Source organism: Candidatus Photodesmus katoptron Akat1 (assembly GCF_000478685.1).
In the GTDB taxonomy this organism is placed as follows: Bacteria; Pseudomonadota; Gammaproteobacteria; order Enterobacterales; family Vibrionaceae; genus Vibrio; species Vibrio anomalopis.
The window spans coordinates 57672-115342 of sequence record NZ_AMSD01000001.1 but is presented as its reverse complement, the minus strand read 5'-3'; the positions used below and the strand labels follow the sequence as shown (position 1 = coordinate 115342).

53 protein-coding genes, 2 tRNA genes and 1 pseudogene (2 of these 56 cut by a window edge) are annotated in these 57671 nt (G+C 30.5%); 41 read left to right on the top strand and 15 right to left on the bottom strand.

What is annotated here, in order from left to right:
* The 3 genes in view from odhB to sucD are tightly spaced (at most 38 nt apart) and all read left to right on the top strand, a layout consistent with a single transcriptional unit that may run on beyond the window.
* Nucleotides 1–1109: the 3' portion of a 2-oxoglutarate dehydrogenase complex dihydrolipoyllysine-residue succinyltransferase gene (gene odhB / locus O1U_RS00515; protein ID WP_016503460.1), read on the top strand. It extends 97 nt beyond the left edge of the window; the window shows 1109 of its 1206 coding nt (coding positions 98–1206); its start codon lies off the left edge, out of view; its stop codon occupies nt 1107–1109.
* Nucleotides 1110–1147: 38 nt separating this feature from the next.
* On the top strand, nt 1148–2332 hold the full coding sequence (gene sucC, locus O1U_RS00510) for an ADP-forming succinate--CoA ligase subunit beta (protein WP_016503459.1): 1185 nt from the start codon (nt 1148–1150) through the stop codon (nt 2330–2332).
* Nucleotides 2313–3185 carry a succinate--CoA ligase subunit alpha gene (sucD, locus tag O1U_RS00505; RefSeq protein WP_016503458.1) on the top strand — a complete coding sequence of 291 codons (873 nt, stop codon included), beginning with the start codon at nt 2313–2315 and terminating at the stop codon, nt 3183–3185. Before sucC ends, sucD begins: the two co-directional genes overlap by 20 nt.
* Nucleotides 3186–3246: 61 nt before the next feature.
* Here the strand turns inward: sucD and rnt are convergent, their stop codons facing one another.
* Nucleotides 3247–3888, bottom strand: a complete 642-nt coding sequence (gene rnt, locus O1U_RS00500; RefSeq protein ID WP_016503457.1) for a ribonuclease T — start codon at nt 3886–3888, stop codon at nt 3247–3249.
* A gap of 167 nt (nt 3889–4055) precedes the next feature.
* Here rnt and O1U_RS00495 point away from each other — a divergent pair, with 167 nt between their 5' ends.
* Nucleotides 4056–4934 carry a flagellar protein MotY gene (locus tag O1U_RS00495; RefSeq protein ID WP_016503456.1) on the top strand — a complete coding sequence of 293 codons (879 nt, stop codon included), beginning with the start codon at nt 4056–4058 and terminating at the stop codon, nt 4932–4934.
* Nucleotides 4935–4987: 53 nt separating this feature from the next.
* Here the strand turns inward: O1U_RS00495 and gloA are convergent, their stop codons facing one another.
* The 8 genes from gloA to rsxA are packed head-to-tail and all read right to left on the bottom strand — an operon-like array spanning nt 4988 to nt 11214.
* The gene (gene gloA, locus O1U_RS00490; RefSeq protein WP_016503455.1) at nt 4988–5392 is read right to left on the bottom strand and encodes a lactoylglutathione lyase; all 405 of its coding nucleotides are present in this window, start codon (nt 5390–5392) and stop codon (nt 4988–4990) included.
* Nucleotides 5393–5396: 4 nt separating this feature from the next.
* A complete protein-coding gene (gene nth / locus O1U_RS00485) occupies nt 5397–6038 on the bottom strand; it encodes an endonuclease III (protein WP_016503454.1) in 642 nt (213 codons plus the stop codon).
* A gap of 43 nt (nt 6039–6081) precedes the next feature.
* Nucleotides 6082–6732 (bottom strand): electron transport complex subunit E, encoded by a 651-nt coding sequence (locus O1U_RS00480; RefSeq protein ID WP_016503453.1) that lies wholly within the window; start codon nt 6730–6732, stop codon nt 6082–6084.
* Complete coding sequence (gene rsxG, locus O1U_RS00475; RefSeq protein ID WP_016503452.1) at nt 6719–7363, bottom strand: electron transport complex subunit RsxG; 645 nt, start codon at nt 7361–7363, stop codon at nt 6719–6721. The genes O1U_RS00480 and rsxG overlap by 14 nt, the downstream gene beginning before the upstream one ends.
* Nucleotides 7364–7367: 4 nt before the next feature.
* The gene (gene rsxD / locus O1U_RS00470; RefSeq protein ID WP_102031370.1) at nt 7368–8414 is read right to left on the bottom strand and encodes an electron transport complex subunit RsxD; all 1047 of its coding nucleotides are present in this window, start codon (nt 8412–8414) and stop codon (nt 7368–7370) included.
* A gap of 17 nt (nt 8415–8431) precedes the next feature.
* Nucleotides 8432–10027 carry an electron transport complex subunit RsxC gene (rsxC, locus tag O1U_RS00465; RefSeq protein WP_016503450.1) on the bottom strand — a complete coding sequence of 532 codons (1596 nt, stop codon included), beginning with the start codon at nt 10025–10027 and terminating at the stop codon, nt 8432–8434.
* 16 nt (nt 10028–10043) lie between these two features.
* The gene (gene rsxB, locus O1U_RS00460) at nt 10044–10628 is read right to left on the bottom strand and encodes an electron transport complex subunit RsxB (protein ID WP_016503449.1); all 585 of its coding nucleotides are present in this window, start codon (nt 10626–10628) and stop codon (nt 10044–10046) included.
* A gap of 10 nt (nt 10629–10638) precedes the next feature.
* Nucleotides 10639–11214 (bottom strand): electron transport complex subunit RsxA, encoded by a 576-nt coding sequence (rsxA, locus tag O1U_RS00455; RefSeq protein ID WP_016503448.1) that lies wholly within the window; start codon nt 11212–11214, stop codon nt 10639–10641.
* An 801-nt stretch (nt 11215–12015) separates the two neighbouring features.
* Between rsxA and rpmF the strand changes: the two genes are divergently transcribed.
* The 24 genes and pseudogenes from rpmF to pyrF all read left to right on the top strand — a co-directional run bounded on the left by rpmF (nt 12016) and on the right by pyrF (nt 37837).
* Complete coding sequence (gene rpmF, locus O1U_RS00450) at nt 12016–12186, top strand: 50S ribosomal protein L32 (protein ID WP_034411412.1); 171 nt, start codon at nt 12016–12018, stop codon at nt 12184–12186.
* A gap of 9 nt (nt 12187–12195) precedes the next feature.
* Nucleotides 12196–13224 (top strand): phosphate acyltransferase PlsX, encoded by a 1029-nt coding sequence (gene plsX / locus O1U_RS00445; RefSeq protein ID WP_016503446.1) that lies wholly within the window; start codon nt 12196–12198, stop codon nt 13222–13224.
* A 5-nt stretch (nt 13225–13229) separates the two neighbouring features.
* Complete coding sequence (locus O1U_RS00440; RefSeq protein ID WP_016503445.1) at nt 13230–14180, top strand: beta-ketoacyl-ACP synthase III; 951 nt, start codon at nt 13230–13232, stop codon at nt 14178–14180.
* A gap of 21 nt (nt 14181–14201) precedes the next feature.
* Nucleotides 14202–15155, top strand: a complete 954-nt coding sequence (gene fabD, locus O1U_RS00435; RefSeq protein ID WP_016503444.1) for an ACP S-malonyltransferase — start codon at nt 14202–14204, stop codon at nt 15153–15155.
* Between the two features lie 21 nt (nt 15156–15176).
* Entirely contained in the window at nt 15177–15914 is a 738-nt protein-coding gene (fabG, locus tag O1U_RS00430) for a 3-oxoacyl-ACP reductase FabG (protein WP_016503443.1), read from the top strand.
* A 120-nt stretch (nt 15915–16034) separates the two neighbouring features.
* The gene (gene acpP / locus O1U_RS00425) at nt 16035–16268 is read left to right on the top strand and encodes an acyl carrier protein (protein ID WP_016503442.1); all 234 of its coding nucleotides are present in this window, start codon (nt 16035–16037) and stop codon (nt 16266–16268) included.
* Nucleotides 16269–16364: 96 nt separating this feature from the next.
* Entirely contained in the window at nt 16365–17606 is a 1242-nt protein-coding gene (gene fabF, locus O1U_RS00420) for a beta-ketoacyl-ACP synthase II (RefSeq protein WP_034411416.1), read from the top strand.
* 29 nt (nt 17607–17635) lie between these two features.
* Nucleotides 17636–18442, top strand: coding sequence for an aminodeoxychorismate lyase (gene pabC / locus O1U_RS00415; protein ID WP_016503440.1), 807 nt, complete (start codon nt 17636–17638; stop codon nt 18440–18442).
* Nucleotides 18436–19437, top strand: a complete 1002-nt coding sequence (gene mltG / locus O1U_RS00410) for an endolytic transglycosylase MltG (RefSeq protein WP_016503439.1) — start codon at nt 18436–18438, stop codon at nt 19435–19437. The genes pabC and mltG overlap by 7 nt, the downstream gene beginning before the upstream one ends.
* A 14-nt stretch (nt 19438–19451) precedes the next feature.
* Entirely contained in the window at nt 19452–20090 is a 639-nt protein-coding gene (gene tmk, locus O1U_RS00405; RefSeq protein ID WP_016503438.1) for a dTMP kinase, read from the top strand.
* A gap of 3 nt (nt 20091–20093) precedes the next feature.
* Nucleotides 20094–21059 carry a DNA polymerase III subunit delta' C-terminal domain-containing protein gene (locus tag O1U_RS00400; RefSeq protein ID WP_016503437.1) on the top strand — a complete coding sequence of 322 codons (966 nt, stop codon included), beginning with the start codon at nt 20094–20096 and terminating at the stop codon, nt 21057–21059.
* Nucleotides 21060–21276: 217 nt separating this feature from the next.
* A complete protein-coding gene (gene ptsG / locus O1U_RS00395; protein ID WP_016503436.1) occupies nt 21277–22713 on the top strand; it encodes a PTS glucose transporter subunit IIBC in 1437 nt (478 codons plus the stop codon).
* 243 nt (nt 22714–22956) lie between these two features.
* Complete coding sequence (gene gap / locus O1U_RS00390; protein ID WP_016503435.1) at nt 22957–23952, top strand: type I glyceraldehyde-3-phosphate dehydrogenase; 996 nt, start codon at nt 22957–22959, stop codon at nt 23950–23952.
* A 466-nt stretch (nt 23953–24418) separates the two neighbouring features.
* Entirely contained in the window at nt 24419–24991 is a 573-nt protein-coding gene (locus O1U_RS00385) for a YceI family protein (RefSeq protein WP_016503434.1), read from the top strand.
* 247 nt (nt 24992–25238) lie between these two features.
* Nucleotides 25239–26546, top strand: coding sequence for a trigger factor (gene tig / locus O1U_RS00380; RefSeq protein ID WP_016503433.1), 1308 nt, complete (start codon nt 25239–25241; stop codon nt 26544–26546).
* 227 nt (nt 26547–26773) lie between these two features.
* On the top strand, nt 26774–28060 hold the full coding sequence (clpX, locus tag O1U_RS00375) for an ATP-dependent Clp protease ATP-binding subunit ClpX (RefSeq protein ID WP_016503432.1): 1287 nt from the start codon (nt 26774–26776) through the stop codon (nt 28058–28060).
* A gap of 67 nt (nt 28061–28127) precedes the next feature.
* A complete protein-coding gene (gene lon / locus O1U_RS00370; RefSeq protein WP_016503431.1) occupies nt 28128–30467 on the top strand; it encodes an endopeptidase La in 2340 nt (779 codons plus the stop codon).
* Between the two features lie 251 nt (nt 30468–30718).
* Nucleotides 30719–32575: a SurA N-terminal domain-containing protein gene (locus tag O1U_RS00365; RefSeq protein WP_016503430.1), complete on the top strand. Its 1857-nt coding sequence runs from the start codon at nt 30719–30721 to the stop codon at nt 32573–32575.
* Nucleotides 32576–32656: 81 nt separating this feature from the next.
* The gene (gene cmk / locus O1U_RS00360; protein WP_016503429.1) at nt 32657–33328 is read left to right on the top strand and encodes a (d)CMP kinase; all 672 of its coding nucleotides are present in this window, start codon (nt 32657–32659) and stop codon (nt 33326–33328) included.
* 113 nt (nt 33329–33441) lie between these two features.
* Nucleotides 33442–35118: a 30S ribosomal protein S1 gene (gene rpsA, locus O1U_RS00355; protein WP_016503428.1), complete on the top strand. Its 1677-nt coding sequence runs from the start codon at nt 33442–33444 to the stop codon at nt 35116–35118.
* Between the two features lie 66 nt (nt 35119–35184).
* A complete protein-coding gene (gene ihfB, locus O1U_RS00350; RefSeq protein ID WP_016503427.1) occupies nt 35185–35478 on the top strand; it encodes an integration host factor subunit beta in 294 nt (97 codons plus the stop codon).
* A gap of 157 nt (nt 35479–35635) precedes the next feature.
* A pseudogene (locus O1U_RS00345) lies at nt 35636–35880 on the top strand (lipopolysaccharide assembly protein LapA domain-containing protein).
* A 50-nt stretch (nt 35881–35930) separates the two neighbouring features.
* The gene (lapB, locus tag O1U_RS00340) at nt 35931–37106 is read left to right on the top strand and encodes a lipopolysaccharide assembly protein LapB (protein ID WP_016503426.1); all 1176 of its coding nucleotides are present in this window, start codon (nt 35931–35933) and stop codon (nt 37104–37106) included.
* A gap of 32 nt (nt 37107–37138) precedes the next feature.
* Complete coding sequence (gene pyrF / locus O1U_RS00335; protein WP_034411512.1) at nt 37139–37837, top strand: orotidine-5'-phosphate decarboxylase; 699 nt, start codon at nt 37139–37141, stop codon at nt 37835–37837.
* 37 nt (nt 37838–37874) lie between these two features.
* Here the strand turns inward: pyrF and O1U_RS00330 are convergent, their stop codons facing one another.
* A complete protein-coding gene (locus O1U_RS00330; RefSeq protein ID WP_016503424.1) occupies nt 37875–38642 on the bottom strand; it encodes a hypothetical protein in 768 nt (255 codons plus the stop codon).
* Nucleotides 38643–38882: 240 nt separating this feature from the next.
* Here O1U_RS00330 and lolA point away from each other — a divergent pair, with 240 nt between their 5' ends.
* The 3 genes from lolA (at nt 38883) to O1U_RS00315 (ending at nt 41085) form a co-directional block, all read left to right on the top strand.
* Nucleotides 38883–39482, top strand: coding sequence for an outer membrane lipoprotein periplasmic chaperone LolA (lolA, locus tag O1U_RS00325; protein ID WP_016503423.1), 600 nt, complete (start codon nt 38883–38885; stop codon nt 39480–39482).
* Between the two features lie 82 nt (nt 39483–39564).
* On the top strand, nt 39565–40878 hold the full coding sequence (gene serS / locus O1U_RS00320; RefSeq protein WP_016503422.1) for a serine--tRNA ligase: 1314 nt from the start codon (nt 39565–39567) through the stop codon (nt 40876–40878).
* A gap of 122 nt (nt 40879–41000) precedes the next feature.
* Nucleotides 41001–41085 (top strand) — tRNA-Leu (locus O1U_RS00315).
* A gap of 126 nt (nt 41086–41211) precedes the next feature.
* On the opposite strand, the gene O1U_RS00310 is transcribed toward O1U_RS00315, so the two are convergent.
* Nucleotides 41212–41285, bottom strand: a tRNA-Cys gene (locus O1U_RS00310).
* A 239-nt stretch (nt 41286–41524) separates the two neighbouring features.
* On the opposite strand from O1U_RS00310, the gene pheS reads away from it, so the two are divergent.
* The 6 genes from pheS to queD all read left to right on the top strand — a co-directional run bounded on the left by pheS (nt 41525) and on the right by queD (nt 48332).
* The gene (pheS, locus tag O1U_RS00305) at nt 41525–42514 is read left to right on the top strand and encodes a phenylalanine--tRNA ligase subunit alpha (RefSeq protein WP_016503421.1); all 990 of its coding nucleotides are present in this window, start codon (nt 41525–41527) and stop codon (nt 42512–42514) included.
* A gap of 22 nt (nt 42515–42536) precedes the next feature.
* A complete protein-coding gene (gene pheT / locus O1U_RS00300) occupies nt 42537–44936 on the top strand; it encodes a phenylalanine--tRNA ligase subunit beta (protein ID WP_016503420.1) in 2400 nt (799 codons plus the stop codon).
* A gap of 165 nt (nt 44937–45101) precedes the next feature.
* Nucleotides 45102–45398, top strand: coding sequence for an integration host factor subunit alpha (ihfA, locus tag O1U_RS00295; RefSeq protein WP_016503419.1), 297 nt, complete (start codon nt 45102–45104; stop codon nt 45396–45398).
* Between the two features lie 123 nt (nt 45399–45521).
* The gene (gene ylqF / locus O1U_RS00290) at nt 45522–46355 is read left to right on the top strand and encodes a ribosome biogenesis GTPase YlqF (protein ID WP_016503418.1); all 834 of its coding nucleotides are present in this window, start codon (nt 45522–45524) and stop codon (nt 46353–46355) included.
* 133 nt (nt 46356–46488) lie between these two features.
* The gene (locus O1U_RS00285) at nt 46489–47862 is read left to right on the top strand and encodes an L-serine ammonia-lyase (protein WP_016503417.1); all 1374 of its coding nucleotides are present in this window, start codon (nt 46489–46491) and stop codon (nt 47860–47862) included.
* Between the two features lie 107 nt (nt 47863–47969).
* A complete protein-coding gene (queD, locus tag O1U_RS00280; RefSeq protein WP_016503416.1) occupies nt 47970–48332 on the top strand; it encodes a 6-carboxytetrahydropterin synthase QueD in 363 nt (120 codons plus the stop codon).
* Nucleotides 48333–48589: 257 nt separating this feature from the next.
* Here the strand turns inward: queD and pabB are convergent, their stop codons facing one another.
* Nucleotides 48590–49951, bottom strand: coding sequence for an aminodeoxychorismate synthase component I (gene pabB, locus O1U_RS00275; protein WP_040356507.1), 1362 nt, complete (start codon nt 49949–49951; stop codon nt 48590–48592).
* Nucleotides 49952–50003: 52 nt separating this feature from the next.
* Here pabB and O1U_RS00270 point away from each other — a divergent pair, with 52 nt between their 5' ends.
* The 4 genes from O1U_RS00270 (at nt 50004) to O1U_RS00255 (ending at nt 55390) form a co-directional block, all read left to right on the top strand.
* Nucleotides 50004–51530 (top strand): fumarate hydratase, encoded by a 1527-nt coding sequence (locus O1U_RS00270; RefSeq protein WP_016503414.1) that lies wholly within the window; start codon nt 50004–50006, stop codon nt 51528–51530.
* 503 nt (nt 51531–52033) lie between these two features.
* On the top strand, nt 52034–52630 hold the full coding sequence (locus O1U_RS00265; protein ID WP_016503413.1) for a GTP cyclohydrolase II: 597 nt from the start codon (nt 52034–52036) through the stop codon (nt 52628–52630).
* A gap of 88 nt (nt 52631–52718) precedes the next feature.
* On the top strand, nt 52719–53366 hold the full coding sequence (locus O1U_RS00260) for an MBL fold metallo-hydrolase (protein WP_016503412.1): 648 nt from the start codon (nt 52719–52721) through the stop codon (nt 53364–53366).
* A 263-nt stretch (nt 53367–53629) separates the two neighbouring features.
* Entirely contained in the window at nt 53630–55390 is a 1761-nt protein-coding gene (locus O1U_RS00255; RefSeq protein ID WP_016503411.1) for a DEAD/DEAH box helicase, read from the top strand.
* 87 nt (nt 55391–55477) lie between these two features.
* Here O1U_RS00255 and queC read toward each other — a convergent pair whose 3' ends face one another.
* The 3 genes from queC to O1U_RS00240 all read right to left on the bottom strand — a co-directional run.
* On the bottom strand, nt 55478–56170 hold the full coding sequence (gene queC / locus O1U_RS00250; protein ID WP_016503410.1) for a 7-cyano-7-deazaguanine synthase QueC: 693 nt from the start codon (nt 56168–56170) through the stop codon (nt 55478–55480).
* A gap of 26 nt (nt 56171–56196) precedes the next feature.
* Complete coding sequence (queE, locus tag O1U_RS00245) at nt 56197–56865, bottom strand: 7-carboxy-7-deazaguanine synthase QueE (protein WP_016503409.1); 669 nt, start codon at nt 56863–56865, stop codon at nt 56197–56199.
* Nucleotides 56866–57037: 172 nt separating this feature from the next.
* Nucleotides 57038–57671: the 3' portion of a 3-deoxy-7-phosphoheptulonate synthase gene (locus O1U_RS00240; RefSeq protein WP_016503408.1), read on the bottom strand. 458 nt of this gene lie beyond the right edge of the window; 634 of the gene's 1092 nt are visible here — the last part of the coding sequence; the start codon falls outside the window, past its right edge; its stop codon occupies nt 57038–57040.

Sequence of the window (57671 nt, the reverse complement as noted above, 5' to 3'; positions counted from 1 at the left end):
ATGAAGTTATTGTTGATATTGAAACGGATAAGGTGGTTCTAGAAGTAGCAGCTCCTGAATCCGGTGTATTAGAGTCTATTCTTAAAAAAGAAGGTTCCGTTGTCTTTTCTAAGCAGTTAATTGCTAAATTAAAGCCAGTCAATATTATAAACGAAACAGATATTAATCAAGCTGAAGAAATTTCTGATATCTTCCAAAAAAAAACTTTGATAGAAAATGATACTGAGGTACTTAATCCTTCATTACGTCGCCTTCTTTCTAAGCACAATTTGAAACCAAATATGATTGAAGATAAAGATATTATTGGTAAAACTACTAGAAAAAAAATTGATTCCTATTTATTAGATAGCAATAAGTTACACTCTGATAAAAACAGTAAAAATAAACAAGATTCTGATTTTAATATGGATAATCGTTATAGGCGTGTTCCAATGACGCAACTCCGTAAAACGATTGCAAATCGTTTATTAGAAGCAAAAAATAATACAGCAATGTTAACTACCTTTAATGAAGTTAATATGAAATGTATTATAAACTTACGCAAAATGTACAAAGAAAAGTTTATAGAGTCTCATGGTGTACATTTAGGTTTTATGTCTTTTTACGTTAAATCAGTTGTGGAAGCTCTGAAATGTTATCCAGAAATTAATGCTTCAATTAATGGTGAGGATATTATTTACCATAATTATTTTGATGTTAGTATAGCAGTATCAACTTCTCGTGGCTTGGTAACTCCAGTATTAAAAGATTGCGATATGTTAAGTTTTTCAGATATCGAAAAAAAAATTAAAAAGTTGGCATCTAAAGCTTCCGATGCTAAATTAAAGATTGAAGATTTAGTTGGTGGTAATTTTACTATTACAAATGGTGGTGTATTTGGTTCTTTAATGTCCACACCAATTATTAATCCTCCTCAATCGGCAATTTTAGGCATACATAAAATTCAAGATCGTCCAATGGCTGTTGATGGAAAAGTAGAAGTTTTACCTATGATGTATGTAGCACTTTCATATGATCATCGCTTGATTGATGGTCGTGAATCTGTTGGATTTTTATTAAAAATAAAAGAACTACTTGAAGAACCAGTTCGGTTACTTTTAAACATTTGAACTGTAATTCTATATTATAAATAGAACGAAATAAAAATATGAATTTACATGAATATCAAGCTAAACAACTGTTTTCAGAATTCGGTTTATCTATCCCTGAAGGTTATGTATGTGATACACCTCAAAAGGCTTTAGAATCTGCAGGTCGTATTGTTACTAAAAAGAAAGTTGTTAAATGTCAAGTCCATTCTGGTGGTCGGGGTAAGGCTGGCGCCGTAAAAATATGCGATAGTAAAGATGCCGTTAAAAAATTTTCTGAAAATTGGTTAGGGAAAAGGCTTTTAACTTACCAAACGGATTCTAAAGGGCAACCTGTAGAAAAAATTTTAGTTGAAGAATCCATTAATATTATTAGTGAGTTTTATTTAGGTGCTATTATCGATCGTGTTAGTTGTAGTATTGTTTTTATGGTATCGACTGAAGGTGGTGTTCAAATCGAAGAGATTGCAAAAAACACTCCACACCTAATTCATAAAGTATCTATTAATCCTTTTTTAGGACCTCAAGAATATCAAGGACGTGAATTAGCTTTTAAACTTTCTTTTAGAAAAAAAGAAGCAAGCCAATTTGTTAAGATATTTATCAGTCTTGTAGATATGTTTATTCAATATGATCTTTCTTTACTAGAAATTAATCCATTAGTTATTACTAATAATAAAAAATTGCTATGTTTAGATGGAAAAATTAGTTTTGATTCAAACGCTATATATCGTCAGCCTAAATTAAGTAAAATGTATGATGTTTCTCAAGAAAATGAACGTGAAGTATACGCTGCGAAGTTAGGACTTAACTACATACCTCTTAATGGAAATATTGGTTGTTTAGTTAATGGTGCAGGATTAGCTATGGGTACAATGGATATGATTCATTTTCATGGTGCTCAACCTGCTAATTTTCTTGATATAGGTGGTAGTGCAACTAAAGAACGTGTTACAGAAGCCTTTAAAATAATTTTATCTGATATTAATGTTAAAGCAATATTAGTCAATATTTTTGGTGGTATAGTTTGTTGCGATCTAGTTGCTGATGGGATTGTTAATGCAGTTAAAGAAATAGGTATAGATTTACCAGTGGTTGTACGTCTTGAAGGAAACAATTCAAGTTTAGGAGCTAAAAAACTTAGAAATAGTACTTTAAAACTCATTGTAGCAAACTCTTTAAGTGAAGCTGCAAAGAAAGTAATTTCAGTATCAGGGATAAATGATGTCTATCTTAATAAATAAAGATACCAAGGTAATTTGCCAGGGTTTTACTGGAAATCAAGGTACTTTCCATTCAAAACGCGCTATTCTTTATGGGACTAAGATGGTTGCTGGTGTTTCACCTGGAAAAGGTGGTCAGATTCACTTATCTCTTCCTGTATTTAATACGGTACGCGAAGCAGTAGATGTAACTGGTGCAACTGTCTCTGTTATTTATGTACCGGCTCCTTTTTGTAAAGATGCAATTTTTGAAGCTATTAATGCGAATATTAAGTTAATTGTCACAATAACTGAAGGTATTCCAACTATTGATTTAGTAAAAGTAAAATTGTGCTTAAAGCAAGCTGGAGTATTGATGATCGGCCCAAATTGTCCAGGTATTATTACACCAGGTGAATGCATGATTGGTATTATGCCAGGAGATATTCATAAATCAGGGAAAGTAGGTATTGTATCTCGCTCAGGTACATTAACTTACGAAGCAGTTAAGCAAATCACTGATGAAGGTTTTGGACAATCAACCTGTGTAGGTATAGGTGGAGATCCAGTTCCAGGTTCAGATTTTGTCGATGTTTTAAAACTTTTTAATGAAGATATTAAGACTGAAGCAATTGTTATGGTTGGTGAAATTGGAGGTACTGCTGAGGAAGAAGCTGCTATTTTCATAAAAAGGTATATCAAAAAGCCTGTGATTGCGTATATAGCAGGGATAACAGCTCCTTCTGGGAAACGTATGGGTCATGCTGGTGCTATTATATCTGGAAATAAAGGGACAGCTAAAGTAAAGATTGAAGCACTTAGAAATGCCGGTGTAACGACGGTTGATATTTTATCTAATATAGGAAAAGTTTTACGTAATGTTACTGGTTGGTAAGTAGATTTTCATTCATTTGAATAATTTTAATATATTTTTCATTTTAATTAGCAGCCATTTATTATTTAGGTAGAATTGGCCAGCCTCCAAGGTTCTTCCATTTATTAACGATTTTGCAAAAAAGTTCAGCAGTTTTTTGACTATCGTATAATGCTGAATGTGCTTTCTTATTATCAAATTCGATACCAGAAGCTTTACATGCTTGGGCAAGTATAGTTTGACCATAGGCTAATCCACTTAACGTAGCAGTATCAAAAGTTGTAAATGGATGAAAGGGAATTCTTTTTAGGTTGCAACGTTTACTAGCTTCTATAATAAAACTCAGATCAAATGCTGCATTATGAGCTACTATAATTGTTCTTTTACAATCAGCTAATTTTTGTTCTTTTCGAATGATTTTATATATTTTTCTTAATGCTTCCATTTCAGTTATAGCACCTCGCAATGGACTAAATGGATCACGAATCCCATTAAATTCTAATGCAAGTGGTTCAATATTAGCAGATTTAAATGGTTGAATATGATAATGTGTAGTGGAGGAGAATCGTAAATTACCATGATTATCCATTCTCAATGTAACTGCACATATCTCTAATAAAGCATCAGTTTTAGCATTAAAACCAGCAGTTTCAATATCTATTACAACTGGGAAATACCCACGAAACCTGTTTTTTAAAGCTAAATCATTATTTTCTTTAATCATATTAATTTTTAAGTTTTTAAGTTATATATGAAAAATAAACACTATTATTACAGATAATAAGATTAATCAAAAGCTTATCACATTAAGAAATAAAAATAATACATGTCAGCATTATTTTTATTAGACCAAATATTGTTATATAACTTACATTCAATAAGAATTCCTATATGCATAAGAAAATAATCAATACTTTTATGGTAAATATATTAGTTTCATTCATTGCTAATTCTTCAGATAGGATCTATGTAGCTACACCTGAAGAATCAACTTGGGAAGTGATTGTTAATACCCCTTTAGAGTGTCGTCTAAAACATTCTATACCTAATTATGCTCATGCTGAGTTTTCATCTAAAGCAGATAAAAAAAGCAACATCCATCTTGAATTAAAAATGTTTAAACCAATACAAAAAATCAGTAATGTTCATTTAGTCTCTATTCCTCCTTCTTGGTACCCTAGCAATAATAGTGGAAAACATATCGCAAATATAAAATTTTTTAAGCACTTTGATGCTTATCTTTCTGGAAGAATTGTATCAATAATTTTGTCAGAGTTAGAGAAAGGATACTATCCTACTTTTAGTTATTATCAAGATTGGCAGAAAAATTATAATGAACGTACAGAGTTTGCTTTATCTTCAGTCTCATTCCAAAAAACATATAGTGTATTCATGAATTGTATCACTAATTTACTTCCATATAATTTTGAAGATATTTCATTTGTTATTTTACACTACATTCAAGATACTTTAGAACTAAACGAAGAATCACAAAAACATTTAGATAAAATAGCAAAATATATTCGTTATTATCAGGATATTAAATTAATATCTATATCCTCATATACTGATGCTGGAGATAGTAAAAAAGAAAGCCAGCATCTAACTGAACAAAGAGCGACTGCGCTCAAAAATTATTTTCAAGAATTAGGTTTATCAGATAGTAAGATTTATGTGCAAGCCTATGGGAAGCGACGTCCTATTGCAAATAATTCTTCTTTAATAGGTAGAAACAAAAATGAAAGAATAGTTCTTTCTTTAAGAAGATAAGGTAGGATAGTGTTAGTTAATTCAAATTTATCAGTTCATTATGTTGTTATATCTTATTCCACTTTTTTATTTTGAATTAATTCGATTGCATAACCATCAGGATCTTGAATAAAAGCGATTTGGATTGTCCCACCTTTGACTGGTCCTGGTTCTCGGGTAACTTTTATACCTAAATTTTTTATGTTTTCACAAAAATTATAAATATTATCAACACCAATTGCAATATGACCAAATCCAGAACCTATTTCGTATTGAGTAGTGTTTTCCCAATTATATGTAAGTTCAATCATTGTTTCTGTTAGTTCCTTGTTAAAACCAAGAAATGCTAATGTATATTTATATTCTTTATTTTCATTAACACTCAATAAATTCATACCTATAATCTTTGTATAAAAATCGATTGATTTATCTAAATCATGCACTCGTAACATAGTATGTAAAATTCGACTATTTGACATAAATTTAATTCCTAATAATTGTTTTTTCCTTAAATTCACATAAATCTTCGATGATACACTGATTACATAATGGATTGCGAGCTTTGCATATATACCTCCCGTGCAAAACCAACCAATGGTGAACATTAATCTGAAAAATTTTAGGTACAACTTTTAGTAATTTTTCTTCAACAATTCGAGCTGTCTTTCCTATAGCAAATTTACTCCGATTACAAACTCGATAAATATGTGTATCAACAGCAATTGTTGTCCAACCAAATATGATATTCAGTATAACATTAGCTGTTTTTCTTCCGACTCCAGGAAGGGATTCTAATATTTCTCGACTTTCAGGAACTTGACTATTATATTTTCTAAATAAAATATCACATGTTTTAATAATATGTTTAGCTTTTGAGTTAAATAATCCTATAGTTCGTATATGCTGTTTGAGACGGTCTAATCCTAAATTCAATAAGGATTCTGGAGTATTAGCTATAGAGTAAAGTCTACTAGTAACTTTATTCACGCTTTTATCTGTTGTCTGAGCAGATAACAGAACAGCAATAAGCAATTCAAAAGGACTATTCCAGTTTAATTCCGTTTTTGGATCGGGGTTGTTTTTTTGAAATCTATTTAATATTTTAGTTCGTTTTATGTTGTTCATATTACTTAATTTTATTTGAAATTCTAGTATTTATTTCCTAAATTTAGTTTCGGTTCTTCTGTATATTCTTATCTAGTATGTTTTTACAGGCAATTAAAAATCCTAAACTGATAAATGCTCCTGGAGGTAGCAATACTAATAAAAAATTAGTATCAAAATCAAACAATCTAATGCAAATAATACTTGCCCATTTACCTAGCAATAAATTTGCATCACTAAATATAGTCCCTTTGCCTAGAATTTCTCTGATAGCACCTAGTAGTGAAAGGGAAATAGTCATACCTATTCCTATACCAAAAGCATCTTTAAGAGATAATATAATTCTATTTTTTGATGCAAATGCTTCAGCTCGACCAATAATAATACAATTAGTAACAATTAAAGGAATAAATATTCCTAGAGATGTATAAAGTTCATGAGCATAAGCATTTATTAATAATTGAACACAACTAACTAATGATGAAATCACCATAACAAAAATAGGAATACGTATTTCTTTTAGAATATATTTACGCATTGAAGATATAATCATGCTGGAAAAGATCAAAACGAACAATGTAGCAATTCCTAACCCGAGTGAATTGGTTACTGTTGTAGAAATAGCGAGTAATGGGCATAATCCAAGTAGTTGTACTAACGCTGGATTATTATTCCAAATACCGTTTTTAATTGGATTAGTTTCATGATATACCATATGAACCTCCGCAATTAAATGGTTGATTAAACAAATTTTCTTTATTTTGATCAAGATATAGTGCTGCGTTTTTAACTGCCTTAATTACTGCTCTAGATGTTATTGTAGCACCAACAACTTCATCAAAATGAATTTTATTACCTTTCCCTATTTTCCAACTCCATAAATTTGCCTTATTTACTTTCTTTCCTGTAAAGTTTAATATCCAATTTGTAACATGCAAATCAATTTTATCACCAAGTCCTGGTGTTTCTTGATGAGATAAAACACGAATACCTGTAATAGTGCCATCTACTTTTACAGCTACAATAATATTTATTTTACCGTTATAACCATCTGGTGCTACAGCCTCTATCGTTAAAGCGGTTGGTTGACCTTTTAATGTTGCTAAATAGGCAGGAACCATGTCATTTGTACCTAGTAAAGGGTCCATAACGAAAGTGCAGGAATCATATAAATTATTATCATATAATTCAGAAGGAATAATTTGATTTAGTGTGGATAATAATTCTTCTTTAACTCGTTGTTCAATAGGATGTTTAGTTAGATATTGAGTTATAACAACTAAACCTGTAGATAAAAAAGCAAAAAAAGCTAAAGTTAAACTACTTTTACGAATTATTGTTAACATAGTTTTATTGACCATATGTACGAGGTTGTGTATAGTGATCAAGTAATGGAACACACATGTTAGCTAACAAAACTGAAAATGCTATACTATCAGGAAATCCACCAAAACTTCGAATAATAAATGTCATTATCCCTATAAATGCCCCGAATATAATTCGACCTTTAACTGTTGTTGAAGCTGATACAGGATCGGTTGCAATAAAAAATGCACCTAGCATAGTTGCTCCAGATAATAAGTGAAACATTGAAGATGCAGTTTTATCTGGAGTAATTATCATAAATAATTCACTAATTATTATTAAACTTATCAAAAAACTAATTGGAATATGCCAGCTAATTACACGTAATTTAAGTAATAGTAATCCGGAAAGTAAATACGTAAGGTTAATTAATTTCCAGGAACTAGTAAATAAAGGATCTAATTTCAATTGTTCAAGAATTTCATTAATAGTATTCCCAATATGCAAAGAAGTCCTAAATGCATCTAATGGTGTTGCCATTGTCAGACCATCGACTCCTACTCGGAGTTGTTGTAATGATAATCCATCAGTATTAAAACCAGAAAAAATTAAGAAAAATGAATCTATAAATGAAATAGGATCAATCTTTAATTTGCCTGCTTCAATCCAACTAGTCATTTGAATAGGAAAAGAAACCAATAAAATTACATAAGCTATCATAGCAGGATTGAATAAATTTTCTCCAATACCACCATATAAATGTTTTGCAATAACTACAGCAAATATAAGACCAATAAATACTATCCACCAAGGTGATAAAGGAGGGATAGAAATAGCAAGAATCCAAGCTGTAACAAGTACACTATTGTCTCTAAGAGCTGTTTTTGGATGACGTTTTCTTAGCAATATTACAAAAATCTCTAATAATATAGAGATAATAATTGAGAAACACAGTTGTATTATTGTCCCCCATCCAAAAAAGTAAGTTTGTGCAACTAAACCTGGAAACAAACAAATAATTACTAACTGCATTAATTTTGTTGTGCTTCTTTTGTTATGATCATATGGAGAACTAGACATTAAAAGTGGCACGATTTGTATCCTTAGAATTAGATTTTCATTTTTGATTGCGTATTGATTCCCTTATTAGGGATATTATCTATTTGATTTAGTTTATTCTTTTTATTGACACGCTCGATAGCAGCTAAAATAGCATGTTTATTACTAACAAGTTGTTTCTTATGTTTTTCTCTTAGTTTTTTGAGATGTTTTTCTTTCTCTTGCTTTTCTAGTTTCATTCGAGTATTTTTCGATTCAAAACGTTTTTTAGCACGTTGAGCAGATTTCATTTCAATTTCACAAGTATAAATTTCTGATTTAGCTTGACGATAATATTGAACTAATGGAATTTTACTTGGACAAACATAAGCACATGCACCACATTCAATACAGTCTGTTAAGTTAAATTCCTTGCATTTTTCAAACTGTTTTGCCTTAGCATACCATTGAAGTTGTTGTGGCAATAAGGAAGCAGGGCATACATTTGAACAATAACCACAACGAATACAAGGCATTTCATGTAAAGGAGAAACTACTTCATTACTTTTTGGTATAAAAATACAATTTGTTGTTTTTGTTATTGGAATGCTTGTATTTGGTATACTAAATCCCATCATTGATCCACCTAATATTAAATGTTCAAATTGTTTATTAGTTCTAGAAGAAAATTCATTTAAAAGTGCCTCAATTGGAGTTCCAATTAATGTCCATATATTTAAAGTTTCTTTAAATATTTTCCCCGCTAGTGTTACAACACGAGCAATTAATGGTTCACCATCACAAATAGCCCTTTTAATAGCATAAATAGAGCTAATATTTTGTACTAGGATCCCAATATCGATTGGTATTTTACCACTTGGAACTTCCATATTAGTGAGAATTTTAATTAATTGTTTTTCTCCACCAGAAGGGTATTTAGTAGGAATAACTCGAATAATTATTTCTTTGTTTTTAGTAGCTTGAATTAGAGAATTAATCGCCTCTGGTTTATCATCTTCGATAGCAATCACTATCAGTTTTGGTTTAAGAATATAGTCAATAACTTCAATGCCTTGAATTATCTCATTAATATGATTTTGTATTAATGAATCATCTGCAGTAATGTAAGGTTCACATTCTGCTGCATTAATAATTAAAATATTGATTTTTTTAAGTGAAGAATAAACTTTCGTTGAAGTTGGAAATCCTGCACCTCCCATTCCAATAATTCCAGCTTGCTTAATACGTTCGATCAATTTAATTGGTGATTTTAGAGAAAAATCCTCTAAAGGTTGGAGAGGATACCATTCATCGTTTCCATCAGGTTCAATAATAATACATTGTTCAGTTAATCCAGAAGGATGAGCAATAATACGTGGCTCAATAGCTACAATCATACCAGATGTTGTTGAATGAATAGGAATGCAAGAAGCACGATTATTATAACATTTTATTAAGGGTTCTCCTTTAAGAACATGTTCTCCTATTTTTGGAATTATGGTATTAGGCAGACTAGTATATGACCTTATAGGTAACACTATCTCTCTGGGTATTTTAGCATACATTAAAGTTTTTTTTCTAGGATGAGCTTTATTTTTGGGGAAAGAAATTCCACCAGGAAAATCCCATAATTTACCAGATTTTATCTTCTGTATTAATGATGACATGACAATTTCTAATTCTCTATATTATTTTAGATTTTGAAGAAATAGAACTGCTAACATTCACAATTGGAATACTATCAAATTTCCATTTCCAAGTTGCTGTAGTTATTTCTATTGGAAGCATTTCTATGCAATCAGTTGGACATGGAGAAACACAAAGATTGCATCCAGTACATTCATTTTTTATCACTGTATGTACTGTTTTAATGCCACCAACAATTGCATCTACTGGACAAGCTTTTAAACATTTGGTACAGCCAATACACATATCTTCATGTATAAATGCTACCGTTTTAGGCACTTCTCCAAAATTTTTTACTCCTTCTTTTATTTCGATGCCCATGAGTTCTGAAAGCCTACTAATAGCAATATCCCCTCCTGGAACGCATTTATCAATTTCTTCTCCATTAATAATTGCTTCTGCATATGGTTTACATCCAGGATAACCACATTGAGCACATTGAGTTTGCGGTAAAATATTTTCAATTTGTTCAATAATAGGAATAGGTTCTCCTTGAAAATATTTGGAAGCAAAACCTAGAATAGCACCAAATATAGCAGAGAGAACCACAATAGAAATTATAGCTAGTAAAGTTAAATTCATTATTAATCAATCACACTAATCCAGTAAACCCCATAAAAATTGCTGACATTAATCCAGCTGTAATCATTGCAATAGAAGCACCTTTAAATGGTAAAGGAACATCTGAATAGGAAATTCTTTCACGCATTGAAGAGAATAGTATTAATGCTAAAGAGAATCCAATAGAAGCAGAAAATCCATAAATAATAGATTCGGTAAAATTATGATTTGAATTGACATTTAGTAACGCAACTCCCAATACAGCACAATTAGTAGTAATTAGTGGAAGAAATATTCCTAGTAATCGATAAAGAGTTGGACTTATTTTTTGAAGTAGAATTTCAGTAAATTGAACAAGTACTGCGATAACCAGAATAAAGCTCATAGTGCGTAAGTATCTAATATCAAGCGGTACTAAAAGATATCTTTCAACTAGATATGCACACATTGATGATAATGTTAGAACAAATGTAGTGGCAAGTCCCATACCAACAGCAGTCTCTAATTTTCTAGAGATTCCCATAAAAGGACACAATCCTAAAAACTTTGATAATACAAAGTTATTTACCAGAACAGTACTTAAGAACAATAAAAAATATCCGGTCATAATCATACAATCAGAAATTACAGGTACTGTATTATCCTTCCTTGCTTAAATAATACAACCTAAAATATAGGACTTTCATTGATTTAACTCTAAATAAAATGTTTAAATATTTTACTTTTCTACATTAACCCAGTTTTTATATATTGTAATATAAAATACTATTTGTAAGCTTAATTATCCACAAAAATTGTGCATAACTGTGTTAATGAACTTTAAGAAATTTTTAAAAAAGCACTTTTTAATTCTGTAAGTATTTATGAAATATATGAATATGAGAATAAAAAATAGTAAGTTTAAATTATGAAAAAATATGTACACTTAGATTTTATTGGAAAATAAAACTTGTCAATTTGAAGTAAAAAAATAAATATGTCTTTCTTATATTAAAAAAAGTTGACCCTACAAAGATCTATAGTACCATTAACTTTATAAAATTGAAAAAATTGACAAAAATTCTGAACAATAGTTTTTTAATCTATTTAATCTATTCTCGAAAGTTATGGAGTAAAAATTAAATATTGATAAAACTAAAATAATTAGAGAAATTAGATTGATATACTTTATTTTATTATTAATATTAATAAGTAGGATAATCAAATTCTTAACCAGAATATTTTTTCTTTGACTAAATTAATTTTGAAAGATAGCATTTGTTTCCTTATTTTTAAGATATTAGATGTAAATAGTCTAGTAGTCTCTTCAGATTTAGGTGCTTCTTTCTAGTTAACATATAAAAGTTACTTTTAAAAGACATCTTTTCTTTTTATAAGCTTAATAAATATAATAAAGGGTGATCAGATTATGGCAGTACAAAAAAACCGCAAAACGCGATCTAAACGTGGAATGCGTCGTTCTCATGACGCTCTTGTTGAGCCTACATTTTCTTTAGATGCAACATCAGAGGAGCTTCACTTACGTCATAATGTCACATCTGAAGGTTATTATCGTGGTAAAAAGGTTATTAATAAGTAATTATATTTTTTGCAAAATATAATTGTTGCACTCGATGCAATGGGTGGAGATTTTGGTCCTCAGGTTACGGTACCAGCTGCCCTACGGTCATTGCTACTTTTTCCTGAACTCAAGGTGATATTAACAGGTGATCAGACTGCTATCACCTCTAAATTGTCTCTTCTTGTTGGTTGTGGAACGTATCCGAGATTGAGTATTAAACATAGCGACAAGGTTATTTCTGACTCAGAAAAACCTTCTTTAGCATTGCGTCATGGTTCTGAAAGCTCTATGGCTATGGCTGTCGATTTAGTTGCTAATGATTTTGCTAATGCTTGCATTAGTGCCGGTAATACCGGTGCTTTGGTGGCTATTTCTCGTTTTAAATTAAAATTGTTACCTGGACTTGAACAACCAGCTTTAATTTCTACATTGCCAACTGCACTGGGAAATAAAACCTGGATGCTTGATTTAGGTGCTAATGTATCTAGTAGCCCAGATTCTATTTTTCAATTTGCCTTAATGGGTAGTATTTTGGCTGAACAACATTTAGGTCGATTACCAAGAGTAGCACTTTTAAATATTGGATCAGAGAAGATAAAAGGGAACCATCTTGTCAAACATGCTGCTAAGATGTTATATCAAAATAAATTAGTAAATTTTATTGGTTATATAGAAGGTAACCAGTTATTGTATGATGCTGCAGACGTAATAGTGTGTGATGGATTTTTGGGTAATATTTGTCTTAAAGTATGTGAAGGGACTGCTCAACTATTTATGGATAAGTTAAAGTTAACTCTAGTTGGATCATCATTGAGGACTTGGATTGCAAAAAAAATATTTTCTGGTTTATTTGCTGAATTACAAACTTTAAATCCCGATCAGTATAATGGTGCCAGCTTACTAGGATTGAATGGTGTAGTCATAAAAAGTCATGGAGGTGCTAATGTATTAGCAATAGTTAATGCCATTACTGAAGCAGTATATGAGGTTAGACAAAAAGTGTCTACTCATATTACTGATCGTTTAAAATCAGTTTTATGTGAGAGGCATTATTAGTCTTCATGTATAGTAAAATTTTAGGTACTGGTTGCTATCTTCCATCCAAAGTTCGAACAAATGCTGATTTAGAAAAAATGGTAGATACAAGCGATGAATGGATTTTCTCTAGGACGGGTATTAAGGAACGTCGTATTTCAGCAGAGAATGAAACTGTATCTGATATGGCCTTCCTAGCTGCAGAAAAGGCCATATCTATGTCAGGTATTGATAAAAGTGATATTGATTTAATTATTGTTGCAACTACTACTGGTAGCCATAGATTTCCATCATCAGCTTGCCAAGTTCAAAATAAATTAGGTATTCAAGTTTGTCCAGCTTTTGATTTATCAGCTGCTTGTTCTGGGTTTATATATGGTTTATCTGTTGCTGATCAACATATTAAATCTGGAATGTATAAAACTATCCTAGTTATTGGTGCAGACGCATTATCTAAGAGTTGTAATCCTGCTGATCGTTCAACTGTTATTTTATTCGGTGATGCTGCCGGTGCAGTTATTATTTCTGCAAGCGAAGAGCCAGGTATTTTATCTACACATTTATATTCAGATGGAAAATTTGAAAACTTATTAAGTCTGAAGGTTCCTGCACACAGTACCACTTCAAGTGAGTGGTTGCATATGGAAGGTAGTGAAGTGTTTAGAGTAGCAGTGACTTATTTATCGAAGTTAGTTCAAGATACCTTAGCTGCTAATTCTATACATAAATCTGAATTAGATTGGTTAATTCCACATCAGGCCAATTATCGAATTATTTTAGCAACAGCTAAAAAACTTTCAATGTCATTAGAGCAAGTAGTCCTTACTTTAGATAGACATGGAAATACATCTGCAGCAACAATACCCACTGCACTTGATGAAGCTGTTAGAGATGGACGTATAAAGCGTGGTCAGATACTGTTGCTTGAAGCATTTGGTGCTGGATTCACTTGGGGTTCAGCTTTAGTCAAGTTTTAAAAATTGTAGGTAATATTAATAATGAGCAAGTATTCTGTTCTATTTTCTGGGCAAGGTTCACAAAAAATCGGGATGCTTTCGAACCTAGCTAAAGAGTATGATCTCGTAAGAGAGACTTTTGATGAGGCAGCTGATGCACTTAATTATAATCTTTGGAATTTAATTCAAAACGGTCCAAAGGAAACTCTTAACCAAACATCTTTCACTCAACCTGCGTTATTGACCGCTTCTGTTTCTATTTGGCGTGTATGGAGAAAAAATTTCTATCATAAACAACCTTCAAGTCTAGCTGGTCACAGCCTAGGTGAATATTCTGCTCTAGTATGTGCTAATGTTATTAATTTTAATGAGGCTGTTAAGCTTGTTAAATTACGTGGCTATTTAATGCAAGAAGCTATGTCAGGAAAAAATATTGGTGCAATGTGTGCAATTATAGGTCTTAATGAGAACTTTATTCAAAAAATTTGCAAAGAAGCACAAAAAAACGATGAAATAGTTTCTCCTGCAAACTTTAATTCTCCTGATCAAATTGTCATTTCTGGTCATAAGAATTCTGTAGAACGTGCAGAAATTCTATGCAAAAAAGCTGGAGCTAAACGTACTGTAATGCTCTCTGTATCTGTACCTTCTCATTGTATGTTGATGAAATCTGCAGCTGACAAACTTGCTTTAAATCTTGAAAAGATTAATTTTCAATCTCCTACTATTCCAGTTATAAACAATGTCGATGTGCTCACTGAATTTGATTCTAGCAAAATTAAATCAGCACTAATCCGTCAATTGTATAGTCCAGTTCGTTGGTCTGAGATTATTCAATTAATAATTCGAGAAGGAGTCCATACATTTCTAGAAATTGCTCCAGGAAATAAGGTATTGAGTGGTTTCACAAAAAAGATTGTTAAGATACCTAAACCGAAAATAGCAATTATTAACGATATTGCTTCTTTAAAATTTGCTAAATCTCTAATTGATTAATAAAGGATATAGGTACATTCAATGAAGAATCTAGAAGGTAAGGTTGTTTTAGTTACAGGTGCTACTCGTGGTATAGGACATGCCATTGCTGAAAGTTTTATTAATTCTGGTGCAACTGTTATTGGTACAGCTACAACTGAAATTGGTGCTATTAATATTAGCAATCATTTTTCAAATAAAGGAAAAGGTTTTATTTTAGATGTAACTGATATGAATTCAATTAAAAAATTGATTCATTCGATTAATAGTGAATTTGGTTTAGTTGATATCTTAGTTAATAATGCAGGTATTACTAGAGATAATCTTTTAATACGTATGAAAAGTCATGAATGGGCGCATGTGATAGAAACTAATTTAACTTCTGTATTTAATCTTTCAAAAGCGGTATTACCTAATATGATTAAAAAACGCAATGGGAGAATTATTAATGTTGGTTCTATTGTTGGTACTATAGGTAATGTAGGTCAATCAAATTATTCTGCAGCAAAGTCTGGTATAATTGGTTTTACTAAATCTTTAGCAAAAGAAGTTGCCTCTCGAGGAATTACTGTCAATGCAGTAGCTCCTGGTTTCATTGACACAGATATGACAAAATCAATGAACTCTGCACATCGTGATAAAATATTATCTAGTATTCCTGTTAGACGCTTTGGGAAACCTATTGAAATTGCATCTGTAGTTGTCTTTTTAGCTTCTTCAGAAAGTTCTTATATTACTGGTGAAACTTTGAATGTTAATGGTGGGATGTGCATGGTTTGACATACATATCTTATAAAATCATCTAAATGCTTTGTTTAGTCAGGGACTCAAAAGAAACAGTTCTTAGACTATTAGATTATTATATTATGCGAAATCTAGACTCTAATAAGGAAAAAAAAAATGAGCAATATCGAAGAACGAGTGAAGAAAATTATTATTGAACAGCTGGGTGTGGATGAAGCTGAAGTTAAAAATGAAGCTTCTTTTGTCGATGATTTAGGTGCTGATTCATTAGATACTGTTGAATTAGTAATGGCCTTAGAAGAAGAATTTGATATTGAGATTCCAGATGAAGAAGCTGAGAAGATTACTACTATTCAAACAGCAGTTGATTATGTAACTAATACTCAGTAATATCTCTCCCAGGTGGCCTTCTGCTGGCCGCCTGAGTTTTCGACATATCTATAAGCCCCTAGCTTTAAAATCATTTCAGTTTCGGAGAGTAAGATCGTGTTTAAGCGTCGTGTAGTTGTTACTGGAATGGGTATGCTATCACCAGTAGGGAATAATGTAGAATCTTCTTGGAAAGCGCTAAAAATTGGACAAAGTGGTATTGTAAATATAGAACATTTTGATACAAAAAATTTTTCGACTCGTTTTGCAGGTTTAGTTAAAAACTTTAACTGTGAAGATTATCTTTCTAAAAAAGAATTGAGAAAAATGGATTTGTTTATTCAGTACGGTATCGTTGCTAGTATTCAAGCCTTAAATGATTCTGGTCTTATTATTACTAAAAAAAATTCTTCTCGTATAGGTGTCGCTATCGGATCTGGTATTGGTGGTCTTGGTTTGATTGAAGCTGGCTATGAATCTCTTAAAGAAAAAGGACCTCGTAGAATTAGTCCGTTTTTTGTTCCTTCAACAATTATCAATATGATTTCAGGCTATATCTCTATCATGTATGGTTTGCGTGGTCCTAATATTTCTATCTCAACGGCATGTGCTACCGGCCTTCATAATATTGGTCATGCTGCTCGAATTATTGCTTATGGTGATGCGGATATTATGTTATCTGGTGGAGCGGAAAAAGCTTCAACTCCATTAGGAATAGGAGCTTTTTCCGCTGCAAAGGCGTTATCTACCCGTAATGATGAGCCTCAAAAAGCTTCTCGTCCTTGGGATAAAAGTCGTGATGGTTTTGTTCTTGGAGATGGTGCTGGTTTGATAGTGCTGGAAGATTATGAACATGCTATGGAACGTGGTGCTCACATATATTGTGAACTTGTTGGTTTTGGTATGTCTGGTGATGCTTATCACATGACTGCTCCTAGCAAGGATGGTTCTGGAGGGGCTTTAGCCATAGAAGCAGCTATGCATGATGCTGGAATTATTGGAGAACAAATCGGTTATATAAATGCACATGCCACATCTACACTGGCTGGTGATATTGCAGAAATTAAAGGGATTAAACGAGCTCTTGGTAAAGTTGGATATCAACAAGTTCTTGTTTCTTCTACAAAATCGATGACAGGTCACTTACTAGGTGCTGCGGGTTCAGTTGAATCAATTATTACTGTTATGTCATTAGTTGACCAGATTGTCCCACCTACAATTAATTTAGATAATCCTGAAAAAAATTTATCTATCGACCTCATCCCAAATACTTGTCGAAAAGTAAATATTGAGTATGCTGCTTGCAACTCATTTGGTTTTGGAGGCACCAATGGTTGCCTAATCTTTAAGAAAATTTAATTTCGAGTTTCGTTAGTTTGGATGCACAAATGCATTGGGTAAATGGAAAACTAAGTAGTAGCATTTCAGTAATGGATCGTTCATTTCAGTACGGTGATGGATGTTTTACAACTATGCTTGTTTTTGAAGGAAAGATTCAGCATTGGGATATGCATGTAAAAAGAATGGAAGAGTGTTTACACTTTCTAAATATTGCCCTTCCAAATTGGGAAAAAGTTTATAAATGGTTAATGGAAGCTCGTCTAAAAAATAGAAAATCAGGATTAAAACTTCATATTACTCGTGGAAAAGGACATTTCGGTTATAATAGCCAAGGGATTGAATCACCAAATATCACTATTAGTCATTTCTTAGTTCCTAACCATTATAAAAGATTAATTCGTTATGGTTTAGAATTAGGCGTTTGCAATCAGAATTTAGGGATTAATCCTTTACTTGCTGGTTATAAGCATAATAATCGTCTTGAACAAGTATTACTAAAATTAGAAATTAATCGCCTTGGATTATTTGATGCCATAGTCTTAGATATTAAGAAAAATCTCATTGAAACTACAATTGCAAATTTATTTTGGGTAAAAAATAACATAATCTATACTCCTAGTCTTGAAAATGCAGGAGTGAATGGTATAACTAGACAGTTAGTAATTCAATTTTCTTCTTCAAAAAATTTAAAATTAATAATAGATAATTTTCAGTTTCAATGTCTTGATGATGCAGAAGAGATCTTTATAACTAATTCAATTTTAGGAGTTGTTCCTGTTATTAAAATTATTTCTAAGCATTATAATATTGGAAAGGTAACAAGATATTTTCAAGAGAGATTAAATCCTTGTTAAAAAAAATAATAGTATTGTTAGTTTTTTTTATAGTTTCCATTGCTGGTATTTTTTTTTATATTGGCAATCAGATTAATGTTTATTTACAACAACCTTTGCAAATTAAAGTTCCAGAAATTATTACAATAAAATCTGGAACTAATTTAAATAATACTTTAATCTTATTAACTGAAAATAATTGGATTTCTTTTAATTTTATTTCAAGATTATTACCTAGATTTCATCCGGAATTTTCAGATATAAAAGCAGGCACATTCCAGCTAAAACCAAGCATGACATTAAAAAAGGTTTTACAACATTTGGTTGATGGTAATGAATATCAGTTTTCAATTACCTTTATTGAAGGCACTCGCTTTGATGATTGGAGGGTAACATTGTTTTCTTCTCCATATCTGAAAGATACTATCTCTAATTTAGATGAGATAGAAATAGCGAATATATTAGGGATACAACGAAAAAAATTAGAAGGACTTTTTCTTGCTGAAACTTATTATTATACAGCAGGTACTTCAGATATTGAAATCTTAAAAAGGGCACATAGTCAATTAAATCAATTTATTAATTCTAAATGGTTAGATAGAAGTCCTAATTTAATCTTGAACACACCTTATGAAGCCCTAATCTTAGCATCTATTATTGAAAAAGAGACAGCGTTATATTCTGAGAAGAGACGCATTGCATCAGTTTTTTTTAATCGATTGAATAAAGGAATGCGGTTGCAAACAGATCCAAGTGTTATTTATGGTATTGCTAATAAATATAATGGTAATCTTAGCAAGGAGGACCTATATATTTTAACACCCTATAATACTTATCTAATTCATGGATTACCACCTACTCCAATAGCAATGACTGGAAAGTCTTCTATAGAAGCAGCTTTAAATCCTGAACAAACTGAATACTTATATTTTGTATCTAATGGTGAGGGGGAGCATATTTTTTCAAAAAATTTATTGAATCATAATAGAGCAGTAAAACAATATTTAAAAAATTAGATATATTTAAAATAATGAAAAAAGCAAAATTTATTGTTGTAGAAGGACTTGAAGGTTCTGGAAAAAGCACAGCCGTGAAGATTATTTCCACAACTCTTACTAATGCTGGCATTTTAAAAGTAAAAAGTACCAGAGAACCTGGAGGAACAAATTTAGCAGAAAAGATTCGTTTGCTTATTAAAGAAGAGCCGAAAAATGAATCTCTGCAAAATATGACTGAATTATTATTACTGTATGCTGCTAGAGTGCAATCAGTAGAACATATTATCAAGCCGGCTCTTTCAAAAGGAATTTGGGTTGTAAGTGATCGTCATGATATGTCATCACAAACTTATCAAGGCGCTGGTCGAAACATTTCATCAAACATTCTTTCTATGTTAAAGGAAACTATATTAGTTGATTTAATACCTGATTTAACATTTTACTTAGATCTTGATCCAAAAATTGGTCTTGAGCGAGTGTACTCTCGTGACTTTGGAAAAGTTGATAGAATTGAGAAAATGGATATTGATTTTTTTAATCGAACTCGTGAATGCTATTTAAAGTTAGCAAATGAAGATTGCAATACTGTTATAATTGATGCTGAGCAAAATATGGTTCAAGTAGCTAATGATATTAGAAATATTTTAAATACATGGTTGAACATAAGGTAATAAATGGAAAATCTTTATCCATGGTTAAAAGATATTTGGCATTATTGGAAGTTAAGTTTAGAAACAGCTCAATTCCCTAATGTTGTTCTCCTTAATAGTGTTCATGGTTTAGGCAGTGAACAGTTAATTAAGCATTTAACTCAAGTCTTAATGTGTTCTAACTATCTCGGTGATTATTGTGGTTTTTGCCATAGTTGTAAATTAGTGGAATCTGGTAATCATCCTGATTTTCATTTGATTTCTCCAGAAATAAATGGAGGAGGAATTAGCATCAATCAAATTCGATTTTGTAATAAAATTGCTTGTGAAACTTCTCAGTTTTCTGGTTTTCGTTTAATTGTAGTTATGCCTGCTGAAGCTATGAATGAATCAGCTTCGAATGCTTTGCTTAAAACTTTAGAAACATCACCATCAAATTGTATTTTTCTTCTAGTTTCTTTTAAACCTAATTTATTACTACCAACTATTAAAAGTCGTTGTCAATGTTGGAACGTTAGCATCCCTGAACATATGGTGCTTCTAAACTGGCTAAAATCTAAAACAAAAGAAGACATTCCTGGTTATACTTTGCACTTAAATAATTATGCTCCAATAGATATTTTAACTTTTATTCAAACTAATGAGTTAGAAACCTATTTAATGATTGAACAGAAACTAATTTCAGCAATGAAAAATGATCTAGAAGAATTAATAAATTTAACTAAGTGTTTATTAAAAGACCCTAATAAATATTTAGCATGGTTATGGTACTTATTTACCGATGCACAAAAATCCCACTTTGGATTAATTGATGAATATACTATTCCAGGTGCTATCCAGTTAAGCAGATTACTTAATTATAATGACCTTTATACACAAACAGCTAAGCTTAATTTATTAAGAAAAGAAATACGTTTACATCCAGTTTTAAATAAGGAATTATTAATAACAAATTGGTTAATAAATTTAACTAATGAAATATCTACTTAATGCTTTTCTGTCTAACTGATTCTTTTCTTAGTAACTGTGATCTATATAGTTACTTTGCAATTTAGTTTGATTAGCAACTAGCAAATTTGATAAATATCAATATATATTGATAGCTTTAAAAGATTAGAATCCGTTTCTAATATGTATTTCTTCGTTGATTACATGAATTGTTTTATATTCTTATCAACGACAATGGTGTTATCAGGAGCATAAAAGCATGTTTAAGAATTCTTTTGCTAATTTACAAAAAGTTGGCAAATCATTGATGTTGCCAGTGTCAGTTTTACCTGTTGCAGGTATTCTTTTAGGAATAGGAACTGCTAACCTTTCTTTTGTTCCAGATATGGTTTCTATTATTATGGAAAAGGCTGGTGCTTCTGTATTCCATCAACTTCCATTATTGTTTTCCATTGGAATAGCTCTCGGTTTCACGAACAATGATGGTGTATCAGGTCTTGCTGCTGCTGTTGGTTATGGAATTATGAAAGCAACATTAGACGTTGTTACAGTTTCCTTGATGCATATGGAAAAAATGGATACTGGGATATTAGGTGGTATTTTAGTTGGTGCTATTGCAGCTTGGGTTTTTAATCGTTTTTTTAAAGTTAGACTTCCAGAATATCTTGGTTTTTTTTCCGGGAAACGAGCTGTACCTATTATTACTGGTTTTTTAGCAATTGCATTAGGAATTTTATTATCCATAATATGGCCTCCAATTCGTGAAGCAATTGGTTATTTTTCTAATTGGGCGGCTTATCAGAATCCTGCGCTAGCCTTCGGCCTTTATGGTATCATAGAACGTGCTCTAATTCCATTTGGCTTGCACCATGTTTGGAATGCTCCATTTTTTTTCGAAGTCGGAAGATGCACTAATGCTATTGGTGAAATTCAAAAAGGTGTCCTTACTTGTTACTTAGTCGCTGACGAAACATCTCGTATTACAGGAGATGGTTTTGGTCAATTAGCTGGTGGATATCTTTTTAAGATGTTCGGTTTACCAGCGGCAGCACTAGCGATTGCTCATTCTGCTAACCCTCAGAATTATTTAAAAGTTTTTGGTGTTATGATTTCATTAGCTTTAACATCTTTTTTAACAGGAATTACCGAACCAATTGAATTTTTATTCTTGTTTGTTTCGCCTATGCTTTATGCTATTCACTCTTTACTAGCTGGTTCTGCATACGTTGTTACTAATGTTCTAGGAATAGTACATGGAATTTCATTCTCGCATGGTTTAATAGATTTTCTATTATTATCTGGTAACTCAAGAAATATCCTGCTAATAATTGGTATTGGTTTAGTTTATGCAGTAGTCTATTACTGCATCTTTCGTATATTAATTAAAAAGTTAGATATTAAAACTATGGGTCGTGAAAATAGTGAGGAATTTAATAATGTAAATTTACCATCGACTTCAGATATTGGAGGTAAATTAGTATCGGTATTTGGTGGAAAAGCTAATATTATTTCACTAGATGCCTGTATCACTCGGTTGCGTGTCTCTGTGGTAGATACAGACATCGTTGATAAAGAAAAATTGAAAAAACTAGGTGCTAAAGGTGTAGTTGTAGTTTCTGGTGGTGTTCAAGCTGTGTTTGGTACTAAATCTGATAATTTGAAAACAGATATGGATGAATGGATTAATAATAATTAATAACTTTCTTATTTAGAATTTATTAAATCTAAACTGCATTAAATATTACAGTCAATCCCTATTAAAAGCATATCCTATCTAAAAATTGACATAAATCTTTAGATAGGATATTTTTATCCCGTTGATTTTAGATAAGAACACTTCATTAATAAATGAATAAAGTATAATTTGGTGTTTTAGTTATAAAATATTGGTACAGTTGTGGAAATTGGAGTTTATCATTAGTTATTGGAGAAATAGTAAATGACAATTAAAGTAGGTATTAATGGATTTGGTCGTATTGGTCGTTTTGTGTTTCGTGCAGCACAAAATCGTAATGATATCGAAATTGTTGGTATTAATGATTTGATTGATTTAGAGTACATAGCATACATATTAAAGTATGATTCTACTCATGGTCGTTTTAATGGGACTGTAGAGATTAAAGATGATGAGCTTATTATTAATGGTAAGTCCATTCGTGTCACTTCCGAATCCAATCCCAAAAAAATAAAATGGAATGCTATTAATGTTGATGTTGTAGTCGAAGCAACAGGTCTTTTTTTAAGCGATGACACAGCACGGGATCATATTATTTCTGGCGCAAAAAAAGTTGTGCTTACAGGCCCCTCTAAAGATTCGACTCCAATGTTTGTCATGGGCGTTAATGAGTTTAGCTATTCTAATCAGGATATTGTTTCTAATGCTTCTTGTACTACAAATTGTTTAGCACCTATTGCTAAAGTTTTAAATGATAATTTTGGTATAGAATCTGGTCTAATGACTACTGTCCACGCGACTACTGCAACTCAAAAAACTGTTGATGGTTGTTTAATTAAAGATTGGCGTGGTGGACGTGGTGCCTATCAAAATATTATTCCATCTTCAACTGGTGCAGCTCGAGCTGTTGGCCTCGTTCTTCCAGAATTATATGGAAAATTAACTGGTATGTCTTTCCGTGTACCTACAGCTAATGTATCTGTAGTTGATCTAACAGTTAATTTAGAAAAATCTACATCTTATGAATCTATCTGTGAAGTAATGAAACAAGCATCTGAAACTACACTAAAAGGTATTTTAGGTTATACAGAGGATTCAGTTGTATCTCAAGATTTTCTTGGTGAGATGCGAACTTCAGTTTTTGATGCTAAAGCTGGAATATCTTTGACTGATAACTTTTTTAAGATTATATCTTGGTATGATAACGAAATTGGGTATTCAAATAAGGTGTTAGATTTAGTTGCTTATATATCAAAATAATGCAAAATACATATTTAATATTAATTATACTTATGATAAAAAATAATCCTATAGAATAATTGATTGTGAAGCATGAAGTATTTTAGTCTATCTAAAAGATAGATTATAGATTTTTTTATCTTCGAATTTTAATAAGGTCTAATTGATATTAAAGGTACTAAATTAGTTTAGTACTATTAGTAATTAGCATGATTTTCCTTAAATTTGATTTACTTATTAATAGGAAATTTATTAGTTTTTATTAGTGAAATAAAACACCTGAAAATTTTAGTTATAACTAGCTTATTTATTATTTAAATTTATTCCATTCTAGCATATTATAGATATGAATGAACTAAGCTAATTAAAGATTCTATCCTCTTAAATAGGTAAGAATTTATAATGTATATAGATATATAAATTCTATTATCTCAGTGAACTAGATTTTTAGAGTATTATGTTGTTCTAAATTAATTTAAGGTTTTTAATGAAAAAAATATATACATATATAACAGTAATCATGTTTTTATTCTTGTCTAAACCTACTTTCTCTAAATATCAGCTTGATAATTCTATATCTACTATTAGCTATGCCTCAATTAAAAAGCAATATATTGTTGAACCAGCTACTATTACTACACTAACAGGTTCGATTAATGAAGAAGGTGTATTTCAGGTGAATATTTCTCCATTAGGAATCGATAGCTTAAATCCAATTCGAGATAAAAGGTTAAATGAATTATTTTTTCAATCGAATAAATATCCTAATATTGAAGTATCAGGAAAAGTTAATTTATCAGAAATTGATTTTATGCCTATTAAAATGACCATTCCTGCTAATATTACATTACTAGGCAATACTAAAAAAATGCAGATACCTTTATTAATTATTAAATCAAAAGATTATCTCAGTGTTTCCTCTACAAATCATATAATTATTAATTCTGATGATTTTTCTATCCCTATTGATAATCTAAATAAATTAGCTGAGACTGTTGGAGGAATTCCTATTTCAAACACGGTTCCAGTAATTGTAAATCTTATTTTTAAGGCTTTATAAAAAAGCTTTTAAAGCTTGCTTAAAATACTCACCAAGAAGTAAAACAATTTTGATCTTGTTTAATTAATTATGCGTTAATTTAAGATCATCATTAAAAAGAAAAGTTCTACTTGGAACGTTTAATATATTATCAAATAATTCAAATTTAATTGTATTACTTTTTAAGTAGAATACGTAGGATTACGCATAACATGTTAAAATAGATAATATAATTGAATTACTGAACTATTTTTGAGGTTCTAAAATAATGCAAGTTACCACAGAAATTCTAGGAGCTTTAAAGCGTCGTCTAAATATTACTGTTCCAAGTTCTGATATTGAAAATGCAGTCATAGCTAAATTACACGATATTACCAAAAAACGCCATTTTAATGGATTTCGTCAAGGAAAGGTTCCAATTAAGTTAGTTGATAGAATATATGGAAAAGCAATACGTCAAGATGTAATTGATAAAGCTATGCAACATTATTTTCTAGAAGCTGTAATAAAAGAAAAAATGAATCCTGTTAGTTCACCTATATTTTTTCCTATAACAGATAAAAAAGGTGTACCATTAGTATTTATGGCTACCTTTGAGATTTGCCCAAAAATTGATCTTAAAAAATTAAATAGTATTCTTATTGAGAAACCTATAGTTAAAATTCAAGATTCAGATATTGAAGAAATGATTTATACTTTGCGCAGGCAGCAGGCTGATTGGGTTGAAATTAACACTGTTGCTGAAAAAGGTAATCGAGCAATCATTGATTGTATAAGATTTATTGACAATCAAGAGATTGAAGATAATAAAATTAAGAATTTTTCAGTTGAAATAGGTATAGATCATAGAATTCCTAATTTAGGAGAAAATATAATTGGTAAAAAAGCAGGAATGACATTTAATATTGAAACTAGTCTTCCTGCAGAGCATTTTTTAGAAGACTCAAATCTTAAATGTGAAAAAGCTAAATTTCAGATTAAAATAAAAAAAGTAGAAGCATGTAAACTTCCAGAAATGAACAGTGCATTTTTTTCTAAGTTTGGTATCCTAAATGGAGGTTTAGAAGCTTTAAAAATTGAAGTGTATAAAAATATGAAACGCGAACTGAAACAAGCAATTAAAGAGTCTATTAAAGAACAAATTGTTGATGGTTTGATGGCTACTAATGAACTCAATATGCTACCTAAAGTTCTTGTTGATAAGGAAGTGTCTTTTCTTCGTCATCATCTCATATCTGGCAATTCCAATGAAAATAATACAGTATCAGTAGATAAATTACCAATTAAATTTTTGGAAAATAAAGCAAAACGTCGAGTAATTAGTGCTCTTATTCTTTCTGAAGTAATAAAATCTGAAGAGCTTAAAGTTGATAAACAAAAAGTGCAGACCTTGATGGAAGAACTATCAATAGCCTATGAAAATCCATTAAAAATTATTAATCACTACAAAAATAATGAACAGATCATGGCTAATATACATAATCTTGCTCTTGAAGAGCAAGTTATTGAATTTATCCTAACTAAAGCAACTGTATTGAATAAAAATATATCTTTTAATCAGATAATGAATAGGTAAAAAGGATATTACTCTTTAACAGAAAAGGATTGTTCTTTAGTTAATAAATCTTATTGTTAATAGTATATCGTTTTTATAAATATAAATGATTTGTATTTAAAAATAGATTTTGAGTTATTTTACTTATAGGCTTTTTCAAGTTACATTCTTCTTTTTTATATTGCTTGTTGACACTTATATTTTTCAATATTAATACACTATAAAACAAAACCAGGAGAGTTTAGCGAATGACAGATAATAACAAAAATGGCAATAGCAAGAAGCTGCTATATTGTTCTTTCTGTAAAAAAAACCAGAATGAAGTTCGTAAGTTAATAGCAGGGCCTTCAGTTTACATCTGTGATGAGTGTGTTGAACTTTGTAATGAAATTATTTCTGAAGAAATTAAAGAAGTTTTAACTAATAAAAAACAACCTAAAGCTTTACCTACTCCTGAAGAGATTTGCGGATATCTCAATGATTATGTTATTGGTCAAAGTTATGCTAAAAAAGTGCTCTCCGTTGCAGTTTATAACCATTATAAGCGTTTACAAAATTCTGAAATCATCCCAGATGGAATAGAATTAGGGAAAAGTAATATCCTACTTATTGGTCCTACAGGAAGTGGGAAAACCTTGCTTGCGGAAACATTAGCTCGTTTTTTAGATGTTCCTTTTGCTATAGCAGATGCAACAACATTAACAGAGGCCGGTTATGTTGGAGAGGATGTTGAAAATATTATTCAAAAACTATTGCAAAAATGTGATTATGATGTATCAAAAGCAGAGCTTGGTATTGTATATATTGATGAAATTGATAAAATCTCTCGTAAGGCTGAAAATCTTTCAATTACTCGTGATGTATCAGGAGAAGGTGTTCAACAAGCACTTTTAAAGCTTATTGAAGGAACAGTAGCTTCAGTACCACCACAGGGAGGTCGAAAACATCCTCAGCAAGAGTTTCTTCGAGTTAACACGTCTAAAATATTATTTATTTGCGCAGGTGCATTTGCTGGATTGCATAAAATTATTGAAAAACGTGTTATAACTGGTTCAAATATTGGATTTGGACCTGAATCTCGCTCAAAAGATGAAATGGTAAAAACAGTTGATGAATTATTTGCACAAGTGCAGCCTGAAGATTTAGTTAAATACGGTCTTATTCCAGAATTTGTTGGAAGACTTCCAGTAACAACAACATTGACGGAATTAAATGAAAATGCTCTAATTCAAATTTTATGCGAGCCGAAGAATGCACTTATCAAGCAATATTCTGCACTTCTTAAATTTGAAGATGTAGTGCTTGAATTTCGTAAAAATGCATTGCGAGCTATTGCTAGAAAAGCAATGTCTCGTAAAATAGGAGCCCGTGGTTTGCGCTCAATTCTAGAAAATATTTTACTAGAAACAATGTATCAATTGCCATCGGTAACAGATGTTAGTAAAGTTATCATTGATGATACAGTTGTAAATGGTGAGGCTGAACCTATATTGATTTATAGCCATTCAGCTCACCAAACAGCAACTGCCGAATAAGTCTCAAAAAAAGGAGGTTTTAAATTCCTCCTTTTTATTAAATATCAATTAAAGAGAAGAAAAATATATGAACTTGGAATGTTCCGAGCGTATCGAGATCCCTGTACTGCCTTTGCGTGATTTGGTGGTTTATCCTCATATGGTTATCCCATTATTTGTTGCTCGTGAGACTTCTATTAGTTGCTTAGAAGCAGCGATGGATAAGAACAAACAAGCTCTCCTTGTAGCTCAAAAAACAGCTGAAACTGATAAACCGACTCAAGATGATTTATTTGATGTAGGAACGGTAGCCACAATTTTACAACTATTAAAATTGCCGGATGGTACAGTAAAAGTTTTAGTTGAGGGTCAACAAAGAGCTAAGATTAAACAGTTTAAAGAAAATGATTTTTTCTTAGCCTCAATAGAGCTACTTCAAACTACTGAACTTGAGGATGATAAAGAACAAGAAGTAGTTATTCGTAGTGCGATTAATCAATTTGAAGTTTTTATTAAGCTAAATAAAAAAATTCCTCCAGAAGTTTTAACATCTTTAAATGGAATTGATGAAGGTGCACGCTTAGCTGATACTATCGCAGCATATATGCCACTTAAGCTTGTAGATAAACAACAAGTTCTTGAAATTCTTGATGTAACAAAACGTTTAGAATTTTTAATGCAACAAATGGAATCAGAGATAGATATGCTTCAGATGGAAAACCGGATCCGTGGACGCGTTAAGAAGCAAATGGAGAAATCACAACGAGAATATTATTTAAATGAACAAATGAAAGCAATTCAGAGAGAGCTTGGTGAAATGGATGATGCACCAGATGAATTTGAAACTCTGAAGCAAAGAATAGAAAAAGCAAAAATGTCTAAAGAAGCCCATGAAAAGACACACCAAGAATTACAAAAACTTAAAATGATGTCTCCTATGTCAGCTGAAGCAACAGTTGTTCGTAGCTATATTGATTGGATGGTTACTGTTCCTTGGAAAAAACGTTCAAAAGTTAAAAAAAATCTAGCTAAAGCTGAGGAAATTCTTAATGAAGATCATTACGGTCTTGAACGAGTAAAAGAACGTATTCTTGAATATCTTGCAGTACAAAATCGTATTAATAAATTAAAAGGACCAATTCTTTGTCTTGTCGGCCCTCCAGGTGTCGGTAAAACCTCTTTAGGTCGATCAATTGCTACTGCAACCGGTCGTAAATACACACGTATGGCCTTAGGTGGTATGCGTGATGAGGCAGAAATCAGAGGTCATAGACGTACGTATATTGGTTCTCTTCCCGGTAAATTAATTCAAAAAATGTCTAAAGTTGGAGTTAAAAATCCATTATTTCTTTTAGATGAAATTGATAAAATCTCTTCTGATATGAGAGGTGATCCCTCATCAGCTCTTTTAGAAGTATTAGATCCAGAACAAAACAATGCATTTAATGATCATTATTTAGAAGTTGATTATGATCTATCAGACGTGATGTTTGTAGCTACATCTAACTCAATGGATTTACCAAGTCCATTATTAGATCGTATGGAAGTAATTCGTTTATCTGGTTATACTGAAGACGAAAAATTAAATATTGCTAAGCGACATTTAATTGATAAACAAATTCAACGTAATGCTTTAAAATCTCATGAAATTAAAATTGAAGATTCTGCAATTATTGGTATTATTCGCTACTATACCCGTGAAGCTGGTGTGCGTGCTTTAGAGAGAGAAATTTCTAAAATTTGCCGCAAAGTAGTTAAAAGCATTTTAATTAATGGAAAATCAAACTCTGTTGTATTAGTTAATATAGATAACCTAAAAAATTACTTAGGCGTTTGGCGTTATGATTTTGGTAAGATTGATAATAGCAGCCGTGTTGGTCAAGTTACAGGATTAGCTTGGACACAAATTGGTGGTGATTTGTTGACTATCGAAACAGAGGTTATGTCTGGAAAAGGAAAATTAACTCAGACAGGTTCCCTTGGTGATGTAATGCAGGAATCCATTCAAGCAGCTATAACTGTAGTTCGTGCCCGAGCAAATAAATTAGGCATTAAAAATAACTTCTATGAGAAACATGATATTCATGTTCATGTTCCAGAAGGAGCGACACCAAAAGATGGACCTAGTGCAGGAATTGCAGTATGTACTGCTCTCGTCTCTAGTCTAACAAATAACCCAGTGAAAGCGAAAGTAGCTATGACAGGTGAAATTACTTTGCGTGGAAAAATTTTGCCTATTGGTGGTTTAAAAGAAAAGCTTTTAGCAGCTCGGCGTGGTGGTATTACTAATGTTTTAATTCCAAAAGATAATGAACGTGATTTGGAAGAAATCCCAGATAATATAACTTCTGAGCTTACAATTCTTCCAATGAAATCAATCGATGAGGTATTAAAAGTTGCACTCGAACAAGATCCATTTTCTTTTTGAGTTGAAATTTAGAGAGAACGAAACTTATTCCAGATTTTAAACTGATTATTTTAATTTTAAAAATAATATATTTCAATTAAATGAAAAAATAGTTATGGTAAATAAAGCTCAATCAGTAGAGCAGGTTGCTATTTATACTAGACATTATAAAAATTTGTTTTTATTCTAGAGGTATTTATCAAAAAAGTAAAAGTAACTGTATTATTAGGCAACTATTTAAAGGTAGGAATTATAACTGCTGGAATTAAAGTATGCTAAATTGGTCAGACTTACCTTTTAGTAGGATTATTATTAAGATAGTTATCGGTTTAGTGATTACTTCCTTTTTATTTGCTAGTATTGGAAATTATCTAATTAGTATTAATAGAAACGTTGTGGTAAAAGTGGATGATGTAAAAATTACTTTCCCAGATCTAGAGAAAAGATATCAGAATGAACTTGATACTATGCGTTCTGAACTTGGTCAACGTTTTTATAAGACTTTGTCCGACCTGGACTACCTTAAATCTTTTCGTAAATCAATTTTGGAACGTATGGTTAATAGAGTTTTACTTGAAAAATATTCAAAATCTTTGGGTTTACAGGTAACTGATTCTCAGCTTCGCGAACTCATTCTTTCTATGCCACAATTTCAATATGATGGTAAATTTGATATTGAATTCTATAAGAGTTCTCTTTTTCGCTCTGGTTTTTCAGTAGAAAATTTTGAACAGTCTTTACGAATTGATTATCTGATTCAGAATCAATTAATTCCAGCCATACAAGAGAGTAATTTTTTACTACCTGGTGAAATAAATGCACAAAATAAACTTATTAACCAAATTCGTAATGTACGTATAATTGAAATAGGAATGGAAAAATTTCTAAATAATATTTCATTAAGTGAAGAAGAAATTTTTCAATACTACAGTGAAAATGCTGAATTTTATAGTCAACCTGAAAAATTAAAATTATCCTATATCGAATTATCTCTAGAATCATTAAAAAAGAATGTTGTAGTTACAGATGATGAAGCAAAACAATATTATTTTGATAATATAAATCTTTTTTTTGCTGAAGAAAGTCGTAAAATAAGTCATATTTTTATTCCTGATAATAATCAAGAAATAGCATATTCAATTTTAGAAGAGTTAAATTTAGGTGCTAATTTTTCCAATATAGCAAAAAAAACACCCAAAGAGTCTTCTACATTTAATGTAGAATGGATTCAACGTAACACAATAGATCCTGAGATTGAAAGAGCAGTTTTTTCTTTAAAATCAATAGGAGACATTTCTAGTTTAATACAATCTAAAACTGGCTATCATATTATAAGACTTGATGATGTAAAAGCTAGTTTTACTAAACCTTATTCAAAAGTTTCTGATCAAGTTAAAGAAGAATTAAAATCTCAAAAGGCAATTAATACTTTTTATGAACTTAAGCATCAACTAGAAAATTTAGCTTTTGAATTTCCTTATTCTTTGAATGAAGTAGCTCAATCAATCAATCAGCCAGTGTATACTACAGATTTTATTTCTGAGAATAAATACCCTGAAATTTTAAAAAAACCTATAGTTCTAGAGGTTATTTCAAAACCAGAAATTAAACAGGAGGGTTTAAATTCTGAAGTTATTGAAATAAATCCAGAACATATATTAGTTATTCGAGTTGAAGATTTTAAAAATAAGGTTCCATTACTCTTAGATCAAGTTAGTGATCAAATTATAATGAAACTTTCTGAAATTCAAGCCAAACAAAAAGCATCTATATTTGCAAAAAAACTTGTTGATTCTTTAAAAAATACGGATGAAGATGTTATTTTAGAAAAGGAAAGTTTAAAATTTAGTGAAGTTAAAAAAGTCAATCGTACTTCAGAATTTGCAAATACAATTTTTTCCATGAAAAAACCTGTTCATCAAAATTCGGTGTATACTTATGCTCAAGATGCTACAGGAAATGTAGTCATTATTGCTTTAGATAGTGTAGAAAACACTTTTAATACTAAATCTAATCAAACTATTGTAAACCAGCTTATTGAATTCAATTCAGTTCAAGAATTATATACTTTGCTACATATTTTAAGAAGTAATACCAATATTAAATATTTTGATGAGCATTATAGTTAAATTTATATCCCTATGTACACTTTTATTTGAAAATATTTTTCCAAATTTTATTTCCCCATTTTTAAAAAATTGGAGTTATAGATGTCTTTTAAAACACCAGTCATTACGGTTGATGGACCTAGCGGAGTAGGGAAAGGTACTTTATGTCTTTCATTGTCTAAACAGCTAGGTTTTGATTTACTAGATTCTGGTGCAATTTATCGTGCGCTGGCTATTGCGGCTATTCGTCATGGATTAAAAACTGAAAAAGCACTTATTCCTTTAGCAAGCTGTCTAGATGTTCAGTTTGTTTTGAAAAATAATTTTCTTAAAACAATCTTAGAAGGTGAAGATATATCTAAGGAACTAAGAAAAGAAGAAATAGGATTAGCAGCCTCAAAAATATCAATATTACCAAAAATTCGTGAAGCATTATTAAAAAGGCAGCGTTTATTTGTAAAAGGGAAGGGGCTTGTAGCTGATGGTCGCGATATGGGTACAGTAGTTTTTCCATCAGCAAAAGTTAAAATTTTTCTAGATGCAACCCTTGAAGAACGAGCAAAAAGGCGATTTAGGCAGTTGCAAAGTCATGGATTGAATGTTAAATTTAGCGGTCTTTTAAATGAACTTCGTGACCGGGATCATCGAGATCGTAATCGTCTTATAGCACCTTTATATCCTGCTGAAGGAGCTTTTTGTTTGGATTCCACTGCTATGAGTATGCAAGAAGTATTGAAGAAATCATTACAATATATCCAATTAAATTTTATTTAATTGGCATTCTATATATGTTATACGTTGGTCTCATGGATGTTATAGACTGGCAAGATTAATAACCCCATGTGCTGGATGCACTTGGATGTTCAATTTATTAAAGATATAAATAAATGAATGAATCTTTTTCTCAATTATTTGAAGAGTTTCTAAGTGAAACTGAATTTCAACAGGGTAGTATTGTAAAAGGTACTGTAGTAGCTATTGAAAATGGTTTTGTTCTTGTTGATGCTGGTCTTAAATCTGAATCTGCTATTTCTGAAGAGGAATTTAAAAATTCCTCAGGTGAACTAGAAATTAAAGTAGGCAGCGTAATCGATGTAGCTTTAGATGCCGTTGAAGATGGTTTTGGAGAAACCCAACTTTCTAGAGAGAAGGCTAAGCGTCATGAAGCTTGGATTCTTTTAGAGAAAGCTTATGAGAAATCCGAAACTATTTTGGGTATTATAAATGGTAAAGTTAAAGGGGGGTTTACCGTTGAGCTAGGAAGTATTCGAGCGTTTCTTCCAGGTTCTCTTGTTGATGTGCGTCCAATTCGAGATACTTCACATCTTGAAAATAAAGAATTAGAATTTAAAGTTATTAAATTAGATCAAAAACGAAATAATATAGTTGTTTCTCGACGTGCCGTTATTGAATCTGAACATAGTGTGGAGCGAGATGAATTTTTGGCAAGTTTACAAGAAGGGATTCAAGTTAAAGGGATAGTTAAAAATTTAACGGATTATGGTGTATTTGTTGATCTTGGAGGTGTTGACGGACTGTTGCATATTACTGATATGGCATGGAAACGTGTTAAACATCCATCTGAAGTGGTTAATATAGGAGATGAAATACTAGTAAAAGTTCTGAAATTTGATCGTGAACGCACTAGAGTTTCTTTAGGGCTAAAACAACTTGGAGAAGACCCTTGGTTAGCTATTTCAAAACGTTATCCAGAAAATCATAAGCTTATTGGTCGTGTTACAAATTTAACGGATTATGGATGTTTTGTTGAAATAGAAGAAGGTGTTGAAGGATTAGTTCATGTTTCAGAGATGGACTGGACTAATAAGAACATTCATCCATCTAAAGTAGTTAACGTAGGTGATGAAGTAGAAGTAATGGTTTTGGAAATTGATGAAGATCGTCGTCGTATTTCATTAGGATTAAAACAATGCAAACTTAATCCATGGCAATTATTTTCTGAACAACAAGCTAAAGGTGATAAAGTTACTGGAAAAATTAAATCGATTACCGATTTTGGTATTTTTATAGGTCTTAATGGTGGGATTGATGGTTTAGTTCATTTATCAGATATCTCATGGATTATGTCAGGTGAAGAATCCGTACGTAATTATAAAAAAGGTGAAGAGATATCTGCAGTAGTTTTGGCAGTAGATGCTGAACGTGAACGGATTTCTCTAGGGATTAAACAAATGGAAAGTGATCCATTTAATACTTATGTTTCTGAGAATAAAAAAGGGACTTTAGTTAGTGGTACTGTCACTTCAGTCAATAGTAAAGGTGCTACAGTTGAGTTAATACTCGGTGTTGAAGGATATATGCGTTCTTCTGAGGTTTCTCGTGACCGTATTGAAGATATCTCCTTAATATTAAACGTTGGTGATAAAATTGAAGCTAAATGTATAGGTATTGATCGTAAAAATCGATTGGTTAATCTTTCTATTAAAGCTAAGGATGAAGAAGAAGAACAAGAAGCAATGGCTACATTAAATAAAACTGAAAAATATGAATTTCCTAGAAATGTGATGGCAGACGCGTTCAAAGCTGCTAAACAAGAAGAGTAGAAGAGTAATTATCAATTTTAAATAAGAAGAACGCTATTTAGAGTGATTACTTAATAAGGATTAGTTATGACAAAATCCGAGCTAATTGAAAGACTATGTATCAAGCAATCTCATTTATCTTTAAAAGAAATTGAAGATTCTGTAAAAGATATTTTAGAATATATGGCATCGACGTTAGAGCACGGAGGAAGAATTGAGATTCGTGGTTTTGGAAGTTTCTCGTTACATTATAGAGAACCTCGTATTGGTCGTAATCCAAAAACTGGCGATAAAGTGAAATTAAAAGGGAAATATGTACCTTATTTCAAAGCAGGAAAGGAGTTACGCGATCGAGTAAATTGGAGTTACGCGATCGAGTAAATTTAGGTTAAATAATCGGAAGTAAAAAAAAGCAAAAAAAAAGCGGCATACAATATGCCGCTTTTTCGTCAGTGTTTTCATCTAGTATTTGTATTTTTTCTCTGAACTTGTTTTTTACTACTGCTTAGTAAACATTTTATTATATAGGCTAGTAATTATGAAATTTATAAAAATTCTATTAATGTTTTTTTGTTTTTTCTAGCACTTGCATTAGGTTCTCAAAATCAAACTATAGTTACTTTTAATTATTTTTTTGCTAAAAGAGATTTTTATTTATCTATTCTTATGAGTATTGTCTTTGTATTAGGTTTTTTATTTTCTTGGTTAATTTGGGGATGTTTACATTTGCAAACTCAATTAAAACTTAGAAAGCTAATGAAAAAGCTGAAAAAAAACAAATGAGAAAAGTTATTCATGAATCATTATAATATAATTATAAGGATAAAAATTTGATGATTGAAATACTTTTTTTATTACTCCCTATTGCAGCTTTTTATGGATGGTATATTGGAAATAGAAATACTCAACAAGATCGTCAAAATTATTCAAATCAAATTTCTCGTCAATACGTTACCGGTTTAAATTTACTATTGTCTGATAAATCAGATAAAGCAGTAGATCATTTTATTAATTTACTTCATGTTAATGATGAAACAATTGATACGCATTTAGCACTAGGAAACTTATTTCGCTCTCGCGGTGAAGTCGACAGAGCAATTCGAATACACCAAAACTTAATTTCACATTCAAAATTAACTATTTATCAAAAAAATGTAGCACTGCAACAATTAGCTAAGGATTACATGACATCAGGTTTTTTAGATAGAGCTGAAAAAATATTTGAACAATTATTAGAAACAAAATCATATGAATATGAAGAAACAAGTTTACAACAACTGGTTTTAATATATCAACAAACTCATGAGTGGAGTAAAGCAATCTGCTATGCTAGATTACTTGTAAAGCTTGGAAAATCAAAATTTTGTGTTAGAATAGCTCATTTTTTGTGTGAATTAGCTATGCAAGAAAAATCTAAAGGAGAAATAGCTAAAGCAATTCGTTATTTTAAATTAGCCCTTTCTGAAGATCCTAATTGCGTAAGAGCTAGTATCTCATTAGGAAATTTATTTTTAGAGATAGAAGATTATTATAAAACAGTACACTATATGGAGATGGTTTTAAAACAAGATATAGATTTTATTGTACATGTACTTCCCGTATTAGCTGATTGTTATTTTCATTTAGGAAAAGAAAAAAAATTAGTTGAATTTTTACGTCAATGTATTATAAAAAAAGCAGGTGTTTCTTGTACATTAATGTTAGCTCAATTAGTTGCTCAGCATGAAGGTATTGATGCGGCTCGAGAATTATTAACTTATCAATTAAAAAAAAATCCTACTATGAAAGGTTTTTATCGATTAATGGATTATCATTTATTGAATTTATCAGAAGGTCGAACAAAATCTAGTTTGAGCACTTTACAAAAATTAGTATCTGAACAATTAAAACTTAAACCAAGTTATTGTTGTAGAAAATGTGGTTTTTCTACTCACTCAATATATTGGCATTGTCCTTCTTGTAAGGAGTGGGGAAGCATTAAGCATATTCGTGGATTAGATGGAGAATAGATTTGAGTACAATAAATATTAGGAAAAAGAAAATATCTGATCCAAAAGTTATTGTTGCACTAGATTATGATAATGAAACAGATGCATTAACCTTTGTTGATAAAATAGATCCTTTTTTATGCCGATTAAAAGTTGGAAAAAAAATGTTCACACTATTTGGACCTGATTTTGTTCGTAAGTTACATAAACGTAATTTTTCAGTTTTTTTAGATCTAAAGTTTCATGATATCCCAAGCACATGCGCTGAATCTGTTAAAGCAGCAGCTGAACTTGGAGTTTGGATGGTAAATGTACATTCTTCTGGTGGTGAACGTATGATGACGAAATCTCGTGAAATATTAAAACCATATGGTAAAAATCGTCCGTTGCTTATAGGTGTAACTGTTCTAACTAGTATGGAACAAAATGATTTAGCTAGTATTGGTCTTGATATTACTCCAAAATTTCAAGTAATGCGATTATCTAAATTAGCTAAAAATTCAGGGCTAGATGGTGTGGTATGTTCAGCTCAAGAAGCTTTTATAGTAAAATCTAATTTAGGTAAACAATTTAAATTAATAACACCTGCTATACGACTTAAAAATACCAATTTAGATGATCAAAAACGGATAAAAACACCTATAGAAGCGGTTAAATCAGGTTCAGATTATTTAGTAATAGGACGGCCTATTACTAAATCGAAACAACCAGAAAAAATATTGGCTAAAATAAATTATGAAATTACTTCTTAAAAAGGCGTGCATAAATAAAAAATCTTTTTTTTGAAAACTACCATTTTTTCTTTTTTCCAAATAAAATATTCAGTTCATTTTCTCGTTCTTTTCTGTTGAGGTGTTTCACTGTTTCCTTACTATTTTTTTCTTGACGTTTACTATCTAATTTAGAAAAAATATCTTGTAATCTTATACGAACCTGATTTGAATATACATCATTTTTAGAATTTAGAGAAGAGATGCCTGTGTTGATTAGGTGTATAGCCGTTTCTATTTGTTTTCGGTTAATACTACTATTTATTCGTTTAATAAGACTTTCAATACTAATACGAGTCTGAAGTAATTCAAGTTTTGCATTTTCAGAAATATAAATTTTAGTCTGCAAATAACCTTTATTATTTTCGCTTCGGATAATATCGCGAAGTCGTTTTACTAATTTTAGTATAGTAATAACCTGTTTTTCATCATCAGGAATCTTGAAAGAAGTGATTTTAGAACTTTTATAGTTATGCTCTATATGATTAATTTCTTTTTGTAGATTTATAATATATTGATTTAAATTTTTATTTTTAGGAGTTAATTCAAGCATGTTTTTTAATGAATAAAAAATTCGCTTATTCAAACAAATAACTAATTCTTTACTAAATGGTAGACTATACGTATTTTGTAGTAATTCTTTAGTCGCTTCAATAATTGCTACGTAACGATTAGACTTCTTCTGTCTTTCTTTATCTATTTGTAATTTATATTGAACAATTATGTTATAACTAAAAACTAGAATTAATAAAACAGCTATAAGAGTAATGACTAAACCGATATTCATAATCCGTATATTATTTGCAAGAAATTGATTTTTAATATTATATAGATTGAATTTGTTTTATTCATTGATAAATTCTTTGCTTGTTTATTGATTGTTATGTTGATAAAAATAAATTATTATCCACAATAACTAAGGTTAATATTCGTTTGTTTTTTTATTTTTAACTTATTTAAATTTTATTAACTATCATATAGTATATATAATAGCTTTTGAAGTATTTCATACTTAAGTGATTCTTTAATGAAAAGCATATATATTCTTCTATTATTCATAAATTTTCCTATTTTTGCTAATAGTGTAAATGAGTTGAATAAGCGTTTAGCTATTATCGATGGATTTTCTGGTGATTTTTTTCAAAAAGTTATTAGTTCAGATGGTGACCTTATAATAGAAGCAGAAGGAAGTATAGAAATCGCTCGCCCAAACTTATTTCGTTGGGAAACTAAATTTCCTAATGAAAACCTCCTAGTATCTGATGGTACTATTGTATGGTATTATGATCCTTCTATTACGCAAATAACTCTTTTATGGCAAAAGCAAGTAATAGAACAAACTCCTTTTCTTGTTTTAATAGATACTCAATTAGTTAACTGGAATAATTATAATATAACTCAAAAAGGTGATTGTTTTACTTTAACAAAAATTTCAATGAACTCTAGCCAGGAAAAGTTTCAAATTGAACTTAATAATAAAGGGATACTAAAAACCTTTAGTATTCTTGAAGAAGACGGACAGTTTAGTTCCTTTAATTTTAAAAATATTATTTTTAAAAATCCAAGCATTGAACGATTTAGATTTAAAATACCTAAAGGAGTAGAGGTTGATGATCAAAGAAATTAAAGATGAAGCAGTGTAATTATTTTTTTAAAGAAGAAAAATTTAATTATTCTTTATTCATAATATAAAATTGGATTTTTTAGCTATGCTAGACATTAATCTTTTTCGAAATAAATTAGAAAAAACATCAAAAAAATTGGCACGTCGTGGTTTTAAATTAGATATAGAAAAGATACGTCTTCTTGAAGAACGTCGTAAAATTAGCCAAATTGCTGTTGAAAATTTACAGTGTGCTCATAATTCGCTTTCTAAGCAAATTGCTCAAAAAATGTTAGCTGGTAATGATTGTAAAAAAGATATAATCGATATTAAAAAAAAAATCACTAAATTAGCTAAAGATTTAACCCTTAAAAAGTTTGAATTAGAACAAATACAAAATTTAATCAATGAGTTCCTATTCTCTATTCCAAATTTACCAGATGATTCTGTACCAAGTGGTAAAAATGAAACAGAAAATATTGAAATTTATCGTTGGGGGAAACCTAAATTTTATGATTTTGAAATAAAAGATCACGTTGATCTAGGTGAAATAGGAGGAGGATTTGATTTTTCTAGTGCCAACAAAATTTCTGGTACAAGATTTATCGTTATGAAAGGCCAATTTGCACGGTTGCATCGTGCAATTGGCCAATTTATGCTAGATCTGCATACTATGAAACATGGATATACGGAAATGTATTTGCCTTATTTAGTAAATTCTAAGGCTTTATTTGGTACTGGTCAGTTGCCAAAATTTAATGAAGAACTTTTTCATATTCAATCTACGATTAAAAAACCCAATATTGAAGATCAAAAAAAGCTGTTTTTAATTCCAACGGCAGAGGTACCAATAACAAATATTGTTCGTGATAGCATTCTTAATATGTCAGAATTACCAATTAAAATAACAGCTCTTACTCCATGTTTTCGTTCTGAAGCAGGTTCTTATGGTCGCGATACTCGTGGTCTTATTCGTGTACATCAATTTGATAAAGTAGAACTAGTTCAAATAACAAAACCTGAAGATTCCATGAATGCTCTTGAAAAATTAACTAACCATGCAGAAAAAGTTTTGCAACTTCTTGAATTACCTTACCGAAAAGTTTTGTTATGTTCTGGTGATATAGGTTTCGGTGTTTGCAAAACTTATGACTTAGAGGTATGGGTTCCAGCTCAAAAAACCTATCGTGAGGTTTCTTCTTGTTCAAATATGGGAGATTTTCAAGCTCGACGTATGCAGGCTCGTTTTCGCAGAAAACAAAACCAAAAAACAGAATTAGTGCACACAATAAATGGCTCTGCATTAGCAGTTGGTAGAACTATGGTGGCTATTTTAGAAAATAATCAATCAAAAAACGGTTCTATTTCAATTCCTTCAGTTCTTCAAAAGTATATGGGAGGTTTAACTCATATCCCTTAGTATATAAATACTATAAAATCAATTTTGTTATAAAAAATAAAGTTTGATTTAGTTTTCCTTCTCAGTTACTATCTTGTCCTATTATAAGTTTCGTTTTGTCTATTAACAATATCCTTCTGTATGTCCGAGTGGTGAAATGGGTAAACACACAGCACTTAAAATGCTGCGACTGTTGTCTTGGCGGTTCGAGTCCGCCCTCGGGCACCATTTCAAATATAATTATTCAACTGATCAATCTTATTTTCTATTTCTTAATGATATTCAGATAAGAAATAGACCAAGTAAGCATATTTTTTAGAAAAGTTTAAAATTAAAAGTATATCTATTGATGAATGGAGGCGTGTCCCGGAATTGAACCGGGGTCAACGGATTTGCAGTCCGTTGCATAACCACTCTGCCAACACGCCATAAATAAAGGTAATAGATATATCTAATGATGTATCTAACTGATTGGGCATTCTACGGATTTGTTGAAATGAGTCAACTTTATCTTTACAAAATTTTTATAAATTATGCTATCAATAGTAATTTAGCTAAGTTTAAATAAATTAAATTTGGCTTTAGAGTTCAATTTAGTTACCATATCTAACAATTTTATTTAACTGTATTTTTTATTTATAACTATTAAATAGATGGATAAAAATTGATGCAATATCTAAAAGATATTATTACTAATGCAACCATCGCTATTAAGAGTGTTAATTCATTAGTAGAACTTGATAAAGTACGTATTCAGTATCTAGGTAGAAAAGGGGAACTCACTTGTTGTTTCCAAAATCTTTCCCTTCTACCTCCTGAAAAGCGAGCTGATATTGCTAAAACGATTAATAAAACAAAAGAAAAAATGATTCAAATTTTTAACCTTCGTAAGGCTGAACTAAAACAAATTGAACTTTTAAGTACATTAAATTCTGAAAAAATTGATATTACTTTACCAGGGAAACGGATTAATACTGGTAGCATACATCCAGTTACTCATACTATTGAACGAGTAGAATGTTTTTTTACTAAACTGGGATTTGATATTGAAAGCGGTCCAGAAATTGAGGATGCTTTTCATAATTTTGATGCATTAAATATAAAACCTATGCATCCAGCACGTACAGATCAAGATACTTTTTTTTTCAATCAAAATTTAATGTTACGTACTCATACTTCTGGAGCACAAATTAGAATCATGGAAAATTCTCAACCACCATTTCGTTATATTGTTCCTGGTCGAGTATATAGAAATGATTATGATAAGACTCACACTCCAATGTTTCATCAACTTGAAGGAATATTAGTTAATGAAAATATTAATTTTTTACAATTAAAAGGTATTTTGAATGATTTCGTTTACGACTTTTTTAAAGGAGAAGAAAAAATAGAATTGCGTTTTAGGCCTTCTTATTTTCCATTTACAGAACCTTCAGCTGAAATTGATATAAAGAATAAAAATGGTGAATGGCTAGAAATTTTAGGCTGTGGAATGGTTCATCCTAATGTATTTCATAGTGTAGGTATTAATTCTGAAAAATATTCTGGTTTTGCCTTTGGTATAGGTATTGAACGTCTAGCAATGCTTGCTTATGGTATACATGATTTACGCTCTTTTTTTGAAAACGATTTGCGTTTTTTAAAACAATTTAAATGAATCTATAGGATAAAAATGTACAATGAAATTCAGTAAATCCTGGCTATGTGAATGGGTAAACTTTTCAAATTCTGCTAGTGAACTAGCCAAAAGAATTACTATGGCTGGTTTAGAGGTAGATAACATCTATTCTATATCTAGAAGGTTTACTGGAGTTAAAATTGGTTATATTTTGCAATGTTATACTCATCCTAATACTGAAAAATTAAAAATAACTCAGGTCAATGTTGGTACAGGAGAACTTTTAAATATTGTTTGTAGTGCTTCCAATTGTCGTGCAGGTATAAAAATTCCTGTAGCAATAGTTGGTAGTGTGCTACCTTGCAATGTTAAGATCAGACAAATAAAGGTATGTGGTCAAATATCTAATGGTATGCTTTGTTCATTTTCTGATCTTGGTATTAATATTAATAATGAAAATGAAAATTCCATTATAGAGTTGGAAGAAGAAGCTCAAGTTGGTACGGACTTTTATACCTTTCTTAATTTTCATGATGTAATCTTTGATTTAAATTTAACACCTAATCGCGGTGATTGTTTTAGTATTCGTGGCATTGCCCGTGAAATTGCTGCGCTGACTCAGACTAAAATCATGGAACCTGATTTTAAAATTGTCAAGCCTAATATAAAGGATACTATACCTATTGAATTACAAGTGCCTGAAGTATGTCCCCGATACTTTTCTAGAATAATAAAGAATATAAATATCAAAGCCAAAACACCATTCTGGATACGAGAAAAATTACGCCGTTGTGGTATGCAATCTACTAATCTAGTATTAGATATCAATAATTATGTCCTTTTAGAACAAGGACAACCAATTCAAGCATTTGATTTATCTAAAATTGTGGGAAGAATTATTATTCGTAATGCAAATAAAAATGATAGGTTTAAAAGTGCAGATGGTAATGATATCATGTTGAATATTGATACTGTTGTAGTTGCAGATGAAGATAAAATTCTCTCTATTGCTGGAATTTTAGGTAGTCAAAGTTCATCTGTAAATACTCATACTAAAAGTATACTTCTTGAATCTGCTTTTTTTTCCCCTGATTATATTTCTGGTCATGCTCGTCATTATGGTATACTAACTGATGCTTCTAGTCGATTTGAACGCGGTGTTGACTATAATTTGCAATTAAAAGCTATAGAACGCGCAACTCAACTTTTAATTGATATTTCTGGTGGTGATGTTTCAACAGTTGTTTCTATAGAATCTAAATGTAATTATCCCAAACAAAAAAGAATTAAGTTTCACCGATTTAAACTTGATAGAATCTTAGGATATCATATTCCTGATTTAGATGTTTTAATGATTCTTAAACATCTTGGGTTCCTAGTTAAAAAAGAAGAAAGTGATTGGTTGGTTACTGTTCCAACTTGGAGATTTGATATAACAATAGAACAAGATCTTGTGGAGGAAATTGCTCGTATTTATGGTTATGATAATATGCCTAACCAATTCCCATTACTAAATATTGAAGTAAATAATACTAAAAAAAGAGATCAATCTGTTATAAAAAAGATTCGTTCTTTTTTAGTAAGCCGCGGTTATCATGAAGCTATTACATATAGTTTTGTGAAACCGGAACAACAAGAGTTGTTTTTCCCAGATATCAGACCTTTTATATTACCTTATCCTATTTCTTCAGATATGTCGGCAATGCGTCTTGGTTTAATTCAAGGTTTATTAAATGCTGTTTCATATAATCAAAAACGTCAACAACCATATGTTCGTTTATTTGAATATGGTCGAACTTTTATTCCTTGTAAATCTTCAGAGAATAATATTCAACAAGAATTAATGCTTGCTTGTGTAATATCTGGTACTAGAAATCTAAAACATTGGAGTATACCAGTTCAAGAGGTTGATTTTTTTGACCTAAAAGGAGACTTAGAATCTATTTTAGAGTTATCTAACAATAATAAAGCATATAAATTTAAAGCTGAAAAACATCCAGCATTTCATCCTGGTCAATCTGCTGCTATTTTTTTAGAAGAAGAGAAGGTTGGAATTATTGGTACAATTCATCCAAAACTTGAGTCTGAATTAGATTTATATGGTCGAACTTTTGCTTTTGAGATACGTAGTTCTACTATTGATACTAGTATTATTCCAACTTTCTTAGAAATATCTAAGTATCCATCCAATCGTCGTGATATCTCGATAATTGTTGATGAAAACATAACTTTTGATAGCATAATACGTTCATGTTTTGAATTAGGTGGAACCTTTTTAAAAGATGCTAAATTATTTGATTTATATGTTGGCAATGGTATTAAAAAAGGGAAAAAAAGCCTAGCAATTGCATTAATGTTCCAGTCCACAGTCTGTACTTTAACAGAACAAGATATCTCTAAACTAGTTAAAAAAATCCTTATTCATATATCCAAAAAATTTGGTGCTTCACTTCGTGATTAGTTTTTTTAAGACAGTCTTTATTTACTAGATAGGTTCTAATATCAAGTTAAATTACCTTTAATCTATACATAGATTCATTATAATTTTTATTCAGCCACTTTGAGCTTTTAAAAATTATTGACTACTTATTAAATACTACATAATTAATATATTGAGGTGAATTTTATGGCTCTCACAAAAGCAGAACTATCAGAGAACCTATTTGAAAAAATTGGCTATACTAAGCGTGATGCTAAAGAAATAGTTGAAATATTTTTTGAAGAAATTCGAAAAGCATTGGAAAATGGCGAACAAGTAAAACTATCTGGTTTTGGTAATCTTGAGCTTCGTAATAAAAGCGAACGTCCTGGAAGAAATCCAAAAACTGGTGAGGATATTCCGATCTCAGCAAGAAGGGTAGTTACATTTCGACCAGGACAAAAATTAAGATCTCGTGTAGAAAATATAAAATCTAACAAGTAATCGCCATCAAAGATTATTTGATGTTGGCTATATTGCTAATAGTAATAATTAGTTAGTATTAATTTAATTACTGCTTTTTTCTTTTATTAACGTTAATTATTTTTCATTTGGATTATTTTCTTTATGTCTATTCAATGGTTTCCTGGACACATGTATAAAGCTACTAAGAAAATTGAAGAAATTGTTAAACAAATTGATATTTTTATTGAAATTTTAGATGCTCGTATCCCTTTCAGTAGTCAAAATCCCATTTTTCCTAAATGGTATACCAATAAACACCATTTAACAGTATTAAATAAATCTGATCTAGCTGATCCTAAATTAACTAAATTATGGATGCAGTATTTTCAAAAAAAAGAAATAAAAGCAATATCAACAATAGCATCTAATTTACAATCAGTCTGTAAAATAAAAAAAATATGCCGTAAATTTATTCCATCTAATCATAAGATTAAAAAAAATATTAAAGTAATGATTATAGGTATTCCAAATGTAGGAAAATCAACCATAATAAATACATTAGCTAGTCGTACTATTTCAGTTACTGGTAATCAACCAGCTATTACTCGTTCTCAACAATGCGTTAATTTAAAAAATGGTATTGTGTTGTATGATACTCCTGGAATTTTTTTGACTAAAATAGAAGATCGCAGTGTGGCCTTTCGTTTAGCGGCAATTGGAGCTGTAAAAAATATTGCAATAGAATATGATGAAGTTGCTATTGATATTATTAGTTACCTTCTTAAGTATTATCCAGAAAAAATTAAAAAACGTTATAAAATAAAAAAACTTCCTGAATCTAGTATAGAGATAATAAATGCAATTGGAATTAATCGAGGGACACTAAAACCTGGTGCTTATATCGATAATTATAAAGCTTGTGAAATTTTTCTGAATGAGTTTCGTAATGGTATTTTAAAAGAAATTACATTAGAATCTCCTGAAATATTACTATAAGTAATAGTACATGATAGCGTAAAAAAAGATATAACTATATAAGAGTCAAAATGTTTTTTTAAAAAATAATTTCAATGAGTTATACATTACTAGTACATACTTCCGTTAAAGATTCAACTCACAGGAAATATTTATGCTATCAATTTTTGATATTTATAAAATAGGTATTGGCCCTTCTAGTTCTCATACTAATGGTCCAATGATTGCAGGTTATAATTTTACTCATCTAATAGCTCCAATGATTAATAAAGTTAATCGTATTCAAGTTGATCTATATGGTTCACTATCTTTAACAGGAAAAGGACATCATACGGATAAAGCAGTTATTCTAGGTTTATTAGGAAATAAACCAGAGACTATAAAAATTAATATTGCAAATAATAAAATGAAAACTGTTATTAAAAATAGCAAGCTTTTTTTATTAGGAAATCGTGTAATTGATTTTAAATATAAATCAGATATTATTTTTCATTCTGGAAATTTACCATTACATGAAAATGGTATGACTATCACTGCATATGATTTATTTGGTTCAATAATACTCTTTGAAACTTATTATTCAAATGGTGGTGGTTTTATAACAACAGCTAAGGAGTTTAAAAAAAAGAAAAATAATAAAGATCTAATTAGTGTTGAATTTCCATTTAAATCTGCTAGTGAAATGTTATTTCAGGCTAAAAAGCATGGTCTTAGCCTAGGAAATATGATACTACGCAATGAATTGTCTTTTCGAACCATGAGATCTATTGATAGAAAAGTTAAAAATCTTTGGAAAGTGATGTTGTTATGTATGAAGAGAGGTTTCGAAACAGAAGGAATTTTAGAAGGTGGATTAAATGTTACTAGAAGGGCTCCAAGATTGCTTAAAAAATTAAAGTCTGATGAATCATTTGATAATGATCCTATGGTAATTATGGATTGGATTAATCTTTTTGCTTTTGCTGTGAGTGAAGAGAATGCTTCTGGTGGGCAAATTGTCACTTCACCAACAAATGGTTCAGCAGGGATTATCCCCGCTGTTTTAATGTACTACAACAAATTTATTAAAAAACTAGATACCAATCAGCTAAAAGATTTTTTTGCTGTATCTGGTGCTATTGGTATTTTATATAAAACAAATGCTTCTATTAGTGGTGCAGAAGTAGGTTGTCAAGGAGAGGTTGGGGTTTCATCTTCTATGGCTGCAGCAAGTCTTACTGCTTTACGAGGTGGAACTAATAATCAAATTTGTATCGCAGCTGAAATTGCAATGGAACACTCTCTTGGCATGACATGTGATCCTATTAGTGGTTTAGTCCAAGTACCTTGTATTGAGAGAAATGCAATGGGTGCAATAAAAGCAATTAATGCTTCAAGAATAGCTTTAAAATCTAGTAATACATGCTTAATTTCACTAGATAAAGTTATTAATACCATGTATCAAACAGGTAAAGATATAAATAAAAGATATCGGGAAACATCTCTTGGAGGATTAGCATCCATCTATTTAGAACCTCCCCATGAATAAAATTCATATTTTTGATAAATTAATGTGCTTTTTATTTTTATAAAATATGAATAGTACCTTTTTTATATAACTGGTTTTTAATTTGATACAATTTTCAAGAGGTTGAAATGAAAACAGAGATATATAAAGACTTTACCTTTGAAGCCGCTCACCATTTGCCTAATGTGCCTAAAGGTCATAAATGTGGTCGATTACATGGACACTCTTTTCTTGTTCGTCTTTATATACAAGGTAATATAGATCCAAACACTGGTTGGTTAGTAGATTTTTCTGATATTAAGAAATTATTTAACCCAATTTATGAACAGTTAGATCATTTTTACTTAAATGAGATTACTGGGTTAGAGAATCCGACTAGCGAAGTTCTTGCAATTTGGATTTGGAGGAAACTAAAACCCTCATTGCCTATATTAAATAAAATAGAAATTAAAGAAACTTGTACTACAGGTTGCATTTACTCAGGTAAATAAATATAGTATCTAACTGTTTTTTTTAAATACGTAACTTTAAAATAAACTAACCAAAATGATAATTAAAACATCTGATGCTTGATGTTAGTTTTAATAGATTACAAGAAAATATAAAGTATTGATTATGGCTCTAACTATTAGCATATTAATGGATTTATTTGAAATGCTTAGTGTAGCATAAATGGTATTTTTAATAAAACCTACTTACATATATAAAAAGATTTAGAAAATATTTTTTAGAAGTGACCTTAATATTCTTATAGTACCTTTAAAATTTGACTAAGTTTATCTAACGTTTCTTGATATTCAGAATCACGATTACTATCAGCTACTATACCACTACCAGCCCATGCATAAATTTTCCTATCTTTTATAAGTAATGTCCTAATTGCAATATTTGTATCCATCTTATGATTACGACTTATATAACCAATACTTCCGCAATAAATATGTCGTCTATTTGGTTCTAGTTCTTCTATAATATTCATTGCTCTTATTTTAGGAGCACCAGTAACTGATCCTCCAGGGAAGCTAGACCGCAATAGTTCAATATATGAATATTTACTATCTAATTTAGCTGTAACAGTACTGACTAAATGATGTACTGCTGGAAAACTTTCTATAAAAAAAAGATTAGGAACATGTACAGTCCCTGGTTTTGCTACACGACCAAGATCATTACGAAGAAGATCAACAATCATGAGATTTTCAGCTTGATCCTTTTCAGAATTTATCAATTCAAGTGCATAGTTTTTATCTTTGTTATAATCTTTAGATCTTGGACGTGTTCCTTTAATTGGATTAGTTTTAATTAATCCATTGTTTACTTCTAAAAATCTTTCAGGAGATAAACTGATAATTGTACCTTTTTTTATGCGAATAAAAGCTGAAAAAGGAGATAAGTTCAATTTTTCTAATCTTTGATAGGCTTCCCATTCACTACCTATACATTTTGTATGAAAACGTTGAGCCAAATTAATCTGATAACAATCTCCATTAAATATATATTCCTGTATTTTATCAAATTTATTAGTATAACTTATTTTATCCATATTGGATTGCCACTTTTCTGTGAGATGAAATTTAGATTGAGAAGATTTAACTTGATTGCTAATCCATTGCCAATATTTATCTACATTTAGACCTACAACAAAAGCTGCTTTCAATCGATGATCTACTATGATAGCCCATTCATAAAAACCAACTGCCATATCTGGTAAATCAATATCTTTCTCAGAAAAATTAGAAATATTTTCAATTCTTCTACCTAAATCATAAGAAAAATAACCTAAAATACCACCAATAAAAGGAAATTGAAGTTCAGTAGAAACGTTAGGAAGATAAAGGTCTTGAAGTTCAGAAATAAGTTTAAATGGATCAGAACTTGTACTATATGAAGCTAGTTCAGTATCAACAGTAGTAATATTTGAGTATGTCTCTAGCTTAACTTTAGGTAGACTAACTAAGATATCAAACCTACTATTTTTATGTACAGAGGATGCAGAACTAAGTAGCATTGACCAGGATAAGTGTTCAATTTTAGAAAAAAGTTGTTTAGATAAGTTTGGAAAATACTTAATTTTTTTAATTTGAATATTATTTAACTGGTTATTATTAATTTTTGACAAAAAAGTCACTCTATTTTGATATTACAAGAAAAGGCATCATAAAATGACAATAATTAGAGAACAAGATATAATTAGCAGTGTTGCTGATGCACTTCAATATATTTCTTATTATCATCCATTAGATTTTATTAAAGCTTTAGAAAAAGCATATTATCGAGAAAAAAGTCAAGCAGCGAAAGATGCTATTGCTCAAATTTTAGTCAATTCACGTATGTCTGCTGAAGGTCATCGTCCAATTTGTCAAGATACAGGAATTGTTACTTGTTTCTTAAAAATTGGGATGAAAGTACGTTGGAATTCAACAAATTTAACTTTCCAAGAGATGATTGATAAAGGCGTCCACCAGGCTTATACAAACCTAGAGAATCCATTACGTGCTTCTATTGTAATGGATCCTGCAGGAAAGAGAATTAATACTAAAGATAATACTCCTGCTGTCGTTCATATTGAGATGATCCCTGGTAATGTAATGAAAATTTTTCTTTCAGCAAAAGGAGGAGGTTCTGAAAATAAAACTCAAATGGCCATGCTTAATCCTTCTGATGATATTGTAAATTGGGTAGAACATTCAGTAAAAAAAATGGGTTCTGGATGGTGTCCACCAGGAATATTAGGGATAGGAATTGGCGGGACAGCAGAAAAATCTGCACTGTTAGCGAAAGAATCGTTGATGGAACATATTAATATCCAAGAACTTATAACACAAGGCCCAAAAAATTTTGAAGAAGATTTACGATTAAATATTTTTAACAAAGTGAATAGATTAGGAATTGGAGCACAAGGACTTGGTGGATTAATTACAGTTATAGATGTAAAAATTAAAACTGCACCAACTCATGCTGCTTCCAAACCAATTTGTTTAATTCCAAATTGCGCAGCTACTCGTCATATTAATTTTACTTTAGATGGAACTGGTCCAGCAAATTTAGAAATACCAAAATTATCAGATTGGCCCAAAATCACCTGGAAAATCAATAACAATACTCGTAAAGTTGATCTGAATAAACTAAAAAAAGAAGAACTTATAAGATGGCAATCTGGAGAAACACTTTTGCTATCAGGTAAAATTTTTACAGCTCGTGATGTTGCTCATAAACGTTTACAAGATGTTATTGAAAATAAAAAACACTTACCATTAAACATTAATTTAAAAGGTAAATTTTTATATTATGTGGGTCCTGTTAACGCTATAAAAGATGAAGTAGTGGGTCCTGCAGGACCCACTACTTCATCTCGAATGGATAAATTTACTAATATGATGTTAGAGAAATTTGGTATTATAGGCATGATCGGGAAAGCAGAGCGTAATCATAAAATAACAAAATTAATTAAAAAGTACAAAGCTGTTTACTTAATAGCTGTTGGCGGTGCTGCTTATTTAATATCTAAATCTATAAAAAAATCGAAAATAGTTGCATTCAAGGACTTAGGAATGGAAGCAATTTATGAATTTGAAGTTAAAGATATGCCTGTTACTGTAGCTATTGATGCTAGTGGTAAAAATATACATCAAAAAGGTCCAGAGACTTGGAAAATAAAGATTTCTGAATTTCAAAAAAATATTCGTTAATCTTAATATTGATGATGAATGCTAGTATAAATAAACTTTTAAACTTTTTTATTTCAACTTTATTTTCTAAAAAAATTTGTTAATTATATTAGTATATATTCTTTCATATAAGTAAATATGTAGTTATAAGCTATAATAGCTCTATATATCGGAGTTCATTTTAAATGAACAGTATAAGTAAATGTCAATATATGTGATTGTTATCCCATAATTTATTATCATATATATATTCTACTGCTTTGCAGAAACATATCATATTTTATATGATAATGAAGAGTAGGTTAGGTAAATAACCCTTTAGCTATCATCTTTAAAATTAGCTTAAAGCTAGAAGAAATAATTTCATTTGACTTTGTTAATACGAATTTTCATTCGTCAATAATAATAACAATGGCTTTAAGTGTTTTATGCATAATTATTAAAAATACTCTATCCACTCTCCATGGTTAGTATAGTGCTGTAATCTATTAATCACTGAATCAGAAATCCAAGTGAGTAAAAACATGGCGAAAGTACGAGCTAGAGTTAATCTAAAAGTAGGGATTAAAAGTGACATTGATGCGGAGATTTTATCTTTTAGCAGACTAAAAACGGAAAAAGAGCATATAGCAGTTGTCTTCAAGCATGCTGATTTAAAAAGCAAAATTCCATTAGTACGTATGCATTCAGAGTGCCTAACTGGTGATGTTTTCCATTCGTCTCGCTGTGACTGTGGTGAACAATTAGATGAAACCATTTATAAAATGAGCAAATATGGAGGAATTATTCTTTATTTGCGTCAAGAAGGGAGAGGAATCGGATTATATAATAAAATTGATGCTTATCTACTGCAAAGTCAAGGTATGAATACTTATGAAGCTAATAATCATTTAGGATTTGGTGACGACCTTCGTGATTTCAGTGAAGCTGCTCAAATGCTGAAAGCATTGAACGTAACTAAAATTCGATTAATAACTAATAATCCCAAAAAAGTTAAAGAACTAAAAGCAAATAATATCGAAATAACTGAAGTTATAAATACTTCTGCACATATTAAGTCAGGTAATCAAGGTTATTTAAAGGCAAAAGCATCATACGGAAAACATAATTTAAAATTATAAGTGGTGTATAATTATGTCAATTAATTAAAATAACTTGAATATATTATACTCTCACTTAGAATCTACATCTTTCTTATTGGAGTTTTGAATGTCTATAAAATATCAAGTAGTTCCTGTGACTTCATTTTTCCAAAACTGTTCTATTGTCTGGTGTGATGAAACAATGGAAGGTATTGTGATAGATCCTGGTGGCGATGAAGAAAAATTAGCTAATCTTATCAATAAACTTAAGATTAAAGTTATCTGTTTGGTACTCACTCATGGTCATCTAGATCATGTCGGTGGAACACAGGCACTTTCTAGAATATTAGGTGGAATCAATATCATTGGGCCTCATAAAAAAGACAAGTTTTGGTTTAAGGCTTTAGATAAACAAAGTAAAATGTTTTCCCTTCCTATTATAGAATCTTTTGAACCTAAAGAGTGGTTAAAGGATCAAGATCAAATAAAATTTGGAAAACAAATTCTAGATGTATTTCATACCCCAGGACATACTCCTGGACACATCGTTCTATTTAACCAAAAATCTCAGTTAGCTTTTGTTGGCGATGTTTTATTTAATGGCAGTATTGGTCGAACAGATTTTCCAGGAAGTAGTCTCAATGAATTGATAAATTCAATTAAAACAAAGCTATGGCCACTAGGTGACACTGTACATTTTATATCAGGCCATGGTCCAGAGTCGACATTTGGTTACGAGCGAACATCAAATCCGGTTTTATTAAATCTAAAATGATTTTTTAAGAGAATAAGGTTTTGATTTTCTTATTCTATAACTAATTAAATAAATAATTGTGATGTATTTCAATTTTTTTCTGGATCTTTTTATCTATTTAAGGAATAATTCGCCTCCGGAAGTAATAATATCCCAATAGCCTCTATTGCATTTAAACTCTATTGCTTTACTTGATGAAGCAAGAAGTAAACTTAATATTAAGTTAGTATTGGAATTGAATAGATGCAAATGGGAATTCTTGTTAACAATATAGTAGGATTTCAATGCAAAATTCTGTGATTCAATTCAAGGAACTAGATTTAAATAACTTTATCCTTTCTGCTTTAGATGAGATGGGTTTTATAAGGCCCACTCCTATTCAGTCATCAGCTATTCCTCATTTACTAACAGGTAAAGATCTATTAGGAAAAGCCCAAACAGGCACTGGAAAAACAGCTGCATTTGCTTTACCTTTGCTTAATAAATTGAATTTTAAACAAAATAAACCAGAAGCTGTTATTCTTTCACCAACTCGTGAATTGGCAATTCAAGTAGGAGCAGAGATAAAGAATCTTGGTAAAAACCTAAATGAACTGAAAGTATTAGAAGTCTATGGCGGTGTTTCTATTTCAGATCAAATTCGTGCACTGAGATCTGGTATTAATATCGTGGTAGGGACTCCTGGTCGAATTCAAGATCTTATTAAGAGAAATTGCTTACATTTAGATGAAGTACATACTTTTATTTTAGATGAAGCTGATGAAATGTTAAACATGGGTTTTGTAGATGATGTAACTTGGATTATGGAGCATGCATCAGAAACAGCACAGCGCGTTATGTTTTCTGCAACTATACCTCCTATATTGAAAAATATTATTAAACGTTTTTTACGTAATCCTAAGTATATTGATGTAGCTGGAAAAAATCATATTGTTGAACAGGTAGAACAACAATTCTGGGTTGTAAAAGGGATTGAAAAAGATGAAGCAATCTCTCGTTTTCTTGAAACTGAAGAGACAGATGCATCTATAATATTCGTTCGTACTCGTCAAGAAACTGAACGGTTAGCTAATTGGCTAAGTAATTATGATTTTAAGGTTGCTGCTTTACATGGTGATATTCCTCAATCTCAACGTGAACGTACTGTTGAAAATATTAAGCATGGTGTAATTGATATTCTAGTTGCAACAGATGTTATTGCTCGTGGTCTTGATATTCATCGAATTACTCATGTATTTAATTATGATATTCCATTTGATGCTGAGTCCTATATTCATCGAATTGGACGTACTGGTCGTGCTGGACGTAAAGGGAAAGCGATTCTTTTAGTGCGTACAAATCAGTTACGTATGCTTAGAACTATTGAGCGCGTAATCAAATCTTCAATACAAGAAATTCAATTACCTTTACGTGATAAAATAGCAGAAATTCGTCTGATTAAATTAAGTGCAGAAATTAAAGCTGAGAAAGAGCATAAAATAATTAAAAAATTTCTTGTTTTAATTGAAAAATTAAAAACATCTTTAGAAATTGATACAGAAATGCTAGCAGCGATTCTTCTTAAACGCCAACAGGGGAAGCGTCCATTATTCTATTCTGGTTCAGATCCAATGATTACTGTCATTGAACGTGATAAATTACGTCGAAAAAAAGAATATCGTGATTCTAATAGATCTAGTAATTTAAATACTCCAGAAAATTGGGATACTTACGAACTTCAGGTAGGTCGTGATCAAGGTATTCAAGTTAAAGATATTGTTGGTGCATTAGCAAATGAATTAGGATTAACAAAAACTTCTATTGGAGCAATAAAATTAACTCAAAATCAAACGTATGTTCAATTACCCAAAATGATGAATTCTAGAATTATAGATAAACTACGTAAACTAAGAATTCGTCAAAAAGAAGCTTTTGCAGTATTATGCGATTTTAGAGGCTTTTATGAATTTCGTAGTTATCGAAATAGTGGACAGAATTATAGTAACCGCATAAACCGAAATCATAGTAGTCAAAAACGTCGAAGATTTACACGTAATCATGATTAACTTAAATTAGTGAAAACTAGAAAATATGATACATATGCATATCATCAATATACTAAAATTCAAGCTAATATTAGTTATTAGTTACTCCTATGATGAATTTACCTTCTTAAGATAAGATTTCATTATAGACTTTGGATTACTCAGGTAATTGTTTAAACCGATATTTCTTAATTTGCAAGCTAAACAATTACCGCAACCTATACCAATAATTCCATTATAACAAGTCAAGGTTTTATATCGTATCAAATCTAGAACATTATACTTATCCGCCATAGCCCATACCTCAGCTTTATTAAGTCTCATAAGTGGTGCAAGAATATTTACTTTATAATCCATTCCCTGAATTAAAGTTTTATTCATATTCTTCAAAAAAACACTCCGACAATCAGGATATCCAGATGAATCTGCTTCACATAATCCTGTAATAACTGCATCTGCACTGATTTGATAAGCATAAATTCCAGCTAAAGTTAGAAATAAAATATTTCTACCAGGTACAAATGAATTTGGCAATCCATTATTTTGTAATTGATTAGATACAGGAAGTTCTTCTCTAGTTAATGCACTAATTGTTAATTTATTTAAAAGAGTTAAATCCATCAACTTATGTGTAGTTACTTTAAAATATTGTGCTAAATTAATGGCAACCTTAATTTCTTTCCTATGCCTTTGAGCATAATCAAAAGTAACAGCATGAACTTCATCAAATTCATCTAAAGCTTTTACTAGACAAATTGTAGAATCTTGACCACCACTAAAGACAACAACTGCTTTCTTCATTATTTTTTATTTGATTCTTATTTAAACTATACTATATTCAAGTATTTATGACTTTGAATAGATAAACGCCAATTTCTTTGAATACATGTTCTAATACATAATTCTGTTGCATGTGTTTTTTGGCTAACAGGCTGTAGAGAAATAATAGTTTTATCGCTTATTTTGATACTTGATAATAGTTTATCTAATTTTTTTATATCTTTTTCTACAGCAACTGGATATTTAATTTCATCAGCTCTGTATAGAGCACTATTAAGTACTGGTAGTTTATTTTTCATCAAAAATTTTGGTGATACTGTAACCCATGTCCTTTTTGATACTCGAATCTCTGATGTACCACTAGTCTCTATTTGACAGGAACAACCTATTATTTCAAAACCATTAAGAAGTGGCCGTAAATCATAGATACAAGGTTCACCACCAGTAATTACTATATGCTTTGCTAAAAAACCTCGCTTACGATATACATCGATAATTTCTTGAGCAGAAGATAAACACCAAGATTCACTTGGATAAGTTTTATTTAAAATCTCATTTAAATCACATTGATTTTGAAAATTCACATTCCAAGTATCTTTAGTATCACACCAAGAACATCCTACAGTACAACCTTGAAGACGAACAAAAACCGATGGAATACCTGATAAGCTTCCTTCGCCTTGTATAGTTTCAAATATGTCATTAACTTTATACAAAATTGGTTAACTATGATGTTAAAATTAGAAGTATAAGATATACTTTATAATTTAAAAAAACTAGCACTTTAAGTTAAATTTAAAACTATCATGTTTACTAAAAATGATTAACTAGTAAAATACTGGATAGCCTCATGCTTGTTTACATATTACATTTTATCTAATGTATCTACTAGACAAATATTCCTTTCTGTTTTTTCCGTTTTTTGATTTTATTTATAGACGTCATCTGATAAATTTTAACAGCATTCATTAGCATGTCTAATAAAGTAGTTGTATCTTTCCAACCAAGGCAAGGATCAGTAATAGATTGACCATAAATAAGGTTATTTAAATCTTCTATTGATTGATTACCTTCTTCAATAAAACTTTCTGCCATAATTCCTGCTATATAACCTTTACCTAATTTTATTTGTTTACAAATATCTTTAGCTACATCTAATTGTTTAAAATGTTTTTTTTCACAATTAGCGTGACTACAATCAATCAATAACCGTTTAGGTAAATTAAATTTAGAAAGTTGCATACAAACATTTTCTACTGATTTGAAATCATAATTAGGACCAGAGTTCCCACCACGTAGGATAATATGTCCATATGGATTTCCACTAGTTTTATAAACTGTCATACGCCCATTATTATCTGGTAAATATAAATAATGAGAAAAATTAGATACACGAATTGCATCAATAGCAATTTTAATACCACCATTTGTTCCATTTTTAAATCCAATAGGACAAGATAATGCTGAAGCCATTTCTCGATGTCTTGGAGATTCTGTAGTTCTAGCACCAACTGCACCCCAT

What these genes read in the sequence shown, in the direction of transcription:
- rsxA (WP_016503448.1), bottom strand. Translation starts at nt 11,214, where the DNA reads ATGACCGGATATTTTTTATTGTTCTTAAGTACTGTTCTGGTAAATAAC.
- nth (WP_016503454.1), bottom strand. Translation starts at nt 6,038, where the DNA reads ATGAACAACATAAAACGAACTAAAATATTAAATAGATTTCAAAAAAAC.
- O1U_RS00400 (WP_016503437.1), top strand. Translation starts at nt 20,094, where the DNA reads ATGGAAAATCTTTATCCATGGTTAAAAGATATTTGGCATTATTGGAAG.
- sucC (WP_016503459.1), top strand. Translation starts at nt 1,148, where the DNA reads ATGAATTTACATGAATATCAAGCTAAACAACTGTTTTCAGAATTCGGT.
- rpmF (WP_034411412.1), top strand. Translation starts at nt 12,016, where the DNA reads ATGGCAGTACAAAAAAACCGCAAAACGCGATCTAAACGTGGAATGCGT.
- fabG (WP_016503443.1), top strand. Translation starts at nt 15,177, where the DNA reads ATGAAGAATCTAGAAGGTAAGGTTGTTTTAGTTACAGGTGCTACTCGT.
- O1U_RS00255 (WP_016503411.1), top strand. Translation starts at nt 53,630, where the DNA reads ATGCAAAATTCTGTGATTCAATTCAAGGAACTAGATTTAAATAACTTT.
- cmk (WP_016503429.1), top strand. Translation starts at nt 32,657, where the DNA reads ATGTCTTTTAAAACACCAGTCATTACGGTTGATGGACCTAGCGGAGTA.
- pheT (WP_016503420.1), top strand. Translation starts at nt 42,537, where the DNA reads ATGAAATTCAGTAAATCCTGGCTATGTGAATGGGTAAACTTTTCAAAT.
- queC (WP_016503410.1), bottom strand. Translation starts at nt 56,170, where the DNA reads ATGAAGAAAGCAGTTGTTGTCTTTAGTGGTGGTCAAGATTCTACAATT.
- O1U_RS00270 (WP_016503414.1), top strand. Translation starts at nt 50,004, where the DNA reads ATGACAATAATTAGAGAACAAGATATAATTAGCAGTGTTGCTGATGCA.
- rnt (WP_016503457.1), bottom strand. Translation starts at nt 3,888, where the DNA reads ATGATTAAAGAAAATAATGATTTAGCTTTAAAAAACAGGTTTCGTGGG.
- clpX (WP_016503432.1), top strand. Translation starts at nt 26,774, where the DNA reads ATGACAGATAATAACAAAAATGGCAATAGCAAGAAGCTGCTATATTGT.
- rsxG (WP_016503452.1), bottom strand. Translation starts at nt 7,363, where the DNA reads ATGTTAACAATAATTCGTAAAAGTAGTTTAACTTTAGCTTTTTTTGCT.
- O1U_RS00265 (WP_016503413.1), top strand. Translation starts at nt 52,034, where the DNA reads ATGGCGAAAGTACGAGCTAGAGTTAATCTAAAAGTAGGGATTAAAAGT.
- ptsG (WP_016503436.1), top strand. Translation starts at nt 21,277, where the DNA reads ATGTTTAAGAATTCTTTTGCTAATTTACAAAAAGTTGGCAAATCATTG.
- O1U_RS00385 (WP_016503434.1), top strand. Translation starts at nt 24,419, where the DNA reads ATGAAAAAAATATATACATATATAACAGTAATCATGTTTTTATTCTTG.
- fabD (WP_016503444.1), top strand. Translation starts at nt 14,202, where the DNA reads ATGAGCAAGTATTCTGTTCTATTTTCTGGGCAAGGTTCACAAAAAATC.
- O1U_RS00330 (WP_016503424.1), bottom strand. Translation starts at nt 38,642, where the DNA reads ATGAATATCGGTTTAGTCATTACTCTTATAGCTGTTTTATTAATTCTA.
- tmk (WP_016503438.1), top strand. Translation starts at nt 19,452, where the DNA reads ATGAAAAAAGCAAAATTTATTGTTGTAGAAGGACTTGAAGGTTCTGGA.
- lapB (WP_016503426.1), top strand. Translation starts at nt 35,931, where the DNA reads ATGATTGAAATACTTTTTTTATTACTCCCTATTGCAGCTTTTTATGGA.
- O1U_RS00260 (WP_016503412.1), top strand. Translation starts at nt 52,719, where the DNA reads ATGTCTATAAAATATCAAGTAGTTCCTGTGACTTCATTTTTCCAAAAC.
- gloA (WP_016503455.1), bottom strand. Translation starts at nt 5,392, where the DNA reads ATGTCAAATAGTCGAATTTTACATACTATGTTACGAGTGCATGATTTA.
- sucD (WP_016503458.1), top strand. Translation starts at nt 2,313, where the DNA reads ATGTCTATCTTAATAAATAAAGATACCAAGGTAATTTGCCAGGGTTTT.
- ihfA (WP_016503419.1), top strand. Translation starts at nt 45,102, where the DNA reads ATGGCTCTCACAAAAGCAGAACTATCAGAGAACCTATTTGAAAAAATT.
- queD (WP_016503416.1), top strand. Translation starts at nt 47,970, where the DNA reads ATGAAAACAGAGATATATAAAGACTTTACCTTTGAAGCCGCTCACCAT.
- acpP (WP_016503442.1), top strand. Translation starts at nt 16,035, where the DNA reads ATGAGCAATATCGAAGAACGAGTGAAGAAAATTATTATTGAACAGCTG.
- rsxB (WP_016503449.1), bottom strand. Translation starts at nt 10,628, where the DNA reads ATGAATTTAACTTTACTAGCTATAATTTCTATTGTGGTTCTCTCTGCT.
- rpsA (WP_016503428.1), top strand. Translation starts at nt 33,442, where the DNA reads ATGAATGAATCTTTTTCTCAATTATTTGAAGAGTTTCTAAGTGAAACT.
- tig (WP_016503433.1), top strand. Translation starts at nt 25,239, where the DNA reads ATGCAAGTTACCACAGAAATTCTAGGAGCTTTAAAGCGTCGTCTAAAT.
- gap (WP_016503435.1), top strand. Translation starts at nt 22,957, where the DNA reads ATGACAATTAAAGTAGGTATTAATGGATTTGGTCGTATTGGTCGTTTT.
- O1U_RS00285 (WP_016503417.1), top strand. Translation starts at nt 46,489, where the DNA reads ATGCTATCAATTTTTGATATTTATAAAATAGGTATTGGCCCTTCTAGT.
- O1U_RS00480 (WP_016503453.1), bottom strand. Translation starts at nt 6,732, where the DNA reads ATGGTATATCATGAAACTAATCCAATTAAAAACGGTATTTGGAATAAT.
- pheS (WP_016503421.1), top strand. Translation starts at nt 41,525, where the DNA reads ATGCAATATCTAAAAGATATTATTACTAATGCAACCATCGCTATTAAG.
- lolA (WP_016503423.1), top strand. Translation starts at nt 38,883, where the DNA reads ATGAAAAGCATATATATTCTTCTATTATTCATAAATTTTCCTATTTTT.
- pabC (WP_016503440.1), top strand. Translation starts at nt 17,636, where the DNA reads ATGCATTGGGTAAATGGAAAACTAAGTAGTAGCATTTCAGTAATGGAT.
- serS (WP_016503422.1), top strand. Translation starts at nt 39,565, where the DNA reads ATGCTAGACATTAATCTTTTTCGAAATAAATTAGAAAAAACATCAAAA.
- rsxC (WP_016503450.1), bottom strand. Translation starts at nt 10,027, where the DNA reads ATGTCATCATTAATACAGAAGATAAAATCTGGTAAATTATGGGATTTT.
- lon (WP_016503431.1), top strand. Translation starts at nt 28,128, where the DNA reads ATGAACTTGGAATGTTCCGAGCGTATCGAGATCCCTGTACTGCCTTTG.
- ihfB (WP_016503427.1), top strand. Translation starts at nt 35,185, where the DNA reads ATGACAAAATCCGAGCTAATTGAAAGACTATGTATCAAGCAATCTCAT.
- ylqF (WP_016503418.1), top strand. Translation starts at nt 45,522, where the DNA reads ATGTCTATTCAATGGTTTCCTGGACACATGTATAAAGCTACTAAGAAA.
- O1U_RS00365 (WP_016503430.1), top strand. Translation starts at nt 30,719, where the DNA reads ATGCTAAATTGGTCAGACTTACCTTTTAGTAGGATTATTATTAAGATA.
- O1U_RS00440 (WP_016503445.1), top strand. Translation starts at nt 13,230, where the DNA reads ATGTATAGTAAAATTTTAGGTACTGGTTGCTATCTTCCATCCAAAGTT.
- O1U_RS00495 (WP_016503456.1), top strand. Translation starts at nt 4,056, where the DNA reads ATGCATAAGAAAATAATCAATACTTTTATGGTAAATATATTAGTTTCA.